The 56,852-nt window shown below is 72.6% G+C and carries 52 protein-coding genes and 1 pseudogene (2 of these 53 cut by a window edge); 6 read left to right on the top strand and 47 right to left on the bottom strand.

What is annotated here, in order from left to right; genetic code table 11:
• From coaBC to pyrR, 12 genes are all read right to left on the bottom strand, one after another.
• On the bottom strand, positions 1-616 hold the 5' portion of the coding sequence (gene coaBC, locus AB0C03_RS20685; RefSeq protein WP_030335668.1) for a bifunctional phosphopantothenoylcysteine decarboxylase/phosphopantothenate--cysteine ligase CoaBC. Its footprint begins 593 nt before the window's first position; the window shows 616 of its 1,209 coding nt (coding positions 1-616); its start codon is at positions 614-616; its stop codon lies beyond the left edge, outside the window.
• A gap of 14 nt (positions 617-630) precedes the next feature.
• Positions 631-894: a DNA-directed RNA polymerase subunit omega gene (gene rpoZ, locus AB0C03_RS20690; RefSeq protein ID WP_030335666.1), complete on the bottom strand. Its 264-nt coding sequence runs from the start codon at positions 892-894 to the stop codon at positions 631-633.
• A gap of 64 nt (positions 895-958) precedes the next feature.
• Positions 959-1,492: a nucleoside/nucleotide kinase family protein gene (locus AB0C03_RS20695; RefSeq protein ID WP_030335664.1), complete on the bottom strand. Its 534-nt coding sequence runs from the start codon at positions 1,490-1,492 to the stop codon at positions 959-961.
• 25 nt (positions 1,493-1,517) lie between these two features.
• Positions 1,518-1,835: an integration host factor, actinobacterial type gene (gene mihF / locus AB0C03_RS20700; protein WP_030335662.1), complete on the bottom strand. Its 318-nt coding sequence runs from the start codon at positions 1,833-1,835 to the stop codon at positions 1,518-1,520.
• A gap of 178 nt (positions 1,836-2,013) precedes the next feature.
• Complete coding sequence (gene pyrF / locus AB0C03_RS20705; RefSeq protein ID WP_210861956.1) at positions 2,014-2,850, bottom strand: orotidine-5'-phosphate decarboxylase; 837 nt, start codon at positions 2,848-2,850, stop codon at positions 2,014-2,016.
• Between the two features lie 72 nt (positions 2,851-2,922).
• A complete protein-coding gene (locus AB0C03_RS20710; protein WP_357638426.1) occupies positions 2,923-4,197 on the bottom strand; it encodes an adenosylmethionine--8-amino-7-oxononanoate transaminase in 1,275 nt (424 codons plus the stop codon).
• Positions 4,198-4,478: 281 nt separating this feature from the next.
• Positions 4,479-5,537 (bottom strand): quinone-dependent dihydroorotate dehydrogenase, encoded by a 1,059-nt coding sequence (locus AB0C03_RS20715; RefSeq protein WP_357638428.1) that lies wholly within the window; start codon positions 5,535-5,537, stop codon positions 4,479-4,481.
• Positions 5,534-8,881, bottom strand: a complete 3,348-nt coding sequence (gene carB, locus AB0C03_RS20720) for a carbamoyl-phosphate synthase large subunit (protein ID WP_210866549.1) — start codon at positions 8,879-8,881, stop codon at positions 5,534-5,536. Before carB ends, AB0C03_RS20715 begins: the two co-directional genes overlap by 4 nt.
• A complete protein-coding gene (carA, locus tag AB0C03_RS20725; RefSeq protein ID WP_210858684.1) occupies positions 8,874-10,037 on the bottom strand; it encodes a glutamine-hydrolyzing carbamoyl-phosphate synthase small subunit in 1,164 nt (387 codons plus the stop codon). The genes carB and carA overlap by 8 nt, the downstream gene beginning before the upstream one ends.
• Positions 10,034-11,311, bottom strand: a complete 1,278-nt coding sequence (locus AB0C03_RS20730) for a dihydroorotase (protein ID WP_030335651.1) — start codon at positions 11,309-11,311, stop codon at positions 10,034-10,036. Before AB0C03_RS20730 ends, carA begins: the two co-directional genes overlap by 4 nt.
• Positions 11,308-12,234, bottom strand: a complete 927-nt coding sequence (locus tag AB0C03_RS20735) for an aspartate carbamoyltransferase catalytic subunit (protein ID WP_030335650.1) — start codon at positions 12,232-12,234, stop codon at positions 11,308-11,310. Before AB0C03_RS20735 ends, AB0C03_RS20730 begins: the two co-directional genes overlap by 4 nt.
• Positions 12,231-12,815 (bottom strand): bifunctional pyr operon transcriptional regulator/uracil phosphoribosyltransferase PyrR, encoded by a 585-nt coding sequence (pyrR, locus tag AB0C03_RS20740; RefSeq protein WP_030335648.1) that lies wholly within the window; start codon positions 12,813-12,815, stop codon positions 12,231-12,233. The genes AB0C03_RS20735 and pyrR overlap by 4 nt, the downstream gene beginning before the upstream one ends.
• Before the next feature lie 288 nt (positions 12,816-13,103).
• On the opposite strand from pyrR, the gene bldD reads away from it, so the two are divergent.
• Entirely contained in the window at positions 13,104-13,592 is a 489-nt protein-coding gene (gene bldD, locus AB0C03_RS20745; protein WP_007458348.1) for a transcriptional regulator BldD, read from the top strand.
• Between the two features lie 75 nt (positions 13,593-13,667).
• Here the strand turns inward: bldD and nusB are convergent, their stop codons facing one another.
• From nusB to AB0C03_RS20770, 5 genes are all read right to left on the bottom strand, one after another.
• Positions 13,668-14,078, bottom strand: a complete 411-nt coding sequence (gene nusB / locus AB0C03_RS20750; RefSeq protein WP_184188983.1) for a transcription antitermination factor NusB — start codon at positions 14,076-14,078, stop codon at positions 13,668-13,670.
• A 23-nt stretch (positions 14,079-14,101) separates the two neighbouring features.
• Positions 14,102-14,659 (bottom strand): elongation factor P, encoded by a 558-nt coding sequence (gene efp, locus AB0C03_RS20755; protein ID WP_007458344.1) that lies wholly within the window; start codon positions 14,657-14,659, stop codon positions 14,102-14,104.
• A 98-nt stretch (positions 14,660-14,757) separates the two neighbouring features.
• Complete coding sequence (gene aroQ / locus AB0C03_RS20760) at positions 14,758-15,183, bottom strand: type II 3-dehydroquinate dehydratase (RefSeq protein ID WP_279518556.1); 426 nt, start codon at positions 15,181-15,183, stop codon at positions 14,758-14,760.
• A gap of 55 nt (positions 15,184-15,238) precedes the next feature.
• Positions 15,239-16,318, bottom strand: coding sequence for a 3-dehydroquinate synthase (aroB, locus tag AB0C03_RS20765; protein WP_030335642.1), 1,080 nt, complete (start codon positions 16,316-16,318; stop codon positions 15,239-15,241).
• 10 nt (positions 16,319-16,328) lie between these two features.
• Positions 16,329-17,327: a helix-turn-helix transcriptional regulator gene (locus AB0C03_RS20770; RefSeq protein WP_030335640.1), complete on the bottom strand. Its 999-nt coding sequence runs from the start codon at positions 17,325-17,327 to the stop codon at positions 16,329-16,331.
• Between the two features lie 79 nt (positions 17,328-17,406).
• Between AB0C03_RS20770 and AB0C03_RS20775 the strand changes: the two genes are divergently transcribed.
• Complete coding sequence (locus AB0C03_RS20775) at positions 17,407-18,135, top strand: alpha/beta fold hydrolase (protein ID WP_030335638.1); 729 nt, start codon at positions 17,407-17,409, stop codon at positions 18,133-18,135.
• A 123-nt stretch (positions 18,136-18,258) separates the two neighbouring features.
• On the opposite strand, the gene AB0C03_RS20780 is transcribed toward AB0C03_RS20775, so the two are convergent.
• The 22 genes from AB0C03_RS20780 to AB0C03_RS20885 all read right to left on the bottom strand — a co-directional run bounded on the left by AB0C03_RS20780 (position 18,259) and on the right by AB0C03_RS20885 (position 44,988).
• Positions 18,259-18,762 (bottom strand): shikimate kinase, encoded by a 504-nt coding sequence (locus AB0C03_RS20780; RefSeq protein WP_030335636.1) that lies wholly within the window; start codon positions 18,760-18,762, stop codon positions 18,259-18,261.
• Positions 18,762-19,940 carry a chorismate synthase gene (gene aroC, locus AB0C03_RS20785; protein ID WP_030335634.1) on the bottom strand — a complete coding sequence of 393 codons (1,179 nt, stop codon included), beginning with the start codon at positions 19,938-19,940 and terminating at the stop codon, positions 18,762-18,764. Before aroC ends, AB0C03_RS20780 begins: the two co-directional genes overlap by 1 nt.
• A gap of 117 nt (positions 19,941-20,057) precedes the next feature.
• Positions 20,058-20,981, bottom strand: a complete 924-nt coding sequence (locus AB0C03_RS20790) for a glycosyltransferase family 2 protein (protein ID WP_030335631.1) — start codon at positions 20,979-20,981, stop codon at positions 20,058-20,060.
• A complete protein-coding gene (locus AB0C03_RS20795; protein ID WP_051708748.1) occupies positions 20,978-21,646 on the bottom strand; it encodes a glycosyltransferase in 669 nt (222 codons plus the stop codon). Before AB0C03_RS20795 ends, AB0C03_RS20790 begins: the two co-directional genes overlap by 4 nt.
• Positions 21,643-22,122: a glycosyltransferase family 28 protein gene (locus AB0C03_RS20800; protein WP_030335627.1), complete on the bottom strand. Its 480-nt coding sequence runs from the start codon at positions 22,120-22,122 to the stop codon at positions 21,643-21,645. Before AB0C03_RS20800 ends, AB0C03_RS20795 begins: the two co-directional genes overlap by 4 nt.
• A 215-nt stretch (positions 22,123-22,337) precedes the next feature.
• On the bottom strand, positions 22,338-23,600 hold the full coding sequence (locus AB0C03_RS20805; protein WP_210866553.1) for a hypothetical protein: 1,263 nt from the start codon (positions 23,598-23,600) through the stop codon (positions 22,338-22,340).
• The gene (locus AB0C03_RS20810) at positions 23,597-24,499 is read right to left on the bottom strand and encodes a sulfotransferase domain-containing protein (RefSeq protein WP_030335624.1); all 903 of its coding nucleotides are present in this window, start codon (positions 24,497-24,499) and stop codon (positions 23,597-23,599) included. The genes AB0C03_RS20805 and AB0C03_RS20810 overlap by 4 nt, the downstream gene beginning before the upstream one ends.
• An 8-nt stretch (positions 24,500-24,507) precedes the next feature.
• On the bottom strand, positions 24,508-26,145 hold the full coding sequence (locus tag AB0C03_RS20815; RefSeq protein WP_030335623.1) for a lipopolysaccharide biosynthesis protein: 1,638 nt from the start codon (positions 26,143-26,145) through the stop codon (positions 24,508-24,510).
• Entirely contained in the window at positions 26,142-27,434 is a 1,293-nt protein-coding gene (locus AB0C03_RS20820) for an O-antigen ligase family protein (RefSeq protein ID WP_245233722.1), read from the bottom strand. Before AB0C03_RS20820 ends, AB0C03_RS20815 begins: the two co-directional genes overlap by 4 nt.
• 68 nt (positions 27,435-27,502) lie before the next feature.
• Positions 27,503-29,101 carry an LPS biosynthesis protein gene (locus tag AB0C03_RS20825; protein ID WP_030335620.1) on the bottom strand — a complete coding sequence of 533 codons (1,599 nt, stop codon included), beginning with the start codon at positions 29,099-29,101 and terminating at the stop codon, positions 27,503-27,505.
• The gene (locus AB0C03_RS20830; protein ID WP_245233720.1) at positions 29,094-29,609 is read right to left on the bottom strand and encodes an acyltransferase; all 516 of its coding nucleotides are present in this window, start codon (positions 29,607-29,609) and stop codon (positions 29,094-29,096) included. Before AB0C03_RS20830 ends, AB0C03_RS20825 begins: the two co-directional genes overlap by 8 nt.
• 131 nt (positions 29,610-29,740) lie before the next feature.
• Positions 29,741-31,678 (bottom strand): hypothetical protein, encoded by a 1,938-nt coding sequence (locus AB0C03_RS20835; RefSeq protein ID WP_210857831.1) that lies wholly within the window; start codon positions 31,676-31,678, stop codon positions 29,741-29,743.
• Positions 31,679-31,900: 222 nt separating this feature from the next.
• Positions 31,901-33,607, bottom strand: a complete 1,707-nt coding sequence (locus tag AB0C03_RS20840; protein WP_357638436.1) for a glycoside hydrolase — start codon at positions 33,605-33,607, stop codon at positions 31,901-31,903.
• Positions 33,608-33,724: 117 nt separating this feature from the next.
• Positions 33,725-34,552 carry a shikimate dehydrogenase gene (locus tag AB0C03_RS20845; protein ID WP_357638438.1) on the bottom strand — a complete coding sequence of 276 codons (828 nt, stop codon included), beginning with the start codon at positions 34,550-34,552 and terminating at the stop codon, positions 33,725-33,727.
• Positions 34,552-35,745 (bottom strand): endolytic transglycosylase MltG, encoded by a 1,194-nt coding sequence (gene mltG, locus AB0C03_RS20850; protein ID WP_210857832.1) that lies wholly within the window; start codon positions 35,743-35,745, stop codon positions 34,552-34,554. Before mltG ends, AB0C03_RS20845 begins: the two co-directional genes overlap by 1 nt.
• Positions 35,745-36,203, bottom strand: coding sequence for a Holliday junction resolvase RuvX (gene ruvX, locus AB0C03_RS20855; protein ID WP_124857577.1), 459 nt, complete (start codon positions 36,201-36,203; stop codon positions 35,745-35,747). The genes mltG and ruvX overlap by 1 nt, the downstream gene beginning before the upstream one ends.
• Positions 36,204-36,275: 72 nt before the next feature.
• Positions 36,276-38,954, bottom strand: a complete 2,679-nt coding sequence (alaS, locus tag AB0C03_RS20860; protein ID WP_030335607.1) for an alanine--tRNA ligase — start codon at positions 38,952-38,954, stop codon at positions 36,276-36,278.
• Positions 38,951-39,256, bottom strand: a complete 306-nt coding sequence (locus AB0C03_RS20865) for a hypothetical protein (protein WP_030335605.1) — start codon at positions 39,254-39,256, stop codon at positions 38,951-38,953. Before AB0C03_RS20865 ends, alaS begins: the two co-directional genes overlap by 4 nt.
• A 26-nt stretch (positions 39,257-39,282) precedes the next feature.
• Positions 39,283-39,747 carry a DUF948 domain-containing protein gene (locus AB0C03_RS20870; protein WP_030335603.1) on the bottom strand — a complete coding sequence of 155 codons (465 nt, stop codon included), beginning with the start codon at positions 39,745-39,747 and terminating at the stop codon, positions 39,283-39,285.
• A 149-nt stretch (positions 39,748-39,896) separates the two neighbouring features.
• Positions 39,897-40,571: a hypothetical protein gene (locus AB0C03_RS20875; protein WP_210857835.1), complete on the bottom strand. Its 675-nt coding sequence runs from the start codon at positions 40,569-40,571 to the stop codon at positions 39,897-39,899.
• Between the two features lie 2,585 nt (positions 40,572-43,156).
• Positions 43,157-44,692: a replication-associated recombination protein A gene (locus tag AB0C03_RS20880; protein ID WP_030335599.1), complete on the bottom strand. Its 1,536-nt coding sequence runs from the start codon at positions 44,690-44,692 to the stop codon at positions 43,157-43,159.
• A 74-nt stretch (positions 44,693-44,766) separates the two neighbouring features.
• A complete protein-coding gene (locus AB0C03_RS20885; protein WP_030335598.1) occupies positions 44,767-44,988 on the bottom strand; it encodes a hypothetical protein in 222 nt (73 codons plus the stop codon).
• 141 nt (positions 44,989-45,129) lie between these two features.
• Here AB0C03_RS20885 and AB0C03_RS20890 point away from each other — a divergent pair, with 141 nt between their 5' ends.
• Positions 45,130-45,870, top strand: a complete 741-nt coding sequence (locus AB0C03_RS20890) for a GNAT family N-acetyltransferase (RefSeq protein ID WP_357638442.1) — start codon at positions 45,130-45,132, stop codon at positions 45,868-45,870.
• On the opposite strand, the pseudogene AB0C03_RS20895 reads toward AB0C03_RS20890, so the two are convergent.
• The 4 genes and pseudogenes from AB0C03_RS20895 to aspS form a co-directional block, all read right to left on the bottom strand.
• A pseudogene (locus AB0C03_RS20895) lies at positions 45,871-47,191 on the bottom strand (MFS transporter); the annotation flags it as partial. It abuts the gene before it with no gap.
• 175 nt (positions 47,192-47,366) lie between these two features.
• Positions 47,367-47,975, bottom strand: a complete 609-nt coding sequence (locus AB0C03_RS20900; protein ID WP_030335592.1) for an ArsR/SmtB family transcription factor — start codon at positions 47,973-47,975, stop codon at positions 47,367-47,369.
• Positions 47,976-48,038: 63 nt separating this feature from the next.
• On the bottom strand, positions 48,039-48,851 hold the full coding sequence (locus tag AB0C03_RS20905) for an SDR family oxidoreductase (protein ID WP_030335590.1): 813 nt from the start codon (positions 48,849-48,851) through the stop codon (positions 48,039-48,041).
• A 102-nt stretch (positions 48,852-48,953) separates the two neighbouring features.
• On the bottom strand, positions 48,954-50,759 hold the full coding sequence (gene aspS / locus AB0C03_RS20910; RefSeq protein WP_210867097.1) for an aspartate--tRNA ligase: 1,806 nt from the start codon (positions 50,757-50,759) through the stop codon (positions 48,954-48,956).
• Between the two features lie 154 nt (positions 50,760-50,913).
• Here aspS and AB0C03_RS20915 point away from each other — a divergent pair, with 154 nt between their 5' ends.
• Together AB0C03_RS20915 and AB0C03_RS20920 are read left to right on the top strand one after the other, a co-directional pair.
• A complete protein-coding gene (locus AB0C03_RS20915) occupies positions 50,914-51,648 on the top strand; it encodes a DUF998 domain-containing protein (RefSeq protein ID WP_210867098.1) in 735 nt (244 codons plus the stop codon).
• 169 nt (positions 51,649-51,817) lie between these two features.
• On the top strand, positions 51,818-52,453 hold the full coding sequence (locus AB0C03_RS20920; RefSeq protein ID WP_357638447.1) for a DUF998 domain-containing protein: 636 nt from the start codon (positions 51,818-51,820) through the stop codon (positions 52,451-52,453).
• 95 nt (positions 52,454-52,548) lie between these two features.
• Here AB0C03_RS20920 and AB0C03_RS20925 read toward each other — a convergent pair whose 3' ends face one another.
• Both AB0C03_RS20925 and AB0C03_RS20930 read right to left on the bottom strand, forming a co-directional pair.
• On the bottom strand, positions 52,549-53,595 hold the full coding sequence (locus AB0C03_RS20925; protein WP_030335581.1) for a S1 family peptidase: 1,047 nt from the start codon (positions 53,593-53,595) through the stop codon (positions 52,549-52,551).
• Positions 53,596-53,989: 394 nt separating this feature from the next.
• Positions 53,990-54,466 (bottom strand): winged helix-turn-helix transcriptional regulator, encoded by a 477-nt coding sequence (locus AB0C03_RS20930; RefSeq protein WP_357638449.1) that lies wholly within the window; start codon positions 54,464-54,466, stop codon positions 53,990-53,992.
• Positions 54,467-54,521: 55 nt separating this feature from the next.
• On the opposite strand from AB0C03_RS20930, the gene AB0C03_RS20935 reads away from it, so the two are divergent.
• A complete protein-coding gene (locus AB0C03_RS20935; protein WP_357638451.1) occupies positions 54,522-55,028 on the top strand; it encodes a PaaI family thioesterase in 507 nt (168 codons plus the stop codon).
• Between the two features lie 138 nt (positions 55,029-55,166).
• Here the strand turns inward: AB0C03_RS20935 and AB0C03_RS20940 are convergent, their stop codons facing one another.
• Both AB0C03_RS20940 and hisS read right to left on the bottom strand, forming a co-directional pair.
• Positions 55,167-56,108: an acyl-ACP desaturase gene (locus AB0C03_RS20940; protein WP_030336979.1), complete on the bottom strand. Its 942-nt coding sequence runs from the start codon at positions 56,106-56,108 to the stop codon at positions 55,167-55,169.
• Between the two features lie 71 nt (positions 56,109-56,179).
• A protein-coding gene (gene hisS / locus AB0C03_RS20945) for a histidine--tRNA ligase (RefSeq protein ID WP_357638453.1) crosses the window boundary here: on the bottom strand, positions 56,180-56,852 show its 3' portion. The gene runs 656 nt beyond the window's last position; the window shows 673 of its 1,329 coding nt (coding positions 657-1,329); the start codon falls outside the window, past its right edge; the stop codon is at positions 56,180-56,182.

Consider the following 56,852-nt stretch of genomic DNA (forward strand, 5'->3'; position numbering starts at 1 on the left):
AGCGGACCGGGTCCAGGGGCTCGCGGGTGCCACCGGCGGTGACGACCACCCGGCGACCGGCCAGGTCGGCGGGAGCCGCGTCACCACGGGCCAGGAGCCGAACGGCGACCGCGAAGATCTCCGCCGGGTCCGGCAGCCGACCCTTGCCGGTGTCGGCGCCGGTGAGCCGGCCGACGGCGGGTTCGATGACCCGCACCCCCCGGGAGCGCAGCGTGGCGACGTTGGCCACGGTGGCGGGATGTTCCCACATCTCGGTATGCATGGCCGGGGCCAGCAGGACCGGGCAGCGGGCGGTCAGCAGGGTGTTGGTGAGCAGGTCGTCGGCGAGGCCGTGGGCGGCCTTGGCGAGCAGGTCGGTGGTGGTCGGCGCGACCACCACCAGGTCGGCCTGCTTACCGAGCCGGACGTGCGGCACCTCGTGGACGTCGGTCCAGACGTCGTCGGCGACGGGTTGACCGGAGAGCGCGGCCCAGGTCGGCGCTCCCACGAACCGGAGCGCCGACGCGGTGGGCACGACCCGAACCCGGTGACCGGATTCGGTGAAGAGTCGCAGCAGCTCGCACGCCTTGTAGGCGGCGATGCCGCCACCGACCCCGAGGACGATCGAGGCGGACATCGGCCAGCGGGGGCTTACGGCTGGTCGGTCGGCTCGGCGGTGAGCAGGCCCGAGTTGATCTCGCGCATGGCGATCGAGAGGGGCTTCTCCTGCGGGGTGGTCTCGACGAGCGGACCGACGTACTCCAGCAGACCCTCACCGAGCTGGCTGTAGTAGGCGTTGACCTGGCGCGCGCGCTTGGCGGCGAAGATGACCAGCGCGTACTTCGACGTCGTCTTCTCGAGGAGCTCGTCGATCGGCGGGTTGGTGATGCCTTCGGGGTTGGCGATGGATCCCACGAATTAACCTCTGCGTCTTTCGAGCCGCGCGGACGCGGTGCTGAGTCTCAACGGTGGCCGGCCGTCAGCCACGCACGCGCGACCAGGCCGGATCCGGATAAGAAGAACCGAGTAAGCCTACCAGCTCTTCAACCACCCGTTCGGTGTGGTCGTGGGTCAGCGTGTGCTCGACGGTGGCGACCACCGTGGCGTCCGGGGCGTACCCGGGTGGGCTCAGCAGCACCAGCCGAGCGTCGGGCAGGCGCGCGCGGACCAGTGGGGTGCCGCGCAGGTCGAGCGGGAGCAGCACCGGCTGCCCGGCGTCGAGCCGGGCGCGCAGCGGCGGGTACGGGGTGCCCCGGCGGTAGGAACCGATCCGGGACCATTCCAGCAGCTCACCGTCGACGATCCGGCGATCGAACTCGGCGGGGGCGAGGAAGACGCGGTCCACCCCGTCGATCTCCGACTCCCGGCGCGGCCTGGTGGTTGCCGCGACCGGGATCCACACGGACGGAGAACGCGCCCGGACGAGCTCGACGACACTCTCCCTGCCGGATCCCGAAGGTCCAGCCAGGACAGTGAGCCGAGCCGCCGGGCGCGCCTCGTCATCCGTGCTCACTGCTTGTTTCTACACGCTGCCAGGTTCAGTTGGCGGCGAACTCTCCAAGCAGTGCCTTGCGCTGCTGCTCGCCGAGGCCACGCAGGCGACGGCTGTCGGCGATCTTGAGCTTCTCCATGATCTGGGTAGCCCGGATCTTGCCGATGCCCGGCATGGCCTGCAGGACGGCCGACACCTTGAGCTTGCCGACGACGTCGTCGCTCTCGGCCCGCTCGAGGACGGCACCGAGAGTGGTCTTGCCCTGCTTGAGCTGCTCCTTCAGCTGAGCACGGGCCTTGCGGATCTCCGCGGCCTTCTCGAGCGCGGCAGCGCGTTGTTCGGGGGTCAGTGACGGGAGCGGCACCAGTTCTCCTCAGGTCCCTATCGCGGCGGGCGGGGCGCACCGCCGCATCTGTGAAACGTGGTGTCGCTGTGAACCAAGGGGTCCATGGTTCCCAGCGCGGGGAAAACTAGCGGCCAACGGAGCTTTCGGCAACGTGGGGGCCGCATGATCACCGTAGAGTGACCGACCCGTCAGTCAGTCACCGGGCAGGCAGAACGGCCCGGCAGTCGACCAGAACGCGGTCCGCGGCGGCCCGCAACGCGCCCACGTCGGGGCCCGCCGAGAGCACTTCCCGGGAGTACGACGGGAGCACCGAGGCGAGGCTGGAACCGAAGACGGTACGCAGATCGGCCGCGCCGGCACCCTGCGCGCCGAGCCCCGGAGCGAGCAGCGGGCCCCCCACTCCGGACAGGTCGTGACCGGTGTCACCGATGGTCGCGCCAACCACCAGTCCGAAGCTCCCGAGCGGGGACGCACCCCTGTTGAGCTGGGAAATCTCGTCAATCACGGTCTGCGCCACGGTCCGGCCGTCGGCGGTGACGGCCCGCTGCACGGCCGCGCCCTCGGGGTTGGACGTGAGGGCCAGCACGAACACACCGCCGCCGTGCTCGGCGGCCAACTCGAACATCGGCGCCAGCGAGCCGACCCCGAGGTAGGGGCTCGCGGTGACCGCGTCGACATAGACAGGACTGGATGGGTCAAGGTACGCGGCGGCGTACGCGCTCACCGTCGAGCCGATGTCGCCCCGCTTGACGTCGAGCAGAACGAGCGAGCCGGCATCTCGTAACTGTCGGATAGTTGACTCAAGAATCGCCACACCTCGGGATCCGAATCGCTCGAAAAAGGCCGACTGAGGCTTGACCACCGCAACCCGGTCACCGAGAGCTTCGACGACGGTTCGGCTGAACCGGTCGAGCCCATGCACGTCGTCCGGAAGGCCCCACTGGGCCAGCAGACCGGGATGCGGGTCGATGCCCACACAGAGTGGGCCCCGCTCGGTGATCGCCCGGTGCAGCCGGGTACCGAAGCTCTCCATGGGAGTGTTCCCCTCTTCTCGTCCGGACGGCTGCCCCGCCCGGGTAACCGTCGACCCGGTGACCGGGCCGACTCAGCCGACCGCCACCGCCGCCGCGACCGAGGTCGCGATGCGGGCCAGGTCGACGTCGTCGGTGACGTACGGCGGCATCGTGTAGATCAGGTCGCGGAACGGACGCAGCCACACCCCCTGGGCGACGGCGGCGGCGGTGGCCGCGCCGAGGTCGACCTCGTGATCGAGCTGGACCACGCCGATCGCGCCGAGCACCCGCACGTCGGCCACGCCCGGCGTGCCCCGCAGCGGCTCCAGGCCGGCGCGCAGGCCGGCGCCGATCCTGGCGACCTGGCCGGCCCAGTCTCCGGCCCGCAGCAGCCCGATGGAGGCGTTCGCCACCGCGCAGGCCAGGGGGTTGCCCATGAACGTGGGCCCGTGCGCCAGCACACCGGTAGCCGAGATGCCCCGGGCGACCTCCGGGGTGCACAGCGTCGCCGCGAGGGTCAGGTACCCGCCCGTCAACGCCTTGCCCACGCACAGCACGTCCGGCGTCACACCGGCGTGCCCGGCGGCGAACATCTCACCGGTCCGGCCGAAGCCGGTGGCGATCTCGTCGAAGATCAGCAGAATTCCGTGCGCGCGGGTCACCTCACGCAGCACCCGCAGGTAGCCCGGATGGTGGAAGCGCATTCCACCGGCGCCCTGGACGACCGGTTCGACGATCACGGCGGCCAGCTCGTCGGCGTGCCGTTCGACGGTCTCCACCAGCGCCGCCACGTACGCGTCGTCGGGCGGATCGGTGAAGCCGCCCGGCGGCACCGGGGCGAACACCTGCCGGGGCAGCACGTCGCCCCACAGGTGGTGCATCCCGCCCTCCGGGTCGCAGACGCTCATCGGGTGGAACGTGTCACCGTGGTAACCACCCCGCCAGGTGGCCAGCCGGCGGCGCTGGGGCCGGCCGACAGCCCGCTGGTACTGCAGGCACATCTTCACCGCCACCTCGACGCTGACCGAGCCGGAGTCGGCCAGGAACACGTGCTCCAGGCCGTCCGGGGTCAGTTCGACGAGCGTCTGGGCGAGCCGCACCGCAGGCTCGTGGGTGAGCCCGCCGAACATCACGTGGCTCATCCGGCCGAGCTGGTCGGTCACCGCCGCGTCCAGCACCGGGTGCCGGTACCCGTGGATCGCCGCCCACCAGGACGACATCCCGTCCACCAGCTCCCGCCCGTCGGCCAACCGCAGCCGTACGCCTTCGGCGCTCCGCACCACGTACGGCGGGTTCGCGGGCGGCAGCGCGGCATACGGGTGCCAGACATGGGCCCGATCGGCGGCCAGAATCTCCTCAGGTGTCACGCGTACTCCTCCGTGCCTCGAACCGTCCGGACGACGGACGTCCTGCGGCCGGGCCGGGCCGGGCCGAACCGCCCCGCCGCCGCCGTCCGGCCCGCCGCGCCCGCACCTCGCCGCCTGCCTTTGCTCTGCACCCGCGGAGGCGACACCCGCTGGTCGGGGGCCGCGCTCCTGGTGGTGCGTCCACGGGTGCAGAGCAAAGGGGCAACAACCGGCGAGGGGTCCCTGGCGCGGAGCGGGCTCTGCACCCCGGCTGCGCCGGGTCAGCACCAGGCTGGCTACGGTCACCGGCCGGCGACGGGGTCCGGTGCCGTCGACGGGGGCGCGGACCCGGCGGTCGCGCGGACGGCGGCCCGCACCAGGGCCGGACCCCGGTAGATGAAGCCGGTGTAGAGCTGCACCAGGGCGGCGCCGGCATCGAACATCCGGGCCGCGTCGTCCGGGTCCAGCACACCACCGACGCCGATGATCGGCAGCCGGCCGCCGGTCTCACGGTGCACGAACGCGACCACGTCGCGGGCCCGCCCGGTGAGCGGCCGACCGGAGAGACCACCGGCCTGCGCGCCGCGCTCGACGTCGACGCCGGCGAGCCCGTCGCGCGACAGGGTGGTGTTGGTGGCGATCACCCCGGCGGCGCCCCGGGCCAGGCAGACCTCCAGCAGCTCGGCGATCGCCGCCTCGGTCAGATCCGGCGCGATCTTGACCAGCACCGGCTTCTCCCCCACCAGCGCGCCGAGCAGCGCGTCCAGGTGGGCGCGGTCCTGCAACGACCGCAGACCCGGGGTGTTCGGTGAGGACACGTTCACCGCGAAGTAGTCACCGTGCCCGCGCAGCGCCCGGTACGAGGCGAGGTAGTCCTCGACCGCCTCGTCGAGCGGTGTCACCTTGGACTTGCCCAGCGAGATGCCCAACGGCACCCCGAGCGGGCGCGGCAGCGCCGCCAGCCGGGCGGCCAGCGCGGCGGCACCGGCGTTGTTGAAGCCCATCCGGTTGACCACCGCCTCGCTGGCCGGCAGCCGGAACAGCCGGGGCCGGGGGTTGCCCGGCTGGGCGTGCGCGGTGACCGTGCCGACCTCCACGAACCCGAAGCCGAGCGCCGGCCAGGCCGGCAACGCCGCGCCGTCCTTGTCCATGCCGGCGGCCAGGCCGACCGGGTTGGGGAAGCGCACCCCGAACACCGTGCGCGGCGCGGCGACCGCGTACCGGGACCGCAGCGCGGCCAGCGCGGCCGGCCGCCGCGACACTGCCGCCAGCCGCCGCAGCGTCCACTCGTGCGCCGTCTCGGCGTCCCCGCCGCCGAGCCGGAACAACCACGGCCGTACCGCCCGCTCGAACACTGTCACTGGGCCGCCCGCAGGATGGCGTGCAGGTCCTGCAGAGGCCGGACCTGCATGTCGCCGCGGATACGCGCCTCGATGCCCATCACCGCCGCCGCCGCGCCGGGAACGGTGGTGATGCAGGGGATGTCCGCGGTGACGGCCGCGCTGCGGATCTCGTAGCCGTCCGAGCGGGCGCTGGCACCGGAACCCTGCGGGGTGTTGATCACCAGCGCCACGTGGCCGCCGCCGATCAACGACACCGCGTCATCGCCCGCACCGGCCTGGTAGTGCTTGCGGATCTGCTCACAGGCGATGCCGTGGCGGCGCAGCACCTCGGCCGTGCCGGCGGTGGCGACAATCTCGAAGCCCAGATCCGCCAGCCGCTTGATCGGGAAGATCATGCCGCGCTTGTCGCGGTTGGCCACCGAGACGAAGATCTTCCCGGCGGTCGGCAACGACCCGTACGCGGCCGACTGACTCTTGGCGAAGGCGTGCCCGAAGTTGGTGTCGATGCCCATCACCTCGCCGGTCGACTTCATCTCCGGGCCGAGCAGCGAGTCGATCCCCTTGCCCGCGCGGGTCCGGAAGCGCTTGAACGGCAGCACCGCCTCCTTCACCGCCACCGGGGCGTCAGCGGGCATCGTGCCCCCGTCCCCGGTGGCCGGCAGCAGGCCCTCGGCGCGCAGCTCGGCGATGCTCGCCCCGAGCGCGATCCGCGCCGCCGCCTTGGCCAGCGGCACCGCCGTGGCCTTGGAGACGAACGGAACGGTCCGCGACGCGCGCGGGTTGGCCTCCAGGACGTAGAGCACGTCGTCCTTGAGGGCGTACTGCACGTTGAGCAGGCCCCGCACGCCGACGCCCCGGGCGATCGCCTCGGTGTAGCGGCGCACCTCCGCGAGGTGCGAGCCGGCGAGGGTGATCGGCGGGAGCGCGCAGGACGAGTCGCCGGAGTGGATGCCGGCCTCCTCGATGTGCTCCATCACGCCGCCGATGTAGACCTCGCCGTCGGCGTCGCAGAGCGCGTCCACGTCGATCTCGATGGCGTCGTCGAGGAACCGGTCCACCAGCACCGGGTGGTCCGGGGAGATGTCGGTGGCCCGACCGATGTAGTCGCGCAGCGTCGGATCGTCGTAGACGATCTCCATGCCCCGCCCGCCCAGCACGTACGACGGCCGGACCAGCACCGGGTAGCCGATCTCGTCGGCGATGGCCTTCGCCTCGTCGTACGAGGTGGCCATGCCGTGCGACGGCGCGCGCAGCCCGGCGCGGGCCAGCACCGCGCCGAACGCGCCCCGCTCCTCGGCCAGGTGGATCGACTCCGGGGAGGTGCCGACGATCGGCACACCCGCGTTCTTGAGCCGCTGTGCCAGCCCCAGCGGGGTCTGCCCGCCGAGCTGCACGACCACCCCAACCACCCCCGGCCCGCCGGCCGCCCGGCCGGACGAGTCCTCCGCGTGCCAGACCTCCAGCACGTCCTCGAAGGTCAGCGGCTCGAAGTAGAGCCGGTCGGCGGTGTCGTAGTCGGTGGAGACCGTCTCCGGGTTGCAGTTGACCATGACCGTCTCGTAGCCGGCCGACCGCAACGCCTGCACCGCGTGCACGCACGAGTAGTCGAACTCGATGCCCTGCCCGATCCGGTTCGGGCCGGAGCCCAGGATCAGCACCTTCGGCCGGTCCGACGGCACGACCTCGGTCTCCAGGTCGTACGTCGAGTAGTGGTACGGCGTGGTCGCCTCGAACTCGGCCGCGCAGGTGTCCACGGTCTTGTAGACCGGGCGCACGTCGAGGCGGTGCCGCAGGGTCCGGACGCCGTCCTCGGCGGCCAGCTCCGGGCGGAGCGCGGCGAGCTGCCGGTCGGACAGACCGGCCCGCTTGGCGCGGCGCAACAGGTCGGCGTCGAGCACCGGCGCGTCGACGATCTCGGCGCGCAACTCGATCAGCGCGGCGATCTGGTCCAGGAACCACGGGTCGATCCCGCCGGACGCCTCGGCGACCTCGGCGATCGACGCGCCCAGGCGCAGCGCCCGCTCGACTGTGTACAGCCGGCCGTCGTGCGGGATCCGCAGCGCGGCGAGGGTGTCGGCGAGGGTGACGCCCGCCGGGTCCGGCACGGTCCAGAAACCGGCCGACTTCGTCTCCATCGAGCGCATCGCCTTGTTCAGCGCCTCGGTGAAGTTACGCCCGAGGCTCATCGCCTCGCCCACCGACTTCATCGTGGTGGTCAGCTCCGGGTCCGCGCCGGGGAACTTCTCGAACGCGAACCGGGGGATCTTCACCACCACGTAGTCGAGGGACGGCTCGAACGCCGCCGGAGTCTTCAACGTGATGTCGTTGGGGATCTCGTCGAGGGTGTAGCCGATGGCCAGCTTGGCGGCGATCTTCGCGATCGGGAAGCCGGTCGCCTTGGAGGCCAGCGCCGAGGACCGCGACACCCGGGGGTTCATCTCGATCACGACGATCCGGCCGTCGACCGGGTTGACCGCGAACTGGATGTTGCAGCCGCCGGTGTCCACCCCGACCTCGCGCAGCACGGCGATGCCCAGGTCACGCAGGCGCTGGTACTCCCGGTCGGTGAGCGTCATGGCCGGCGCCACCGTGACGCTGTCGCCGGTGTGCACACCCATCGGGTCGATGTTCTCGATCGAGCAGACCACCACCACGTTGTCGTGCCGGTCGCGCATCAGCTCGAGCTCGTACTCCTTCCAGCCGAGCACGCTCTCCTCGATGAGCACCTCGTGCACCGGGCTGGCGGCCAGGCCGTCACCGGCGATGCGGGCCAGGTCCTCCGGGGTGTGCGCCATGCCGGAGCCCAGGCCACCCATGGTGAACGACGGGCGGATCACCACCGGCAGGCCCAGCTCGGCGACGGTCGCCTCGACCTCCTCCATCGAGTGGCAGACCCGGGAGCGGGGCACCAGGCCCGCCGGGTCCTCGACACCCAGGCGTACGCCGGCCTTGGCGACGATCTCCTTGAAGAGCTGGCGGTCCTCGCCCCGGTTGATGGCGTCGATGTTCGCGCCGATCAACTCCACGCCGTACTTCTCCAGGACACCGTTCTCGTGCAGGGCGACGGCGGTGTTCAGCGCGGTCTGCCCGCCGAGGGTCGCGAGGATCGCGTCCGGGCGCTCCTTGGCGATGACCAGTTCCACGAACTCCGGGGTGATCGGCTCGACGTACGTCGCGTCGGCGAACTCCGGGTCCGTCATGATCGTCGCCGGGTTGGAGTTGACCAGGCTGACCCGGATCCCCTCGCTGCGCAGGACCCGGCAGGCCTGGGTGCCGGAGTAGTCGAACTCGCAGGCCTGCCCGATGACGATCGGCCCGGAGCCGATCACCAGGATGTGCTTGAGATCGGTCCGCTTAGGCATTGCTGCGCCCCTTGCTGTGGTTCCGGCCCTCGATGAGCTCGGCGAAACGGTCGAAGAGGTAGTCCGCGTCGTGCGGGCCGGCCGCCGCCTCCGGGTGGTACTGGACGGTGAAGGCGGGCACGTCGATCGCCCGCAGCCCCTCGACCACGTTGTCATTGAGGCAGACGTGGGACACCTGAACGCCGCCGAAGTCGGTGTCGATCACCTGGTCGGGGACGACGGCGCCGACGCCGGCACCGGGCACCTGGACGGCGAAGCCGTGGTTGTGGCTGGTCACCTCGACCTTGCCGGTGACCCGGTCGAGCACCGGCTGGTTGATCCCCCGGTGGCCGTAGCCCAGCTTGTAGGTGCCGAAGCCGAGCGCCCGACCGAGGATCTGGCTGCCGAAGCAGATGCCGAACAGCGGCACCTCCCGCCGCAGCGCCTCCCGGGCCAGCGCCACCGGCGCGTCGGCGGTGGCCGGGTCGCCCGGGCCCGGCGACAGGAAGATCGCGTCGGCGCCGGTGGCGAGCATCTCGTCGATGGTCGACGACGCCGGCAGCACGTGGGTGGTCACCCCGCGGGTGGCCAGCCGCCGCGGCACGTTGCGCTTGATGCCCAGGTCCAGTGCGGCCACCGTGAACCGGTGCTCGCCGACCGCCTCGACGACGTACGGCTCGGTGGTGCTCACCTCGGCGGACAGGTCCGCGCCGACCATCTGCGGGGCCTGGCGGACCCGGGTCAGCAGGCGCTGCGGGTCGGTCTCGACGCTGGAGATGCCGACCCGCATGGCCCCGCGCTCGCGCAGGTGCCGGGTCAGGGCCCGGGTGTCCACCCCGCTGATGCCGACCACACCCTCGGTGGCGAGGCGGTCCTCCAGCGAGCCGGTGGCGCGCCAGTTCGAGCCGATCCGGGCCGGGTCGCGCACCACGTAGCCGGCCACCCAGATCCGGCCGGACTCGTCGTCCTCGCCGTTGACGCCGGTGTTGCCGATGTGCGGGGCGGTCTGCACCACCACCTGCCGGTGGTACGACGGGTCGGTCAACGTCTCCTGGTAACCGGTCATGCCGGTGGTGAAGACCGCCTCGCCGAAGGTCTCCCCGACACTCCCGTACGCCTCACCGGGGAACGTGCGCCCGTCCTCCAGTACGAGGATCGCGGAACGTCTGCGCGTCACTTGGTTGCCTTTCCGTCCAGGACCGTCGGCTCGCCGCGCAGGAAGGTCGCCACGATGCGACCTGGCAGCGTCATGCGGGCGTACGGGGTGTTGCGACTGCGACTGGCCAACTCCGCCGGCTCGATGGTGCGGCGGGCGGCCGGGTCGATCACTGTCAGGTTGGCCGGCACACCCGGCGCGGGGTCGACGCCGTGCCCGGTGAGGCCGGCGATCCGGGCGGGGGTGCGCGACATCCGCTCGGCGATCAGGTCCCACTGGGGACCGAGCACGTCCAGCGCGATGGAGAGGGCCGTCTCCAGACCGAGCATGCCCGGCCGGGCGTACGCCCACTCGCACTCCTTGTCCTCCACCGCGTGCGGGGCGTGATCGGTGGCGATCACGTCGATCACCCCGTCGGCGAGGGCGGCGCGCAGCGCGGTGACGTCAGCGGCCGTCCGCAACGGCGGGTTGACCTTGAAGACCGGGTCGTAGGTCTCGGCCTTGACGTCGGTGAGCAGCAGGTGGTGCGGGGTCACCTCGGCGGTCACCCGTACCCCGCGTGCCTTCGCCTGGCGCAGCACCTCGACGCTGCCGGCGGTGGAGACGTGGCAGACGTGCAGTCGGCTGCCCACGTGCTCGGCGAGCAGCACGTCCCGGGCGATGATCGCCTCCTCGGCGACCGCCGGCCAGCCGATCAGGCCGAGCCGGGTGGAGACCTCGCCCTCGTGCATCTGGGCGCCCTCGGTGAGCCGGGGCTCCTCGGCGTGCTGGGCGATGATCCCGTCGAACGCCTTGACGTATTCCAGGGCGCGGCGCATCAACTTCGGGTCGGCGACGCAGTGCCCGTCGTCGGAGAAGATCCGCACCCGGGCCGCCGAGTCGGCCATCGCGCCCAGCTCGGCCAGCCGTTCGCCGGCCAGCCCGACGGTGACCGCGCCGATCGGCTGCACGTCGACCAGGTTGGCTTCCCGGCCGAGGCGCCAGACCTGCTCGACCACACCGGCGGTGTCCGCCACCGGGGAGGTGTTGGCCATCGCGCACACGGCCGTGTAGCCGCCCAACGCCGCCGCCCGGGAACCGGACTCGACGGTCTCGGCGTCCTCCCGGCCGGGCTCGCGCAGGTGGGTGTGCAGGTCGACCAGGCCGGGCAGGGCGACCAGGCCGGTGCCGTCGATGACTGTGGCGTCCGGCGCAGTCAGGCCGGGACCGACGTCGGCGACCACGCCGTCGCGGATCAGCAGGTCGGTCGGCGCGGCGCCGACGACGCTCACGCTGGTGATCAGGTACGCGGTCACCGGTTGTTCCCTCCGAGCAGCAGGTAAAGGACAGCCATCCGCACGGAGACCCCGTTGGTGACCTGTTCGACGATGGTGGAGCGGGGTGAGTCGGCGACCTCGGGGGTGATCTCCATCCCCCGGTTCATCGGGCCGGGGTGCATGACGATCGCGTGCTCGGGCAGCCGGCGCATCCGCGGCCCGTCCAGCCCGTAGCGGCGGGCGTACTCGCGGGCGGAGGGGAAGTAGGAGTCGTTCATCCGCTCCCGCTGCACCCGCAGCATCATCACCACGTCCACGTTGGGTAGGACGGAGTCGAGGTCGTAGGAGACGTCGGTGCCGGGGGCGAGTGCGCCCGCGATGTCGACCGGGATGAGGGTCGGCGGGCCGACCAGGGTGACCTTGGCGCCGAGGGTGGACAGCAGCAGCACGTTGGAGCGGGCGACCCGGGAGTGCAGCACGTCCCCGACCACCGCCACCGACAGGCCGGCGAGCCGACCCAGCCGGGCCCGCATGGTGTACGCGTCCAGCAGCGCCTGGGTGGGGTGCTCGTGGGTGCCGTCGCCGGCGTTGACCACCGACCCGTCCACCCAGTTGGCCAGCCGGTGCGGCGCGCCGGAGGCGGGGTGTCGGACGACGACGGCGTCCGCGCCCATGGCCTGCAGGGTCAACGCGGTGTCCTTCAGGCTCTCGCCCTTGGTGACGCTGGACCCCTTCGCGGAAAAGTTGATCACGTCGGCGCTGAGTCGCTTCGCCGCCGCCTCAAAGGAGATCCGGGTCCGCGTGGAGTCCTCGTAGAAGAGGTTCACCACGGTCCGCCCGCGCAGCGCGGGAAGCTTCTTGATCTCCCGGCCGGCGACGGTGGCCATCTCGGCGGCGGTGTCCAGGATCTCGGTGGCGGTGTCGGCGTCCAGGTCACCGCCGGAGAGCAGGTGCTTGATCATGAGTTTGCTCCCCCGTACAGCTTGACCTCGTCGACGCCGTCGGTTTCGGCGAGCGTCACCTTCACGCTCTCCGCGAGCGAGGTCGGGATGTTCTTGCCGACGTAGTCGGCGCGGATCGGCAGCTCCCGGTGACCCCGGTCGACCAGGACGGCCAGTTGCACCGACGCCGGGCGGCCCACGTCGTTGAGCGCGTCCAGCGCGGCCCGGACGGTGCGACCGGAGAAGAGCACGTCGTCGACCAGGATGACCCGTTTGCCGTCGATCCCGCCGGAGGGCAGCTCGGTCGGGCCCACCGCGCGGGTGGCGTGCCGACGGAGGTCGTCGCGGTACAGGGTGATGTCGAGCACACCCACCGGGACGACGACGTCCTCGAAGGTGCTGATCCGGTCGGCGAGCCGTCGGGCGAGCGGGGTGCCCCGGGTGGGGATCCCCAGCAGCACCGTGTTCGCGGCGCCCTGGGTCTTCTCCAGGATCTGGTGGGCGATGCGGTCGACCACGCGTTGCACGTCGGCGCTGGCGAGGATCACCTTCACCGAGGGTTGTCGCGGTGGTGACGAGCGGGCAGCCGGTGGGTATGCCACGGCGGACCTCCTTCCCCGCCTCACGGGACGGGTCGTTAAAGGATGTCGGGCACCTCCGGCCGGACCGCTGAGCAGACCTGGACCGGGGCTCCCGCCACGTTACCAGTGGTCACCGGGCCGATGGACGGCGGCTGCTGACCACCGGGTCAGGCGTGGGAAAAGGGGATAACTTCCCGGACGCTCCCCAACGGTAGGGTCACGACCACTTGACCACGTGTCGCATTCCCCGTACCGTCACGCTCCGTAGCGATCGACGGGAGAACCCCGAGCAGCACTGGGAGTGTCCGAATGCCCTCTGAATACGCCAAGTCTCTGGGCGCCCGCCTGCGCTCCATCCGCCAGCAGCAGGGTCTCTCCCTGCAGGGTGTGGAGGAGAAGTCGAACGGGCGGTGGAAGGCCGTGGTGGTCGGCTCGTACGAGCGTGGCGACCGGGCCGTGACGGTGTCCCGTCTGGCCGAGCTGGCCGAGTTCTACCGCGTACCCGTCTCGGAGCTGCTGCCTGACGGCAGTGGCGTCCGTCACGAGCCCACCAGCAAGATTGTCCTGGACCTGGAGCGGCTCTACGACGAGGCCTCCGAGGACCTGGCCTACGTGGCCCGCTACGCCCGCGCCATCCAGCAGCAGCGCGGCGACTACAACGGTCGGGTGCTCTCCATCCGCGCCGACGACCTGCGGGCCCTCGCGATCGTCTACGACGCCTCACCGTCGGGTCTGATCGAGCGGCTCACCGAGCACGGCGTGCTGGTGGCCGACCCCCGGGCGTTCTTCGCCTCCTGATCCACCGCTGCACCGAAGGGGCCCGTGCCGGATGGCACGGGCCCCTTCGTGTTGCGGCGTTCGTCGGCGCGACGCTCAGCGGGTGGCGTACTCGGCGATCCGGCCGAGCACCCCGTTGAGGAAGCGCGGCGAATCGTCAGTCGACATCTGCCGGGCCAGTTCCACGGCCTCGCTGATCGCCACCGCGTCGTCGATCTCGTCGACGTAGAGCAACTCGTAGACGGCGATCCGGGCCAGATTGCGGTCGACGACCGGCATCCGCTCCAGCGTCCAACCCTCGGCGTAGCTGGCGATCAGCTCGTCGATCCGGTTGAGGTGCTCGGCGACGCCCTCGACCAGGCCCACCGCGTAGCCCAGATGCTCCGGCCGGGGCTGCTCGATCCGCTGCACGTAGCCGGCGAGCACCTCGACCGGAGGCTTGTCCCGAAGGTCGGCCTCGTAGAGGACATCCAGCGCCCGCTTGCGCGCCTTGCGGCGCGCCGGCATCTGCTGCTTGGCACCCTCAGCCATCAGGCGCGGCCGAGGTAACGGCCGTCGCGGGTGTCGACCTTGATCTTCTCGCCGGTGGTGATGAACAGCGGAACCGGCACGGTGGCGCCGGTCTCCACGGTCGCCGGCTTGGTGCCGCCGGTCGAACGGTCGCCCTGCAGGCCCGGCTCGGTGTAGGTGACCTCCAGCACGACGCTGGTGGGCAGCTCGATGTAGAGCGGCACACCCTCGTGCTGGGCGACGGTCGCCTCCGCCTCGGGAAGCAGGTAGTTGGCTGCCTCACCGACGGTGCCACCGGGCACGGTGATCTGGTCGAAGGTCTCCAGATCCATGAAGACGAAGTCCTCGCCGTCGGCGTACAGGTACTGCATCGTGCGCTTGTCAACGGTCGCGGTCTCGACCTTGGTGCCCGCGTTGAAGGTCTTGTCGACCACCTTCCCGGACAGCACGTTCTTCAGCGTGGTGCGCACGAAGGCACCACCCTTACCGGGCTTGACGTGCTGGAACTCGACGACGGCCCACAGCTCGCCATCCAGGTTGAGTACCAGGCCGTTTTTGAGGTCGTTGGTGGAGGCCATTTCCTGCCTTGATCATCAATTGGCGGACAGACCTGGCAAGTCTACAAGCTGCGTCGAATCGGACCGCCCCGCGTTCGGAGCGCTCAGTCGGTGGGCCCTCAGCGGGTGGCCAGATGGTGCAGGGCGAGGCGATAGCCGTCAATGCCCAAACCGCAGATCACACCGGTCGCCACCGCCGACACCACCGAGTGGTGCCGGAACTCCTCACGGGTGTGGATGTTGGAGATGTGCACCTCCACCAACGGCCCGCGCAGCATCGCGCAGGCGTCCCGCACGGCGTACGAGTAGTGCGACCAGGCGGCCGGGTTGAGCACCACCGCGGCGCCCTCGTCGGCGGCGGTGTGCAGCCAGCCGAGCAGTTCGTGCTCGGCGTCGGTCTGCCGGACCGTCACCGTCAGCCCCAGCTCCCGACCGGTGGTCTCGCAGAGCGCCACCAGGTCGGCGTAGGTGGTCGCGCCGTACACGTCGGGCTCACGGGTGCCCAGCCGGCCCAGGTTCGGCCCGTTCAGCACGTAGACCCTCACGGTGCCTCCGTCGTTCGCGACTGCGGGGCTCGCAAACCCGGCTCACTCCTCGCGCTCACGGGCTGGCCACCTCCTGGTACGCCGCCGCCAGCAACGCGTCGTCCGGACCCTCCAGCATCGCCGGGCGGGCCAGCCCGTCGAGCACCACGAAGCGCAGCCGACTGCCCCGGGTCTTCTTGTCCACCCGCATCGCGGCCAGTAGCTGCGGCCAGGCGTCGACCGGGTAGCTCACCGGCAGGCCCAGCGCGGTCAACGTGACCCGGTGCCGGTCGGCGGTCGGCGCGTCCAGCCGCCCGGCGAGGCGGGCCAGCGTGGCCGCGTACACCAGACCGACGGCGACGGCGTGACCGTGTCGCCAGCGGTAGCCCTCGTGCTGCTCGATGGCGTGGGCCAGGGTGTGGCCGTAGTTGAGCACCTCCCGCAGGCCCGACTCGCGCAGGTCGCCGGCGACCACGTCGGCCTTGACCCGGATCGCCCGTTCGATCAGCTCCCGGCTCACCGCCGCACGCGGGTCGGTGGCGGCCACCGGGTCGGCCTCGACGAGATCCAGGATCGTCGGGTCGGCGATGAACCCGCACTTGACGACCTCGGCCAACCCGGCCGCCAGGTCGACAGCGGGCAGGCTGTCCAGCGTGGCCAGGTCGGCCAGCACCCCGACCGGCGGGTGGAACGCGCCGACCAGGTTCTTGCCGGCGGCCGTGTTGATGCCCGTCTTCCCGCCCACCGCGGCGTCGACCATGCCCAGCAGCGAGGTCGCCACCGGCACCCAGCGCACCCCCCGCAACCAGCAGGCCGCGACGAAGCCGGCCAGGTCGGTGACCGCGCCGCCGCCCACCCCGACCACCGCGTCGGTACGGGTGAAGCCCGCCGCTCCCAGCCGGTCCCAGCAGGCGGAGGCCACGTCGATGTGTTTGCCCGACTCGGCGTCGGGGACCTCGATCGGCAGCGGCTCGACGCCGGCGGCGCGCAGCCGCTCGCCGAGCGCGTCCGCGAGGGCCTTGAGCGGAGGCGCGTGCAGCACCGCCACCCGCGTCGCGCCGGGCAGCAGGCCAGGCAGCGCGCCCAGCAGGTCACGTCCCACCAAGACGTCGTACGGCCGCTCGCCGCCGACCGGAATCCGGGTCACCTCGTCCATCGCCGGCAGCCTAGTCCAGTGGGCGGCGCGGCGACGGCGCCTGTCCACCTGCTGGCCGGGCCGCCCAGTCGGCCAACCGGCGGGCGTGCTCGGCCACCGCGACGCGCAGCGCGTCGGGACGCCGCACGGTGAACGGACAGCCCAGCCCGGCGAGCAGCGCGGCCATCCCGGGCAGGCTCTCCGCCCGGGCCCGCAGCAGCACCCCGTCGGTGGTGACGGTCAACTCGGCCACGCTGGGCGGGATCCGGCGGCGGGCGGCCACCAGGTCGGTCTCCAGCACCACCTCGACCTCGTGCGGGTACGGCACCCCGGCCAGCGACCGGGTCACAAAGGCCACCGCCTCGAAACCGTCCGGCACGGTGAACGTCGCCAGGCCGGGCGTCACCGCGCCGATCCGGTCCAGCCGGAAGGTCCGGACCTCCCCGCGCCGGTGATCGTGGCCGGTGACGTACCAGCGGCCGGCGTGGAAGACCAACCCGTACGGGTCGAGCTCGCGGTGCGATCGTTCGCCCCGCCAGGAGCGGTAGTCCAGCGCCACCCGCTGCCGGTGCCGGGCGGCCGAGGCCAGCGCGAGCAGGGTGCCCGACGCCGGTCCGCGTTCCGCTTCCGGGCGACGCAGGGTGAAGCCCAGATGCTCCTGGACGGCAGCGAGCCGGTCGGCGAGCGCCGCCGGCAGCACCCGGCGGATCTTCGCCAGCGCGCTGGCGGTGGCGGGCTGCTCGGTGGCGAGCCCGACCCGTTCGGCGACGACGAGACCGAGCAGCACGGCCACCGCCTCGTCGTCGGTGAGCATCAGCGGCGGCAGCTTGTAGCCGGGGTGCAGCCGATAGCCGCCGTGGCGACCCCGGTCGGCGGTGACGGGGATGCCCAGCTCGACAAGCGTTGTCGCATACCGGCGCACGGTCCGCTCGTCCACGCCGAGCTGGCCGGCGAGGTCGGCGGCGGTCGACCGGTGCCGGCCCTGCAGCAGTTCCAGCAGGGCCAGCACCCGACCTGCGGGATGTGACACGGGCCACTCCTCCAAACCGGGCGGATCCTGTCCGGATTCGATCGTACGGTCTAGCGGTAACCGAGCAAAGGAGCGACAGATGGCGACATTCGTGCTGGTCCCGGGGTTCTGGCTGGGCGCCTGGGCGTGGCGGGACGTGACCGCCGCGCTGCGGTCGCAGGGGCACGAGGTCCACCCGATGACACTGACCGGGCTGGCCGAACGCGACCACCTCGCCGGGCCCCAGGTCAGCCTGGACACGCACACCACCGACATCGTCCGGCTGATCGAGGTCGAGGACCTGCGCGACGTCCTGCTGGTCGGGCACTCCGGCGGCGGGATGCCGGCAGCCCAGGCCGCGGACCGCGTCCCGGACCGGATCGCCCGGGTCGTCTATGTGGAGAGTGGGCCGTTGCCGGACGGCACGGCGCAGTTCGACACGCTGCCGCCGGAGGAGCAGCAGCGGCTGCGCGAGGCGATCGGCACCGGGCACCTGCTGCCGCCGCCCGCCTGGGACCCGGAAGCCGACCCGACCAACCTGGCCGGCCTCGACGAGCCGACGCTCGCGCTGCTGCGCACCCGGGCCACCCCGCAGCCGCTGCGGACCGCCACCGACCCGGTCCGACGCACCGGCGGGCGCTCGGTGCCGACCGCGCTGGTCGCCAGCACCATCCCGCTCGACGTGGTGCGGCAGATGATCCGACAGGAGCACCCGTTCTTCACCGAGCTGACCGACGGCCAGCTGCACGGGTTGCCCACCGGGCACTGGCCGATGCTCAGCGAGCCGAAGGCCCTCACCGACATCCTCGACCAGATCGCCCGCAGCTGACCCAGACCCCGCCCCCTGCGCCGATCTTGCACTTCCGGTTGGCGACATGGGCGCCACTGCCCCTTATGCCGGGGCAGAAAGTGCAAGATCGGCGCAAGAGGGGGGCGACGACGACGGGGGGGGTTAGCGCGGGAGCAGGGCGGTGAGCTCGGCGACGACCTCGGCCGGGGTTCGGCCGTCGGTGATCACCGTTTCCGTGGCCACCTCGGCGTAGAGCGGCCGGCGCTGGTCCAGCAGGTGCTTGAGGGTGGCCCGCGGGTTGATCGCCAACAGCGGGCGTCCGGCGCCGAGCCCGACCCGCTTCACCGCGTCGGGCAGCTCGACCGAGAGGTGCACCACCCGGTGCCCGATCAGCGCGGCCCGGGTCTCCTCGGCCAGCACCGCGCCGCCGCCGAGGGCGAGCACTCCGGTGCCGGCGGCCAGCGCCGCGGCCACGGCGGCCCGTTCCAGGGTACGGAAGTGCGCCTCACCCTCGTCGATGAAGATCTCCGGGATCGGCTTACCGGCCATCTGCTCGATGTCGATGTCGGTGTCCCGGAACTCCACGCCGAGCGTCGCGGCGAGCGCCCGCCCGACGGTGGTCTTGCCGCAACCGGGCGCGCCGACCAGCACGACCACCGGTGCCATCAGCGGATGACCAGCGCGTCGAGGTAACCGGCCACGTTGCGGCGGATCTCGGTGACCGAGTCACCGCCGAACTTCTCGGTGGCCGCCTCGGCGAGCACCAGCGCCACCATCGCCTCGGCGACCACCGCCGCGGCGGGCACCGCGCACACGTCGGAGCGCTGGTTGATGGCGGTGGCCGGCTCGCCGGTGGCGACGTCCACGGTGGCCAGCGCCCGGTTCAGCGAGGAGATCGGCTTCATCGCGGCGCGGACCCGCAGCGGCTCACCGGTGGTGATGCCGCCCTCCAGCCCGCCGGCCCGGTCGGTGACCCGGCGCACGCCGGTCGCCGACGGGATGATCTCGTCGTGCGCCTCCGAGCCACGGGATCGGGCCTGCTGCCAGCCGTCACCGATCTCCACACCCTTGATCGCCTGAATGGACATCAGCGCGGTGGCCAGCCGGGCGTCGAGCTTGCGGTCCCACTGCACGTGGCTGCCCAACCCCGGCGGCACCCCGTACGCCAGCACCTCGACCACGCCACCGAGGGTGTCGGCGGCCTTCTTCGCGGCGTCGACCTCGGCGACCATCAGGGCGCTGGCCTCCGGGTCGAGGCAGCGCAGCGGGTCGGCGTCGATCCGGGCGGTGTCCGACGGAGTGGGGCGCAGCCCCGGCTTCGCGGCCACCGGGCCCAACTCGACGACGTGCGAGACGATCTCGATGCCGAGCGCCTGCCGGATCAGCGCCTTCGCGACAGTGCCGACCGCCACCCGGGCGGCCGTCTCCCGGGCGCTGGCGCGCTCCAGGATCGGCCGGGCGTCGGTGTGGCCGTACTTCTGCATGCCGGCCAGGTCCGCGTGGCCCGGCCGGGGGCGGGTCAGCGGGGCGTTGCGCGCCTGGCGGGCCAGCTCGTCCGGGTCGACCGGGTCGGCGGCCATCACGGTCTGCCACTTCGGCCACTCGGAGTTGCCGACCCGGATCGCCACCGGGCTGCCCAGGGTGACGCCGTGCCGCAGGCCGCCGAGCAGCTCGACCTCGTCCCGCTCGAACGACATCCGGGCACCCCGGCCGTAACCCAGCCGGCGACGGGCCAGCTCGTCGGCGATCTCGGTGGTGGTCACCTCGATGCCGGCCGGCACCCCCTCCAGCATCGCGACGAGGGCGGGACCGTGCGATTCACCTGCAGTCAGCCAACGCAACACAGCGGTCAGTCTGTCACGGCCCGCCACCGGCGCGGCACGCTCCCCGGACCGTCCCGCCCAGCGGACGCCGCCGCCTGTGAGCCGGGCGTCCTGTGCCCCGCACCCGTCGACGGCGGCTCAGATCCCCCGACCGCGCTTGTGCAGGGTGCGTAGCACCGCGTCGGCCCGGACCACCCGACCGGCGACGGCGAGGGCCAGGTAGGCGCGCGGCTCCCGGGGGTTGCTGCGCAGGGTGCGCCGGGCCCAGCGCAGCGCGCCCCGGCGGTCGCCGGCGGCGGCCTGGGCGAACGCGATCTGCCCTGCCACCCGGGCTTCGCCGGCCGGTTGACCGGCGAACTCCGGATAACGCCGCAGCAACCACTGCAACGCCTCCGAGATGGTGTCCCAGCGCTGCGCGAAGTACGAGCGCTTGTGCCAGCGGACCAGCACCGACGGCGTCCGCAGGTTGATCAGCGGCGCGCTGCGCGCGGCCCGCAGCAGGAACTCGTAGTCCTCCGCGTAGCTGCCCGGAATCTCCTCGTCGACCAGCCCGAACCCGTCGCGCAGCGCGGTGGCGCGGATCAGGAAGGTCGACGGGTGCAGCTCCGTCATCCGGTCGCGCAACAGGTCGTCCAGGGTGATCCGGTCCTTGTCGAGCACCCGGTCGACGGTGTGCCCGTCATAGGTGACCCGGATGCCGCAGCAGACGAACTCGGCGGCCGGATCACCGGCCAACGCGTCGACCTGGGCGGCCAGCTTGCCGGGCAGCCACTCGTCGTCGTCGTCGCAGAACGCGACCAGCTCACCCTCGGCCGCGAGGGTGCCGCTGTTGCGCGCCCCGGCCAACCCGGCGGTACGGGTGTTGCTGATCACGCGTACCACGCGGGTCGGGTCGCTGCCCAGCGCTGTCAACGACTCGTCGGGCGCGGACTGGTCGAACACCACCACGACCTCGATCGGGCCCGGGTAGTCCTGCGCCAGGATCGCGCGCACCGCCGCCCGCAGCAGCTCGGGGCGGTCCCGGGTGGGCACCACGACGCTGACGCTCGGCTGCTGGGTCATCGAATCTCCTCCGTACCCGGACGCGGCCGGGACCAGGCCCGCCACCGGGGTGGGCGCGGGGTCGAACGGGCCACCAGGTCGTCGATGATCTGCCCGACCCGGGCCACCGCCGCCCGTTGTGCCTCGTGTGCCTGCGGGTCGGCGGCCACCGCGTACCGGGATGGGTCGGCCACCCCTGCGGTCAGCGCGTCGTGCAGCGCCTCCCGGGTCTCGCAGAGCGCCACCAGCCCGGCGGCGCCGAGCCGGCGGGCGAAGAGAAGCTGATGGTTGTCGACGTGCTCACCGCGAGCCGGGTCGCGGGGCACCACGATGGGCAGGTGGCCGTGCCGGCGGGCCTCCAGGATGGTCGCCGGGCCACCGTGGCAGACCACCAGGTGCGCGTCGCTCATCGCCTGTTGCAACGCGTCGTGACCGAGGAACGCCACCGCGCCGGGCACCTGGGGCGCGCGGGTGTGCCCGTGCTGGACGGTCAGCCCGATCGGGACGGCGGCCTGCGTGTGCCACTGCGCCAGCCAGTCCACGAGCCGGTCGAACTGGTGCTTGTCGGTGCCCACCGCCACCAGCAGTCGCAGCTGGGCGACCGCCGAGCTGTCGCGCTGGCGCGGCAGGCGGGCCGCCTCGGTGCTCGGTTGCGGACGCCAGGCGGTGCCCGTCTCCCCCGTCACAGCAGCGTCCCGACGACTGTCGCCTCGGGGTACTGCCGGCGCTGCTCGTCCCACTGCACGAGCATCGCGGACAGGAACGGCCGGCAGAGCCGGGCGGTGAGCGTCGGGGTGTCGATCCGGTCGTACACCTCGATGTAGACGGTCGGGATGCGCCGCAACCGGGCCAGCACCACGAACGGCACCGCCACCCCGGCGCCGGTGGTGACCACGGCGGCGACCCGTCGCGCCCGCAGCACACGCCAGGCCAGCAGCGCGTTGCGCAGCAGGTTCGGCACGTTGCGGGTGGTCGGGTGGTGTGCCGGCACCAGGTCCTCGCCGGCCAGCAGCGACACCGCCTCCGGGGTGTCGAAGGTGACCCAGCAGCGCCGCCACCGTTCGTACCAGGGCCGCAAGGCCAGTAGTTGGGCCAGGTGCCCGCCGCTGGAGCCGACCAGCAGCAGCACCGGTGCCCCACTGTCGTCGTTGTTCGTGTCCACGCGACTCCCCACAAGTTCGCTTGGAATTTCAGTTCACGCCAGGCAGAAGCAGATCACACGATCCCCGGTCGTTGAATAGAGCGACCGGCCGAGATGACGATCTCCGCAGCAGGTGGTGCGGGCGCACCGAACGTCCGAGGTCCATCGATCGTCATGACCACCTGCGATTTTGTCGTTACTCTGCGGCGTGCCTGCGGCGCCGCGATTCCTCCCGATCAGCCGCTATGTCTTTTCTCGATGACGTCCAACAGTGCGGGATGCAGTGCGGCGTTCCAGCCCGCGCCCGCGTCGGCCAGCCGCCAGGTCCGCAACCACATCTCCACCAGGTACGCGTCGGCGACGAGCCGGCGCTGCGCCGCGTCGAGACCGAGCCGCTCACCGTGCCGGCTCAGATACCCGTCGACGGCCGACGCGGCGACCTCCGCCGGCTCCCCCCGCAGCACGAGCGCGCGCTGGAACGCGTCGTGCGCCAGATCGAAGCCGACCGGCACGTCCGGCCCGCTGTGCTCCCAGTCCCAGGCGACCAACCGGCCGGCGTGCCAGCCCAGGTTCCACGGCACCCAGTCGCCGTGCCAGTGACCGAACTCGACACTGGTGTCGCCGTGCCGGCGGGCCAGCGCGCAGACCGCGGCGACCGCCCGCGCACCGCCCGGCTCGGTCGCCGCGGCCCGGCCGGCCTGATCGCCCAGCCGGTGCAGGAAGGCCGAGTCGAGCAGCGGACGAGGGGTGCCTGCCGGGCCGCCGCGCCGGGCGACGGCGAGCAGCGCGGCGATCCGTGGCGGGTCGTCCACCGGCACACCGCGAACCGCGGGAGGCAACGGCTCGATCACCGCGACCACCTGGCCCGCCCAGGACACCTCGGCGAGCAGCCTCGGCGGCGTCGGGTGGTCGGCGACGTCGGCCACCGCGGGCAACGCCCGCAGCGCCGCCGCCTCCGCGCTGACCAGCGCGCGGGTCGCGTCATTCCAGCCGATCTTCGCGTAGCCGCGCGGACGCCCGTCGGCGTCGAAGAGCTGCAGGGTGGGCTTGCCGTTCGGGTCGGGTGGGCGGACCCCGAAAGCGGCCAGCAGTGGCGTGTCACCCAGGTCGGCGGAGAGCCGCTCGCTCAGCAGCAGGTCCGCGGCGGGCACCCCGGCCGGCACCGTGACGGTCAACGTCGGGAAGGGCGCGAGCCCCACCCGACCCAACCGGGCCAACCCGCCGAGCACCGCCCGCAGCGCGCGCACCTTCGGTGGCCGCAGGGCGTTGTACGCCAGCAGGGACGCCGCCCCGGCCCGGGGCGCGCCCAACGGCACCAGGAACCGGGCCCGGTCGACCGACGGCACCACCGCGTACCGGGCCACCGCCCGGTGACCGGCCGGCGGGGCGCCCGCCACGGTCAGGCCGACCCGGTCGTCCGGGAAGACCGCGCGGCTCACCCAACCCAGGCCGTCCCCCCGGGAGCGCGGGTCGGTGGCCGGGCCCGCCTGGGTCGTCACGCCGCCCGGTCCGCCCAGTCGAGGTCCAGCCCGAGCCGCTGGCGCAACGCGTCGTTGTACGGCCGGTAGTAGTCGGTCAGCTCAGCGCGGACCGTCGGCTCCAACGGCGCCGAACGCCGATCGTTGTAGACCTTGAAGTTGGGCAGGTCGTACGCCGGCAGACCGAGGAAGTCCAGGGTGCGCCGGTAGGTCGCGCGAGAGTCGCGGTACAGGTCCTCGCTGGGCAGGAAGAGGATCTGCTGCCGGTCGAAGCGCTCCAGCCACGGCTCCAGGTGCTCCAGGTAGCGCCCCCGGGCCCGGTACGTGTACCAGTCGTACGGCTCGCTGAACGACTCCGGTTCGGCGATCAGCCGTTCCCGCTCCCCCGCCGTACGCTCCGGCTCGGCGGCGAGGGCGGCGGCGAAGTCCAGTGGTTCGATGCCGTGGGTGCGGCGTTCCTTCCAGTGCGAGTACGCCCGCTCCACCGGGTCCCTCAGCAGCACGATGAGCTTCACCGTCGGCATCAGCGCGGCGACCCGCTGCGCGGCGAGCGGGTGGAACATGTACAGCGGGGCTGCCTCACCGACCCGGACCGGCCCACCGTGCCGCTTGGCCAGGGCGTCGCGTTGCCGCTCGGTCGGGAAATGCGAGCGGTACCAGGCTTCGCCGCGACCCCAGTGCTCCTCGAAGTAGTGCGCCGACTTGGTGTTCCACGCGGGGAACAGCCGGGGCACCAGCGGATGCTGGATGAGGTAGTTCCACAGCGAGGTGGTGCCGCCCCGTTTGGTCCCGATGATCAGGAAGTCCGGCAGCGGCCGGCGATCGCTGGTGCGAACGCCGTAGTCGACGAGCGACTCCTTCACCCGGGTGGTCACCTGGGTCGGAACCAACTGCTTGACCCGGTCACGCATGGACACCACGACGGACCTCACCTGCCTCTCGTCGATGCCGGGGCGGGTCCGGCGGCCGCGGCCGCGTCGTTCCCTCCACGGATCTGCCTCATGGTCCCCCGGATACCGGCGCGTACCCGGGGCAACGTCAACATGCCGACGCAGCCGGCCAGCAGCACCGCCAGCGCCACCGCGAGGCCGGGCAGACCGCGACCGCCCACCAGTGCGCCGACGCCGGCGGCCAGACCCACACCGGCGACGGTGGCCACCGCGGCACGCACCATCGCGGCGTCGAACAGTGGCTCCCGAACCACCGACCCGGCGAACCCGGCGGCGGTGAGGTTCTCGGTGGCGATCCCGGCCGCCCAGGCCACCGCCGCGCCCGTCGCGCCGTACAAGGGGATCAGCCAGAGACCCAGCGACACGGTCACCGTCAACCCGGCCACGGCGGCGACCAGGTGCAGGCCGCTGCGCCCGCCCATCAGCAGCAGGCTCTGCACGTTGCCCACTCCGGTGTTGACCAGCATCGCCAGCGCGAGCACCGTCATCGCCGGCACACCGGCGGTGAACTCCGGCCCGAACAGCTGGAGGAAGGCCAACGCGAAGACCGCCAGCAGCAGGTACACCGGCCAGGACAACACCAGGCCCCAGGTGGTCAGCTGCCGGTGCACGGCCGCCGCGGCGGCCCGCTCGCCCCGCCCGAGCAGTCGGGACAACTGCGGGGACACCGCCACCCGCAGCCCCTGCATGGCCAACTGACCGGCCAGCACGTACCGGCCGACGGCCCCGAACACGCCGGCGTCCGCCGGCCCGGCCAGCGCCGAGGTGAGCAGCACCCCCACCCACATGCTGCCGGCGTCGATGGCCGCCGAGGCGGCCCGGGGCAGCGCGAAGCGCCAGAACGTCGACCAGTCGGCGCGGCGTGGACGCAGCGTCGCCCCCCGGCCCAGCCCGAGCGGGCCGGCGACGAGGGTGAGGCAGACCAGCAGCGCCAACGCCGCCGGCACCAACCAGCCGGTCATGCCGGCGAGCAGACCACCACCGGCCAGCGCGGCGGCGCCGACCAGCACCGGGCGGGCGACCGGCAGCAGCAGGAACTGCACCCCGACGTACGCCCGGATGGGCCGTACGCAGCGCAGCGCCGCCAGCAGCAAAGTCATCGCCACCACCACCGGCACCGCGGCGAACGTGACGGTGAGCAGTGTGTCGCCGCTCGCGCCGGAGCCCTCCAGCAGCCGGGGCGCGAGCGCGTCGGCGGCCAGCACGCCCACACCGGCCACCAGGAGCCCGGCCAGCAGGGGCGGGATCAGCGCCACCGGGAGGATCCGGGCCGCGTCACCGCGCACACCGGCGGTGCGCCGGGGCAGCGCCCACATCAGACCGGTCTCCGCGCCGAGGGTGCAGATCGCGGTGGCCACGGTGACGACACCGATCGCGGCGAAGAACGCGCCCGCGCCGGCCGTGCCGTACCCCCGGGTGATCACGACGGCCAGCACGAACCCGAACAACCCGCTGGTGGCCGCGCCCAGCAGGCCGGCCACCCCGCTGCGCGCGCTGCGGCGGGTCTCGGCCGCGCCGACGTCCCCGGCGGGCGACGGTGTGGCCTGGTCCTGGGCGGGGCCGGACGGCGGCCGGCCCTCGTCGGCACCGGCCGGTGGTCGGGTGGCGGCGGTCATGCGGGCACCGTCACGGTGCGCGGGGCCGCCGGCGACGCCCCGACCAGCCGGGTCAGCCGTTCGCGTTCGGTCAACGCCATCGCGAAGGCGACGGCGAAGAACGCGACCGCCAGGTTCTGGTTCGCCATGCCGTAGAACGGGATCTGCACGAGGCAGACCACCGGCACCACCGCCAACCACTGCCCGGCCGCCGATTTCGCCCGCGCGCAGATCACCGCGGCGGCCACGAACCACGCCAGGAAGCAGAGAAGCGCGGGTACGCCATGGCTGAACAGCACCATCCACAACTGCCCCTGGGTGCCGATCGGCGCGGCCGCCGACACGGTGTCGACGTTCACCGGAGCGCCGTAGCCCAACCACGGTGACTCCTGCACCCGGCGGATCACCTCGGTGTAGAGCGAGAGCCGGTCGGTGTTGGTGTCACTGGAGTCGACCCGTCTGCTGATCAGCTCGGTGATGGGAATGAACAGTGTGGCCAGCGCGCCGATCACCACCACCCCGACGATCGACGCGGCCACCCGGACGTTGCCGCGCAGGCTGGCCCGCACCCCGAGCACCGCCAGCCCGGCGCCGAGGCTGAGGAACATCGCCCGGTTGAGGGTGAGGAACGCCGGTGCCAGCGACAGCGGCAGCGACGCCAGCAGCGCCCAGCGCAGCAACCCGCGCGGGCGCAGCATGGCGAAGGCCACCACGCACGGCAGGGTCATGGCGTACGCGCTGCCGTAGTTGTTGGTGTACGCGAACGGCGCCGCCGGCCGGTAGATCGGGTTCAGCGAGCGGGCGCTGTACTCAGCCGTGGTGAGGTGCACCATGTCCTGGATGAACGGGGTGCCGGCCACCCCGCCGGGCAGCAGCACCTCCATCGGGGTCGTCATGGCCAGCCGGGGCACCAGCACCCCGAGCCAGCCCAGGGCGACCAGCCCGAACCAGAACGTGCAGAGCGGGGTGAGCACCGCCACCAGGCTGGAGCGTTCCCGGGCGGCGGCGTAGACGTAGACGCCGACCACCAGCGCGGTCAGGTAGAAGGCCAGGCGCAGGGCGAAGGTGAGCAGCGAGGCGGGCGACGACAGTTGGGTGGCGCTGACCACCACGATCGCGAGGAAGAGCAGCCAGATGCCGGCCGCCGGCGGCAGCGGCACCCGCCCCCGGGTGAGCAGCAACGCGAACAGCAGCGCGCCCAGCAGCGGCCAGCCGAGGTAGAACGCGCCGAGCAGCCACCACAGTGGCACCAGGCCGAACATCATCGACAACGGCCAGAGCGGCAGCTGCGGTGGCGCGGACGGCGGCAGCGGCGCGGCCTGCTCCGGAGCGCCTCCGGACGGTGGTTCGGTCGCCGGGGCGCGGGTCACCGACACGCTCAGGCCCGGCCGTTTCGGGTGAGCACGAAGCCCAGCGGGGTGACGCCGGCGGCGCGCAGCCGCTCCACGAGGCGTCGCAGGTCGCTCTGCCGGGTGCGGTCCCGCTCGACGACCACCACCGCGCTGCCCTGCCGGGCGACGGCCACGCCACGCTCGTCGGACTCCGCCGGGGGGGCGTTGAACAGGACCAGACCGTGATCGGCGCCCTGTCGCCAGGTGCCGAACCGGACACTGCCCACTCCCACGGCAACCTCGTCCGGGGCGACGACGCGATTGTTCTCCGGGCGGGCGGACGACACCCGCGGCAAGGTCAGCGTGGCGTCCGGGTCGGTGGACGGGCGGGCGCCGGGCGGGTGCGGGGAGGGTCGACGGGCGGGCGCGCTGTCAGTGGTGGCACCGGCGGCCGGTGTGCTGCCGGCCGGTCGGGGCTTGGGCACCAGCGGCCGGGACGGGTCGATGGGCAGCCGCCCCCGGTCGGCGAGCACGCTGGCCCGCAGCCGCTCGATCCGGCCGCTGTCGTCGGCGACGAAGACCTCCCGGCCGTCGACGGCGAGCGCCACCGCGAGCCCGGCGGTGAGCGCTGTGGCGTCCTCCCGGGCGCTGAGCAGCGCCACCCGGGCGGGCTGCCGGACGCGCTCGGCGACCGCCATCGCCACGTACCGGACGTCGGCGTCGACCGCCCGGGGGCTGCCCCGGAACGCCGGTCGGCGCACGGTGCCGAGCAACGGCAGGCCGGAGGCCTCCCGGCCGTCGGCGACCGAGCGGACCCGCCGGTCGGTCGACTCCCAGAGGTAGGCCAGCACGATGCCGACCAGGGCGCCACCGAGCAGGCCGGCGACCAGGTAGAGCGGCCGGTGCCCGGCGGAGGTGACCAGCGCCTTCTCGGCGGTCTGGGTGACCCAGCCGGGGTTGACGTCGACGGCCGCGATCTCGGTACGGGCGGCGTTGAGCTGGGTGAGCTGGTTGTTGATCCCGGCCAGCTCGGCCACCAGCGCGTCACCGGCGGCGGTGTCCTTGGCGGTGTTCGCCCGCTTCTGCAACGCGGTCTGCTGGCTGACGACCTTGGTGATGCTGGCGTCGTAGGAGCGCAGCATCTCGGCGCGCTGCTGCTCGTACATGGTCCGGCGCACGCTCAGGTAGGCCTCGGCGGCCATGTTGGCGCTCTGCACCGCCCGGTGCGCGTCGCGCGCCTGGTAGGTGAAGCGCAGGATCTGCCCGCCGGTGGGCACCTCGACCTCGAGCGCGTCGCGGATGTCGCGCGGGTCACCGCCGGCCGACTCGGCGAGCCGCTGCACCACCTCGGTGCCGGTGGCGATGCCGCTCTCCACGTTCATGTTGACCGCGCGGTCGGCGCCCGCGCCGCTGGGGGTGAAGGCGTCGGTGACCACCGGTCGAACCGCGACCACCGCGCTCGCGGACAGCGCCGGCGGCACCAGCAGCACGTAGCTGAGCGCGGCGAGCAGACCGACCAGGGCGACCGCCGCCACCAACCGCAACCGGTGCATCGGCACCCGCAGCAGGTCCGTCAGTGTCACGGCCCGGGAGGTACCGGAGGACGGGCCGTCCGTGGGCCAGGGGGCGGGCGCTGCGTCAGTCATGGAACTTCTTCACCGTCTGTTGAGGATTGCCGACGACCACGACGCCGGGTGGTACGTCCGTGCGGACCACCGTCGCCGCGCCGACGACGCTGTCGCGGCCGACCCGCACGCCCTTCAGGACCAGGGCGTGCGCGCCGACCCAGACGTTGTCCTCAAGGACGATCGGGGCCCGGGTGAGCGGGCCCGGCGGTGCGTGCCGCTGTTCGGGAGGCAGGTTGTGGAAGTCGTTGTCGAGCAGCTCGCAGTCCGACAGGAGGCACCGGTCCCCCACCGTCACGGACGTCCAGGTGCCGATCCAGGTGGCGTTGAGCAGACAGTCCGCGCCGACGCGCACCTCGCCGGGGCCGGCGAAGCGGACGAGCTTGTTCAAGCGGGTGCGGTCACCGATGGTCACCCGCACGCCGCGACGCAGCCGGATCCGGCCACGGATCTCCACGTCCCGGCCGAGTGTCAACCGCCGGTAGCGGAGCCGGTACCAGCCGCGTTTGACCGCGAAGACCAGACGCACCGCGCGTCTCGTTCGGATGCCAGCGGCGCCGAGCAACGACCCTCCCCCACGTCGCGGGGCCGGTGGCGGCGGTAGCCGCCACCGGCCCTACGTGAACAATCTACCGATCCTCCGTTACGAACGGTTGACCCTTACTCTACGGAGAAGAACGTCGATGGGGTAGACCAGGACAACTCGGGCGTCGCGGTGCTGACCACGAACCCGGTGGCACCACTGACCACAGCGGCCGGCGCGGCCGTCGGATCGAACGCCACACTGCGCAGGTTGCCATCGGTGGCCCCGTAGACGATCCGGCCGTTCACCCAGGCCATCCCCCGCACACCGGACCAGTTCTGCCCGGTGCTCGGCAGTGTGAACTCGGTGGCGCCGAGGTAGTTACCGTCGATCTCGAAGTAGCGGTAGAAGAGACTGTTCGCCCCGGTACGGGTGTAGTAGAGCCTGCCGTCGAGGAAGAAGGCACCGGTCAGCAACGCCGGGTTGTACCAGTCGTTGTAGCCGGACGCCTCCCACGGCGAGCCGATCGCGCCGCCGTTGAAGAGCGAGACGTCGATCCGGCTACCGGTGGGCGTGCCGGCCACCGTGTGCGACCAGTAGATCCGGTCGTCCACCCGCCACGTCGCACCGGCCGCCGTGTACGCGGGCTGGCTGACAGTGGTCGCGGTGCCCAGCGCGGTGCCGTCGAACGGCACCTTCGCCACAGTGCCCGGGGCGGTGCTCAGGTAGAGGTTGCCGCTGGTGGCCGACGGGGGGTTCTTCGGGGCGATCGTGCGCCCGCCGGCCAGCGGGAACATGCCCAGCCGGCCGTGGTACTCGTCGCCCATGCCGTCGGAGTTGTGCCCGAAGTAGAGGCCGTCCGAACCACGCCACAGCACCGGTACCGACGAACCCCACGCGGTGGTGCCGGCGGGCATCGACGCGCTGCCGCTGCGGCGCGGGTTCCAGTTCACCGGCATGCCGGTCGCCGGAGTGACGGCGGCGATGCCGAGCCGGTCGATCGCCCCGTTGCCGGCGTTGTCGCTGGCGTTCGGGTTGTTCAGCCAGCGGAAGTGCCCGCCCAGGTAGATGATGTTGTCCGCCACCTCCACCGAGGTGATGGTGTCGTTGCCGGTGAAGTCGACCCAGGTGGCGAGCTGGCCACTGCCCCGCGCGGCGGTCTCGAAGCGGACCAGGGCGTCGCAGTAGGCGGACGGCCAGCCCGCGCCGCCGTTGGTGCCGACCACGAACCAACTGCCGTCGCCGCCGAACTTCACGTCCTGCACGTAGTGCACGAAGGTCGCCGGCGAGGCGCACGGCGCGACGAACTTCTCGGTGCTCCAGTCCAGCACCGCGGGCGTCCCGGAGACGTCCACCAACGCCATCTGGTTGCGCGGCAGGCCGTTGACGAGCGTGAAGTTGCCGCCGACGACCAGGGTGTCGCCGTCCGGCGCGACGTCGATGGCCCAGACGTACGACGTGGTGCTGTGCCGCCCCACCGTGGCGTCGATGCTGAAGCTCGGGTCGATCGCGCCGGTGGTCGCGTTGAGCCGGCCGAGACCCACGTGCGCGGTGCCGTTGAGCCAGTTGAACGCACCGGCCACGTACAGCCAGTTGCCGGACAGCGCCAGGTCGCGGACCGTGCCACCGTCGGAACGCCCGACCCAGCTGTCGATGATCGCGCCGGTCGACGGGTTGAGCGCCACCAGGTTCTTGCGGGAGACGCCGTTGACGTTCTTGAAGGCGCCGCCGACGATCAGCGTGCCGCCGGGGCCGGCGATGAGGGTGTTGACCGCGCCGTCGAGCACCGGAAGGAAGGTGGTCGACATGGTGCCGGTGGTCCGGTCGTACGCGAAGAGGTAACGCTGCGTGATCCACGCGGAACTGGCGGTCTGCCGGAGCTGGGTGAAGCTGCCGCCGACGAAGACCGTGTTGCCCACCTGCGCGAAGGCGCGGGTTTCACCGTCCCGGGCGTGCGGGGTCGCGTCGGCGGGGTTCGCCGACACCAGCGTCGCCGTCGTCGGGGCCGGCACCACAGCGGCCGACGCGGTGGTGGGCACGCCCAGAGCTGCGGCGATGATCGCCAACGCGACCATCCCCGCCCGAGTACGACGTCGTCCTGCGGAACGCCACAAGTGCGGAAGTATGGGCACGCTGCGCCTCCAGATTGGATGAGAACCCGAGGTAGCGTGCCTCGTCCAGCCTGGTTAACAAAATCCGCCGATTGGGCGGTGCATGAATCCGCAAGCCGACAGAACGCCGGAGGATCGGTTGCGCGACCCCCCGGCGAACGCCGTCCGGTCAGTTCATTCGGGTCGTCAGCGGCTACCTCCGGTGGGTTGCCGCAGGTAGGAGTCCTTGCCGGCCTGCGTGAAGCCCGCCACCGCCGCGGCGTCGTGGTTCATCGTCATGTCACAGGTCGACGTGCGGCTGGTCATGCCGGCCGAGTTGAAGTAGATGGCCGCCTTGATCTTCGGGTGCGCCTTCAACGCCGCCGGGAACTCCTGGAACCAGCGCTGCTTGGCGCCCGGGTCGGCGGAGTTGAAGTTGGTGCCGAACTCGGCGAGCATCCGGGGCTTGCCAGCGCCGATGCCGTTGTCGTCCAGCCAACGGTAGAAGCCACCGATCGTCGTGCTCGGGCTCTTCCACACCGTGCTGCCGTTGCAGACGTGGAAGTTGTACGGGTCGTAGGCGACCCAGTCGACGTACCGGTCACCGGGGTACAGGCCGGCGTACCGGGAGTAGTGCCCCGACCAGCCCATCATCGTCCAGACCCAGACCGCGTTGGTCGCGCCGGCGCTGGCGAACCGCTCGTGGACGTAGCGCCAGGCCCGTACGAAGTCGGCGTCGCTGCCCTTGTTCGGCTCGTCCTCCGGCTCGTGGTCGAAGCCGATGAACACCGGTACGCCGGCGGCCCGGATCCGGCCGGCGACCGCGTCGATCGTCGCGTCCTGCTTGCCTCCGTAGACATCGGACCACTTGAGGGTCGTGCCGGCGGAGAAGTCGCGGGACTCCCAGGCGAAGAACATCAGACGGCCTTCGCGCATCTGCTGCTGTTCGTAGACGTCGGGGAAGGCGCCGTTGCTGCCCGAGTTGGAGAAGTCGTGGTAGCGGTGCACGATGTCGAACTTGCGCCCGACCTGCGCCTCCACGTCCGCGACGGCCTTGCCGTGGTCCCAGCCGCCGGCCGCTCCGGCCGGCGAGTACATGCCCCACCAGGCGCCACAGGACGGGACGAGCTTGTCCGAGACGGACCCACACTTGCCGGCCGGCAGGGTGCCGGTGGGGCTCGGGGTCGCCGTCCGGGTCGGGGCGACGGTCGGCGACGGCTTCGGCGCGGCGGTGGTCGGTGACACGCTCGGCGCCGGCGGCGGCGCCGGCCGGGTGGTCGTCACCGGCGACGGCCGGGACCCGAGGTCGTAGCTGATCACCAGGCTGGGTCGCAGGTCCGGATTGCGGTTCTCGACCGACGCCCAGTAGATCCGGCTCTCCAGGCCGCTCTGCGCCAGCGAGACCGTCCAGGTGCCGTTGCCGGTGACCAGCTTGGAGACGTCCCACTCGTTGACGCCCTTGGACACGCTGGTCACGCTGTCCAGCGCGGCGCCGGCCGGCGTCAGCGGAGGCCGCGACTCGCGGGCACTCAACGGCGACGCGTGCGCCGTCACCGTGGCGGCGAACTGCTGCCAGGCGTGCATCCGCAGCGTCGCCCGGACGTTGACCGCGGCGGCCGGCACGGTGGTCACCGCGAACTCGACGACCGCCTCGCGGCCACCGCGCGGGTTGCCGTCGCAGCGCGTCGCGCAGGTCGCGAGGGTCGTCTTGGCCGCGTTGTCACCGTCCTGCGTCACCGCGGTCGCGGTGGTGTCCGCCGCCGCCCGGATCGACAGGTCGTCGCTGGCCAGCAGCGGCATCATGGTCGCCACGATGCCGGCCACCACCGAACCGCCGACCACGCCGATGGCAATCGCCTTACGCCGGGGTCCGGAACGGAACCGGGTGATGCGGTGCAGTCCGTGCCTGGTCAAGGAAACTCCCTGTGTCTGCGTCCATAACGGTGAGCAGCGTATCGATGACCAGCACAGGTCGCAGGTAGGACAGTTTTCCGTAAGCGCGTCTTAACCGTCAGCTAAGGTGTGGACGCTTCAGCCGGCGCGAGCCGCCGCCAGCGCGGCGGCCATCGCCGCCCTCGGCGCGACCACGCCGGTGAACTGCTCGAACTGCCCGACCGCCTGGGCCAGCAACAGATCCAGGCCCGAGACGATCCGGCAGCCGGCCGCGTCGGCGGCGGTCGCCAGCGGCGTCGGCCACGGGTCGTAGAGCGCGTCGAAGAGCACAGTGCCCGGCCGCCAGGCCACCGCGCCGGCCAGCGGGTCGGCGACGCCCTTCGGCACTGTGGAGACGACCACGTCGGCGGTCGAGAGGTGCCGGGGCGCATCGGCCCATGGGGCGGGCGTCAGCGCGACACCCACGGCGTCGGCCACCGGCCGTAGCTCGTCGACCGCCTCCGGTCGGCGGGCCACCACCGTCACCGCCGAGCAGGCCAGCTGCGCGGCGGCGGCGAGCGCGGCGCGGGCCGTCCCACCGGCACCGAGCACCGTCACGGCGGCACCGGCGCTCACCCCGGCGTCGGTGAGGACGTGCACCATGCCGGCGACGTCGGTGTTGTCCGCGTACCAGGAGCCGTCCGGACGGCGTACCAACGTGTTGGCCGCGCCGACGGCGGCCGCGACCGGCGAGGCGGCGTCGGCCACCGCGAGCGCCGCCTCCTTGCCCGGCATGGTCACCGACAACCCGGCCCACTCCGGGCCCAGGCCGGCGACCAGATCCGGCAGCTCCGCCGCCGCGCACTCGATCCGGGTGTACGACCACCCGGTCAGTCCCGCCGCCGCGTAGCCGGCGTTGTGGATCACCGGGGAGAGGGAGTGCGCGATCGGTTTGCCGAGCACCGCCGCCCGCCGCCTGAGCGCCATCAGATGATCCCGGCCTCCCGGGCCTTGGCCTCGTTGCGCTGGTGCTGCTCGTACGTCTCGGCGAACTCGGAGTGGCCCTCCTTGTCGATGGCCACGAAGTAGAGCCACTTGCCCGGCGGCGTGTTCATCGCCCCTTCCAGGGCCTCCTTGCCGGGGTTGTTGATCGGGGTGGGGATCATGCCCCGCAGCTTGCGGTTGTACGGGTTCTTCGGGTCGTCCAGCTCGGCCGCGGTCATCTGCTTGGACGACTTGGTCGGCTTGCCGATCGACTCCAGGTAGTAGTTGACGGTGACGTCCATCTCCAGGCAGTTGCAGTTGAACTCGCCGTACGCCCGGTTGTAGGCCACCCGGGCTACCTTGCCCAGGTCGTCCTTGTTGCCCGCCTCGGCCTGGGCCAGTGAGGCCACGATCAGTGCCTCGTACGGGCTGACCTTGCGCTTCTCCTGCACCTGGTCGGCGAACTTCATCTCCCCGGTGACGGAGAGGAAACGATTCACCATCAGCTTGAGGATGCTCTCCGCGGTGGACTTCGGCGGAATCTCGTACGTGTCCGGGAAGAGGAAACCCTCGACGGACTTGACGATTTTCTTGCCGTCGTCGCGCTTGAACCACCAGTCCGGAACGCCGAGCGCCTCCGGGTCCTTCGCGGCGGCCTGGAAGTCCTTGACCGGGATCTTGGTCTTCTCGGAGAGCAGCTTGTAGATGTTGAAGCTCGTGCGGCCCTCGGGGATCGTCAACCCGTTGACGATCTTGTTCTTCAGGTCCAGCATCGCGGCGACGGCGTTCTCACCGCTCATCTGCTTGCGCAGCTTGTACGTGCCCGGCTGGATGTTCTTGCTGCGCGACTCGGCCTCGGCCGCCTCGATGAAGGCCTTCTGGCTCTTCACCACATCGGCCGCCACCAGGGCATCGGCCATGTCGGCGAGCAGCGCGCCGTTCTTGATCTCGACGGTGATCTCACCGGCCCCGCTGCCGTCGTAGTCGGGGGTGACGAAGTAGTTCTGGATCCGGTCGAAGCCGTAGAACGCGCCGCCGCCGATCGCGCCCAGCAGGACCAGGGCCATCAGCAGTGCCAGGAATGTCTTGCCCCGGCCGCCGCCGGACCCGCTCTTGCGCTTGCGGAAGCCGCGCCGGTGCCGACCCTTCTCCCCCCGCTCCGGCTCGTCGAACCCAAGGTCCAGATCGTCGATCATTACGTCCGCCTCCGCTGCGCGTCCAGCCAGCTCTGCAGGATCTCCACCGCGGCCGCCTGATCGACAACCGCACGTTGACGTTTACCTCGGACGCCACGCTCGGCAAGCCTACGAGAAGCGACCACGGTCGACATCCTCTCGTCAGTGAGCGTTACCGGGACAGGCGCTATCACATCGACCAGTCGGTCAGCGTACGCCTTCACGTGGGCGGCCGCAGGGCCGTGCTTGCCGGCGAGGTTGACCGGAAGGCCGACGACAACCCCCACCGCCTCGTGCTCGGCCACCAACGCGGCCAGCTCGGCGAGGTCGCTCGGCACCGCGTCCGGCGCCGCCGTGAGGTCACGGGCCAGGGTGACCAGCGGCGTCGCCAGGATCCCGTCCGGGTCCGAGCGGGAGACACCCACCCGCACCTGACCGACATCCACGCCGATCCGCACCCCACGCGTCAGCTCAGCCACCGACGGTCACCACCGGCCAGGTACGAACCAGGGCGGACCAGATGGCCCGCCCTGACCCACAGTAATGATTGATCACGCCTCGGTGATCGCCTTCTCGACGGTGAGCAGCAGGTTCGGCGCCTCGGCCGCGGGTAGACCGCCGCCCTGCGCCAGGTCCGGACTGCCACCGCCGCGCCCCGAGAACGCCGCCTTCACCAGATCCGACGCCGCCAGGCCCCGGCCGCGCGCCGCCGCGTTGACCGCCACCACCAGGGACGCCTTCCCGTTCGACCGGGCCGCCACCGCGACCACCGCCGGCCGCGCCGGGTCGATCTTGCCGCGGATCTCCTGGGCCAGGGTGCGCACGTCGTTGCCGGCCGCGCCCTCCGGCGCCTCGGTGCCCACGTACGCGACCCCGCGCACGTCCTTGGCCTGGGCCGCGAGCGCCGCCGCGCCACCCAGCACCAGCTGGGCGCGCAGCTTCTCCAGCTCCTTCTCGGCGTCGCGCAGCTGGGTGACGGTCTGCTCCACCCGGTCGGCGACCTGGTCGTTGGGCACCCGGTACAGCTCGGCCAACCGGGAGACCAACAGGTGCTCCTTGGCCAGGAAACCGAACGCGTCCATGCCGACCAGCGCCTCGACCCGGCGGACACCGGAACCGATCGACGACTCGGAGAGGATCTTCACGAGGCCGAGCTGGGCCGAGCGGGCCACGTGCGTGCCGCCGCACAGCTCCCGGGCGTAGTCACCCACCTCGACGACCCGCACCTCCTCGCCGTACTTCTCGCCGAACAGCGCCATCGCGCCGATCCGCCGCGCCTCGTCCAACGAGGTGATGAAGGCGTGCACCTCCAGGTCGGCCAGCAGCACCTCGTTGACCTGCTGCTCCACGTCACGCAGGACGCTCGGCGACACCCCCGTCGGGGTGTTGAAGTCGAACCGGAGCCGACCGGGGGCGTTCAGCGACCCGGCCTGGGTGGCCGACTCACCGAGGAAGTTCCGCATCGTCTGGTGCACCAGGTGGGTGGCGGTGTGCGACCGGGAGATCGCCCGCCGCCGGGTCGTGTCGATCTCGGCGAAGCCGGCCTCACCGGCGCGCACCTCACCCCGGATCACCCGGGCCCGGTGCACGATCAGGCCGGGCACCGGCTGCTGCACGTCGAGCACCTCGACCTGCCCGCCACCGACCGTGATCATGCCCTGGTCGGGCTGCTGGCCACCGCCCTCGGCGTAGAACGGGGTGGTGTCCAGCACCAACTCGATGGTGTCACCCTCGGTCGCCGCCTGGCGCGGGCCGTCGGCGCCGAGCAGCGCCCGCACCGTCGACTCGCGGGACACCTCGCTGTACCCGGTGAACGTCACCGGCCCACCCGCGTCGAGCACCGAACGGTACGCCGACAGGTCCACGTGCCCCGTCTTGCGGGCCTGCGCGTCCGCCTTCGCCCGGGTCCGCTGGTCGGCCATCAGCCGCCGGAAACCCTCGTCGTCGACGGTGAGGCCCTGCTCCGCGGCGATCTCCAGGGTCAGATCGATCGGGAAGCCGTACGTGTCGTGCAGCTGGAACGCCTTCGCACCGGACAGCGCGGAGCCGCCCGCCGTGCGGGTCTCCGCGATCGCGGTGTCCAGGATCGTGGTGCCGGCGCGCAGGGTGGACAGGAACGCCTCCTCCTCCGCGTACGCGTAATCCGCGATCCGGTCGAAGTCGGTCGCCAGCTCCGGGTACGACGGGGACATGCAGTCGCGGGCCACCGGCAGCAGCTCGGGCAGCGCCCGGTCCTGCCAGCCGAGCAGCCGGATCGACCGGATCGCCCGACGCATGATCCGGCGCAGCACGTACCCGCGACCCTCGTTCGACGGGGTCACCCCGTCGCCGATCAGCATCAACGCCGTCCGAACGTGATCGGCGATCACCCGCAGCCGGACGTCGTCCGGGTGCGACTCGCTGGCCACGTGCCCGGAGTGCGCGCCGTACCGCTTACCGGTCAGCTCCGCCGCCCGGGTCAGGATCGGCCGGACCTCGTCGATCTCGTACAGGTTGTCGACGCCCTGCAGGATCGAGGCCATCCGCTCCAGGCCCATGCCGGTGTCGATGTTCTTCGCCGGCAGGTCACCCAGGATCGGGTAGTCCTCCTTGGTGGTACCCGGACCCCGCTCGAACTGCATGAAGACGAGATTCCAGTACTCCATGTAGCGGTCCTCGTCGACCGCCGGCCCGCCCTCACGGCCGTACTCCGGGCCCCGGTCGTAGAACAGCTCCGACGACGGGCCGCACGGCCCGGGGATGCCCATCGACCAGAAGTTGTCCGCCTTGCCCCGGCGGACGATCCGCTCGGCGGGCACGCCCACCGACCGCCAGATCTCGTACGCCTCGTCGTCGTCGAGGTAGATCGTCGGCCAGATCCGATCCGGATCGAGCCCGTAACCACCCTCGGCGATCGGCTTCGTGGACAACTCCCACGCCAGGGGGATCGCCCCGGCCTTGAAGTAGTCACCGAAGGAGAAGTTGCCGTTCATCTGGAAGAACGTGCCGTGCCGGCTGGTCTTGCCGACCTCGTCGATGTCCGGGGTGCGGATGCACTTCTGCACGCTGACCGCCCGCTGGTACGCGGGAGTCTGCTGACCCAGGAAGTACGGGACGAACTGCACCATGCCGGCGTTGACGAACAGCAGGTTCGGGTCGCTGATGGCGGGCAGCGGAGCGGACGGCACCACGGTGTGGCCATTCGCCTCGAAGTGCGCGAGGTACCGCCGCTTGATCTCCGCCGTCTTCATCGCTGGTGTTCCTCCGGAAAGATTTCTCGATCGCCGATCCGCGGGTCTTCCCGCAGGTCGGCGAACTGATCGTCGAACGCCTCGCCCTGGGCGAACGCCTGGTGGATCTCCTGCTCGCGTTCGGCCATCCCGACCCGGACGTCCTCCACGAAACTACGCAGCGACTCAACGAGGCCGCCAGCGGATTCCGTCAGCGAGCTGGCGATGCCGGCCGGCGTGTACGCCTGCGCGGTCCGGGTCGCCCGACGCACCACGATCACGCCGACGGCCACTCCGACGCCGAGCCAGAACAAGCGCTTCATGTCCCGCTACCCCCTGGTCCGGCCGGTCAGCTGTTGCCGCGTCGCGCGGCCCGTCGCTGCTGCTTGATGGTGTCGCGCACCTGGCGCTCGGTCTCGGCGTGCCGGCGGCCGGCGGCGGCCTTCCGCACGCCGTAGCCGAACGCGGCCACCTTGACCAACGGGTTGGCAGCCGCGGCGGAGACGACGGTGGCCAGGTTGGCGACGTTGGCGGTGACGTTCTGCGCGTGGCTGGTCATGGTGTCGACCTTCGCCAACTGCAGGTTCACCCCGTCGAGCGAGGTCTGCACCTGCTCCAGCGCGGTGTTGACGTTCTTCACAGTGGTGTTCACGTCGCCGAGCAGCGGCGCCGTCCGATCGTTGAGGTCGTTGATCATGCGGGTGGTGGCGTCAACCGTGTGCCGCAGCCGCAGGATGGGCAGCGTCAGGATGAGCACCAGCACCGCGAACGCGGATGCCGCGATCAGCGCCGCGATCGCTCCAATGTCGCCCATGCCTGTCCTCCTCATGCAGAGTTCCGCAGGACCCGACGTCCTCGGAACGCACCACCATGACACCCGGGCCGGCCGCCGAGCCGTCGGCGTTGACCGACGGCGGGCGTGCCCGCCAGCCCCAGACCCTACCGTCCGTGATGGAGACCGGCTCAGGACGGTGAGGGTGTCAGCTCGCCCAGCGGATCCGCACTGACAGTGGGGAACGGATCCTCACCGGTCAGTGACGGGTCGGTGGTCGGCTGCGGCCTGGTCCGCTCGTCGTCGATCGCATTGCGCACCTTCACCGACACCAACGAGCCGGTGCACTCGGTCGCAGCGGCCGACGGGTCACCGGACGGCACGACTGCCGGCTCGCCGTCCACCGGCGGTGGCACGCAGGTCGGCTCGCGGACCCACAGGTCGAGGGTCAGCTCGTCGCGACGCCAGCAGGTGTAGCTGCCCTTCGTCTGCTGCTCCGGGCAGCGGCTCACCTTCCACGGCCGCCACCCGTCCGCACGCAGCGCGTCCTCGTAGACCCGCGCAGTCTCCTCGGGCGCCTTCTCCGAGGTCACGGTCCGCTCCCGCAACCGGCAGTCGATCAGGCACCACCGGCTGCCGCTGACGTCGTCGACGGTCTTCGCGGCCGCCCAACCGGGCACGTTGAGCTGGTCCAGGTTGTCGAAGACCGGGTCACGGCTCAGCGTCCGGAGGCCGAAGAAGAGCGGCACCGCGCCGAGCAGCACGACACTGACCAGCACCAACACCGCCGCGCGGAGGCGGCGTCGTTCCCGGGTCTGCCGGCGTTCCTCGGAACGGGCACCCGGCGCGGCGTCGTCGTCCGGCACGTCCTGGCCAGCCGCGCGCAGCGCCGGTCCGTCGGTGGGCTCCGGCGCCGGCCGGTCGACCGGACCGGACGCGGAGGGCACCACCACGGCGGCGCGCGCCACGCCGACGGGCTCACCGGCACGTCCGGGCGGCGGCACCGGCGCGACACCGCTCGGCTCGGCACGGCCGGGCTCCCGATGCGGGGGCAGGGCCCGCCCGGCGGCACGGTCGGCCGGCGCGGGTCGGCCCACCGACGCACCGCCACGGGCCGGACCCGCCGGCCCCGGCTCACCGGTGGTCCGCTCGTCGGTGGGCGGCTGCACACCGGGGGGACGGACGGCGGCGCGAGCCGGACCGTCGGGACGTGAGCGTGGCGGACCGTCCACGCCCGGCGGCACCGCCGCGCGAGCAGGACCGTCGGGACGTGACCGTGGCGGACCATCCACGCCCGGCGGCACCGCCGCACGGGCCGGACCGTCCGGACGGGTCGCGTCCCGGGGGGCCGCCTCGACACCCGGGCCGGGGCGCGCTGGGCCGTCAACGCCCCGACGCCCGCTGCCGGGTGCCGGCGCGTCGCCGGGGATGGGCCTCGCCCGGCCGGGTGGGGTGGAGCGGGCGGCGCCCCGAGCGGCGGGACCGACGCCGGGGGCGGGTCGCCCACCGCCGTAGGGGTCCTCGCCGGTGTCGTTGGCCGGCCCGGGTCGACCGGGACCGGCCGTACCGTCGGGGCCGGGCTCGGCTGCCGGACGACGTCGGCGGCCGGTCGGGTCCGCCGTGGGCGGTGCGTCCGGACCGGGCCCCGCCGCGGCCCGGCCACGCCGGACGGTGGGGTCGGGAGTGGGTACGGCCGCGGCGCCCCGACCACGGGCGGTCCGCTCGCCGGGGGCCGGCGGATAGGGCGACGCCTGCTCTCCGGTGGACCCCAGCGGATCGGGCCGGACGGCGCGACGACCGGTCGGTGCGTCGGCGCCCGGGTCGACCGGCGGGCCGGCGGGCCGGCGAGCGGCGGTGCGGTCGGCGGCCGGGTCCGGCACGGCGAGGCGACCGGACGCCTGGTCGGCGTGCTCTCCCGGCCCGGTGGGCGACGCCGGACGGCGACTTCCGGCCGGCGGGCTGCCCTCGCGGCGGTTGACCACCGGCAGGCCCGGGTCGGTGTGCGGCAGCCGGCCGGCCTGGCGCAGCCAGTCCGCCGGCCGCTCCGGCCGGTCCACGCGGGGTTCGCCACCGGGTGGCGTTCGGCGTTCCGGTTCGTCGGAGACGACCCGACGCCGACCGGTGCCGTCGGCGGGGCTCACGGTGGGATGGGCGCCGCTGTGTGCGCCGGGCGCCTCGGGCATCGACGACGCGCTGCCCGAGCGGGGCCCGGGCGGCGCCTCGCCCGCACGGGGCACGGGCGGCGCGTTTCCGGAGCGGGGCACCGGTGGCGCCTCGCCCGCACGGGGCACCGGTGGCGCGTTGCCCGAGCGGGGCACCGCTGGCTCGTCGGGTTCCGCGGCGCGGCGACGCCCGCCGGCTGCCGGACGGGGACGTTCGGCGGCGGGCCGTTCGACGGGCTCGGGGGCGCCGGGGTCGCCCGGGCCCGGACGACGCCGGGCGGCGCGCGGCCCAAGATCAACGGCGGGGTCGGGCCGCGGGCCGTCCACGGTCGGCGGCACCGCGCCAACCGGCGCGCCGTCGAAGCGGGTCGGCCCGCCAGCGGTGGGTGCTCCGGCGGCCCGCGCCGGGTCGGGTGTCGGGCCGGCGGCACGTCGACCGGCGGGCATGCCGTCGGCGGTCGGCCGGGCACGGCCAGGTTCGACCGGCTGCTCCGGGCCGGGTCGGCGGACCGGCGGGCCGGCGTCCGGACGGCGCAGCGGCGGCATCGCGTCGGGATGTCCGCCGGGCCCGGCGGTGTCCGGACGACGGCCCGGCGCCACAGCGGCGTCCGGACGACGACCGGCCGGCGCGCCGGAGACCGGTGGGCCCACGGGTGGGCCCGGAGGGGCCGCCGCACCGCGAGAACGAGCCGGGCCGCCGGGCACGTCGGGTGCCGGGCGAGGCCCCTGCGGGCCGGTCGGGTCACCCCCGCCCGGGCGGGCGGTGGGTGGAGACGGCGGTACGGCGGCGCGGGCGCCCGGCACCGGCTGCACGCCTCGGCGCGGTGGCTGCCCGGGTGCGCCGGGGACCGGGGCGGATGGCCGGTCATCCGGGCGGCGGCCCGCTGGCGGCGTCTCCCCCGGCCAGGGGCCGTCGACCGGTCGACGGGCGGCGACGCCCGGCTCACCCTGACGCGGGGTCGGCGGCGCCGAGGCCTCCGGCCCACCGCCGCGCGCACCGGGCGGCTCTGCCGGCGTACGCGGGGCGGCCTGGGCCGGCGGCCCGGCCGGGTCTGCGGGCGGCATGCCGCCCCGGGGGCGGTTCGGCTCCGCCGGTGCGCCGTCCGGGCCCAGCTCGGTGCGTTGCTGCTTGGCCGAGCGCAGGTCGTCGATCCAGCCGAACTCCTCGCCGGCGACCGGCTCCTCCGGCTCCGGCTCGGCCGCCCGGCCACGACCCCACCGGCGGGTCTTGGCACGCGGATCGCGCCGCTCGTCCGGGCCCTCGTCCGGGCGGTCCCCACCACGCGATCTCACTGTTGACCCTCTCCTGCGGCGTCGGTGCCGCTGTCCTGCATCATGCCGGGGGCACCCGTGTCCGTCGTCGGACGGGCGACCCCCGGGGATAGCGCTGGCGCGTTCTGCGCCGTTACGGACGGCTCGGATGCCGGCGTCGGCCGCGCGGCCGGGGCCGGCAGACCACGCACGATCCGGCGCAGCAGCGGCAGCCGGCCGGCCACCGACCGCTCCGCGCCGTGTGGGCTGGGCTGGTAGTAGTCGGTGCCCACCAGGTCGTCCGGAACGTACTGCTGGGTGACCACGCCGCGCTGGTCGTCGTGCGGGTAGCGGTAGCCGGTCCCGTGGCCCAACCCACGCGCACCGGCGTAGTGCGCGTCGCGCAGCCCCCGGGGCACCGGGCCACCGCGACCGGCCCGGACGTCGGCGATCGCGGCGCCGATGGCGGTGGTGGCCGAGTTCGACTTCGGCGCGGTGGCCAGGTGGATCACCGCCTGGGCCAGGTTGAGCTGCGCTTCGGGCAGGCCCACGTACTCGACAGCGTGCGCGGCGGCGGTGGCGACGCTCAACGCGGTCGGGTCGGCCATGCCCACGTCCTCGCTGGCGAAGATGACCAGGCGACGGGCGATGAAGCGGGCGTCCTCACCGGCGACCAGCATGCGGGCCAGCCAGTGCACCGCGGCGTCCACGTCCGAGCCGCGCATGCTCTTGATGAAGGCGCTGACCACGTCGTAGTGGGCGTCGCCGTCGCGGTCGTAGCGCACCGCCGCCACGTCGACCGCCTGCTCGGCGGTGGCCAGGTCGATCCGCCCGCCGCCGAGGGCCGTGGCGGAGGCCGCCGCCGCCTCCAGGGCGGTAAGGGCCTTGCGGACGTCACCGGCGGCCAGCCGGACCAGGTGGTCCTCGGCCTCGGTGGTGAGGGTCAGCGCACCGTCCAGGCCGCGCTTGTCGGCGACCGCGCGGCGCAGCAGGCCCCGCACCGCCTCGTCGTCCAACGGTTGCAGGGTGAGCAGCACGCACCGCGACAGCAACGGTGAGATGACCGAGAAGTACGGGTTCTCGGTGGTCGCCGCCAGGAGGGTGACAGTGCGGTCCTCGACGGCGGCGAGCAGCGAATCCTGTTGGGTCTTGCTGAACCGGTGCACCTCGTCGATGAAGAGCACTGTCTGCGGGCCGCCGGAACGGCGCTGGCGGCGGGCCGTCTCGATCACCGCCCGGACGTCCTTCACCCCGGCGGAGAGCGCCGACATGGCCACGAAGCGGCGGTCGGTGGCCCCGGCCACCAGGTGCGCGATGGTGGTCTTGCCGCTGCCCGGCGGACCCCAGAGGATCACCGACATCGGCGCCCCGCCGGAGACCAGTTGCCGCAGCGGTGCACCGGGAGCGAGCAGGTGCTCCTGCCCGACCAACTCGTCGAGGGTGACCGGGCGCATCCGGACCGGCAGGGGCGAATCGTCGGCCACCGCGGTGAAGCCGTCGACACCGGCGGGACCGTCGGGCGCGCTGCGCGACCCGGTCGGTTCACCGAGGGAGAAGAGGGCGTCGGACTCCATCACGAAGACAGTACCGGGCCGGGCCCACGACGCCGGAATCGCGCCGTGGGCCCGCTGCCAGTGATCGGTTCCGGTCAGCCACGCCCGGGGCGACGACCCCGGTACCAGCGGCCACCGCCACCGCCGCCACCGCCGCGCGGGCCGCTGCCCACGCCGGCCAGGTAGAGCGAGAGCAGGAGTAGTCCGATGAGCACCAGGGTGTTCCAGTTGAACAGGTCGGGTGCGCCGAAGTTGGTGTCGAGCAGGTCGAGCAGCAGGGCAAAGCCAAAGACGATGGCCGCGAGAATGGCGAGCATGTCGGTCCTCCGGTGGGGGTTCCCAGTAGGTCGGCGCGTGATGTACCCAATCGGTCGACTCGCCAATCTCCACGGTGGAGGTGGCTACCCCGCGCCGGCCCGGCGCGGACGTTCCACCCCCGGCCTCCTAGGCTGAACCGCATGATCATCGACGACCGGGGGCTCCAGGACCGGAGCGCCATCCTGGCCGCCGTCGGCCATCACCCGTTCGCCCGGCACGCGCTCCGGGGGGCCGTGCCGGCCCGCGCGTACCGGCGCGATGGCGCCGTGCTGTGGCTGGTCCCGCCCGAGCACGGACCGGTCGGCTGCGCGATCGGCCCGGCCGAACCGGCGCTGGAGATCTGTGTCGCGCTCGCCGCCGACGGGTTGCTCCAGCCCGGACAACGGCTGCACCTGCCGCGACACGATCGCGCTCTGCTGGCCGACCGGTTGGCGGTGGCCGAGCACAGCGACTGGGACTTCCACTGGACCGACGCGTCGCCGCCGACGCAGCCGGACGAGCAGTCGGTGGTACGCCTCACCGACGCCGACCAGCCGGCGCTGGCGGCGCTGGTCGAACAGTCGTTCCCCAGCAGCACCTCCCGCCCGGGAGACCCACGGGTGGTGGACTGGTACGGCATCCGGGCCGGCGACCGGTTGGTGGCGTGCGGCGCGGACCGCAGCCAGGGTGACATCGGCTTCCTCGCCGGCCTGACCGTCGCCCCCGACCAACGGGGTCGAGGGCTGGGCGCGTCCCTGACCGCGGGGATGACCCGGGCGCTGCTGGCGCGCCACGACACCGTGGGGCTCGGCGTCTACACCCACAACGTCGGCGCGGCCCGGCTCTACCGTCGGCTCGGCTTCACCCACACCCTGCCGCTCAGCTCGATCCGCCTCGCCTGACCGGCGTTTCGGCCGGCCAGGCGAGGGATCGTCGCTAACGGTCGGCGGCGGGTACCGGGACCGCGGTCGGCTCGACGGCCGGGACGGCCCGACGGCCGGCAAGCCAGGCGGGCAGGTAGAGCGGGGCGGCGACGGCCAACACCACAGCGCCGACCACCATCGCGGTGCTGATGCTGGTGCTGGCGGCGAGCGCGGTGAGCACCACCCCGCCGAGCGCGGCGGCCGGCTGCGCCATCATCGAGTTCAGCGAGAGCACGCTGGTCCGGTACGGGCCGTCGACCTGCCGGTGCAGCAGCCCACTGTGCAGCGGGTTGGACGCGCCGTGCACGCTGTAGCAGGCCAGATACGCGATCAGCACGCCGACCGGCCCGGCGAACAGCCCCATCCCGACCACCGTCACACCCTGGAGGATGCGCAGCAGGGCCGCACTGGGTGCCGCGCCGAACCAGCGCAGCAGCAGCGGGGTCAGCGCCGCACCGGCAGCTGAGGCGAGCCAGGCGGCCGAGCTGGCCGGCCCGAGCAGGGCGGCGGCGCGTTCCGGGTCGCCGACCACCTCGGCGAGTCGTACCGGCAGCAACGACTCGAAGGTGATCATGCCGAAGCCCCAGAACAGCTCGACCGACACCAGCGCGAGCAGTACCCGGTTCCGGCGCAGCAGCCCGATCGCCTCGCCGATCATCCGGGGCGCCTGGGCCACCGAGGCCCGCACGGCGACGAATCCGGTGGCCTGCCGCCGCTCGACCAGCAGGGCGAGCAACGCGACCAGCGCGAGCGCCTGCGCGACGATCGCGGCCAGCACGGGCACGGTGAGCGCGCTGATCGGTCCCATCGGGCCCAGCGCGACGAGGCCACCGCCGATCAGCGCGCCGCCGCCGATCGCCGCACCGGAGACGGCGCCCGCGTGCCCGAGGCCCCGCTCGTACTCGGCGGTCGGGTCGGCGGCCAGTGTGGCGTCGACGTACCAGGACTCCAGCGGGCCGCTGTCCAGCGCCCGGTAGACCCCCTGCACGGCGTAGACCAGGAAGAACATCCAGAACGAGTCGGCCACCGCGAACAACGACAACGAGACCAGGCTGAGCGCCCCGGCGACGATCAGCACCGGACGGCGACCGAGGGCGTCGGCGAAACCGCCGGTGGGCAGTTCCAGCGCCAGGACCAGCAGGCCCTGCGCCGTATAGACCAGGCCGATCTGCGGCAGCGACAGGCCGCGCTCCTGCATCAGCAGGACCATGACCGGGATCATCAGACCGGTGGGCAGCCAGCGCAGGCCGTAGAGCGTGAGGTAACGACGCCGCACCTGGCGTACGGTCAACGCGGTCATGACACCACCTCCGTCAGCGACTGCGGGGCTCGCAACACCGGCTCACTCCTCGCGCTCACCCAGCCACCTTCCGTTCGCGACTGCGGGGCTCGCAGACCCGGCTCACTCCTCGCGCTCACCCAGCCGCCTTCCGTTCGCGACTGCGGGGCTCGCAAACCCGGCTCACTCCTCGCGCTCACTGGAGACCGTCGCGCAGGGGGTAGGCGGCCAGGAAGACCTGCACCGGGCGGGCCTCCGGGTCGGCGGCGGCGTCGGGCTCGGCCTCGCGGTGGTAGCGCTCGAGCACCTGCCACACCTCCGCCTTGAGTTCCTCCAGGCGGGCCGGCGGGATGGTCATGAAGATGTCGCCCATGCCGAAGCCGTCCCGCCAGGCGGGTGACCACTCGTGCTGGGTGGCGAACCAGCGCTCGGCGGTCTCGGCGAGCAGACGCACCTGGTCGCCCTGGATCCACTCGATCGCGGCCCGGGCGTCGGGGTCGTCGTCGAAGTCGCTCGGCTCCCAGTTGGTGACGTCGTGCGCCGCCTGCCACCAGCGTTGCCGCCCGCTGCCCCGGTCGGGAACCTCGACGACGAGCCCGACCTCGGCGAGTTGGCGCAGGTGGTAGCTGGTCGCGCCGGTGTTGGTGCCGAGCAGCTCGGCGAGGGTGGTGGCGGTGGCGGGCCCCTTCACTCGCAGGGCGCCAACCAGCCGCATTCGCAGCGGGTGTGCCAGGACCCGGACCTGCCTCTTGTCGATGCGGACCTCACGTAGCGCCGCCCGCGGAGCGTCTCCATCGTTCTCCATGACTGCACACTACCTCTGCACACTTCCTATGCACAATAGTTGTGCATAGGAAGTGTGCAGCAATCAGCGGGCGAGAACGTCGCGTACCCCGCGCAGTCGGGTGCGCAGCAGGCCGGCCGCACGGGTGGAGTCCAGGCGTACGTCAAGGGGACGGACCAGACCGCTGCTCGCGCTGGTGGTGCTCTTCAACCCGGCCGGATCCAGGCCGTACCGCTCGGCGACCAGCAGACCCAGCTCGACCCGGCTGACCGCGTCCGCGCCGGCCACGTTGAGCAGACCGGCGTACGACGAGACGACCAGCTCCAGCACGGCGTCAGCCAGGTCGGTGACGTCGATCGGGCAGCGCAGCTCGTCGCTGAACAGGGTGGCCCGGCCGGCGAGCGCGTCCCGGCAGAGCTGGATCTGCTTGCTGCCCTCCCCCACGATCAGCGAGGTCCGCACCACCGCCGCGCCGGGGTCGATCGCCCGCACGGCGGTCTCGGCGGCGGCCTTCGCAGCCCCGTACGCGTGCACCGGCGTGGGTGGCTCGTCGTCGAGGTACGGCACGGGTCGTCCGGCGTGCAGCGCATCGCTGGACAGGTGCACCAGCCGGGCACCCACCTCGGCGGCGGCGAGCGCCACGTGCGCGGCCCCGTCGGCGGTGACCGCCCAGTCCTCGTACCGATAGGGGGTCCCGACCACGGCGTCCGGCCGCACCTGGGCGACCAGCGCACGCACGGCGGCCCGGTCGGTCACGTCCAGCCGACGCGCCTCGACACCCGGCACGTCGATCTCACCGGAGTAGAACGTCCCAACAACGGACCAACCAAGCCCGAGGCCCCGCCGACAAACCGACCGCCCGAGTAACCCACTACCCCCGACAACAAGCACCCGCATCCCAGCCCACTCCCCTGCCGCCGCCGACGTCGATCATGAGGTTAACGAGCGACACGCCGTGGCGCGGGCCCGTCAACCCCATGATCGACGGCGCGAAGGGGGTCAGACCGGGTCGGCTACCGGGGCTGCGGGGCCGGCCGTTCCCGCGTGGGCCGTCGCGGGCGGCTTGGGCTTGGCGTCGATGCCGGCCTCGGCGCGCTGCTGGGCGGTGATCGGGGTGGGAGCACTGGTCAGCGGGTCGAAGCCGCCCCGGGTCTTCGGGAACGCGATGACCTCACGGATCGAGTCCGCGCCGGCGAGCAACATGCAGACCCGGTCCCAGCCGAAGGCGATACCGCCGTGCGGCGGGGCGCCGTACTTGAACGCCTCCAGCAGGAAGCCGAACTTGTCCTGCGCCTCCTCGGCGGTGATGCCGAGCAGGTCGAAGACCCGCTTCTGCACGTCACCCCGGTGGATACGGATCGACCCGCCGCCGATCTCGTTGCCGTTGCAGACGATGTCGTACGCGTACGCCAGGGCCCGGTCCGGAGCCTCCTCGAACCGGTCCACCCAATCCGCGTTCGGCGAGGTGAACGGGTGGTGCACGGCCGTCCAGCCACCCTCGTCAGTGCGCTCGAACATCGGCGCGTCGACCACCCAGCAGAACGCCCAGGCGCTCTCGTCGATCAGGCCGGACCGCTTGGCGATCTCGACCCGGGCCGCCCCGAGCAGCTCCTGCGCCTCCCGGGTGGTGGCGCTCGCCGCGAAGAAGACCGCGTCGCCCGGCTTGGCGCCGACCGCGTCGGCGAGCCCGCCCAGGTGCTCGGCGGAGAGGTTCTTCGCCACCGGGCCGCGCGCCTCGCCGGTCTCGGCGTCCAGCACCACGTACGCCAGGCCGCGCGCGCCCCGCGCCTTCGCCCAGTCCTGCCAGCCGTCCAGCTCCTTGCGGCTCTGCGCCGCGCCGCCCGGCATGACCACCGCGCCGACGTAGCCGCCCGCGTCGATCGCCCCGGCGAACACCCGGAACTCGGTGCCGCGCAGGTACTCGGTCAGCTCGGTCAGCTCGACGCCGTAGCGCAGGTCCGGCTTGTCCGAGCCGTACCGGGCCATCGCGTCGTGCCAGGTGATCCGCGGGATCGGCCGGCTGATCTCGTGCCCGGCCAGGTCCTTCCACAGCGCCGAGACGATCGCCTCGCCGAGGTCGATCACGTCGTCCTCGGTGACGAACGACATCTCGATGTCGAGCTGGGTGAACTCCGGCTGCCGGTCGGCGCGGAAGTCCTCGTCGCGGTAGCAGCGGGCGATCTGGTAGTACCGCTCCATGCCGCCGACCATCAGCAGCTGCTTGAACAGCTGCGGCGACTGCGGCAGCGCGTACCAGCTGCCGGGCTGCAGGCGCACCGGCACCAGGAAGTCGCGGGCGCCCTCGGGCGTCGAACGGGTCAGCGTCGGGGTCTCGATCTCCAGGAAGTCCCGCTCGTGCAGCACACCCCGGGCGAGCTGGCTGGCGCGCGAGCGCAGCCGCAGCGCGTTCGCCGGGCCGCTGCGCCGCAGGTCCAGGTAGCGGTACCGGAGTCGGATGTCGTCGCCGGCCTCGATCTGGTCGTCCACCGGCAGTGGCAGCGGCGCCGCCTCGGAGAGCACCTCCAGCTCGGCGGCTGTCACCTCGACCTCACCGGTGGGCAGCTCCGGGTTCTCGTTGCCGGCCGGACGGCGGGTCACCTCGCCGACGACCTTCACGCAGAACTCGTTGCGCAGCGCGTGCGCGTCCTCCTCGCGGAACACCACCTGGACAACACCGGAACCGTCGCGCAGGTCGACGAAGATGACCCCGCCGTGGTCGCGGCGGCGGGCCACCCAGCCGGCGAGCGTCACCGTCGAGCCGGCGTCCGCGGCGCGCAGGCTTCCGGCATTGTGGGTACGGATCACGGCTGGCAACTCCTCATCGTGGAACAGTCCTCACCCGCATTCTGTCAGGGGTGGCCGCCCCGCCTCCGGGCACCCGGCAGGCCGGCACGATTCGCTGGTGGGGTGGACCGGCGAACCCGACTCCCCCGGCAGCCGCGGCGGTTAACGTGGCGAAATGCGGCCCGTACCGAACTGGGCCGTCGCCACGGGGGCGGCGGCGCCCGTGTTGCTGGTGGCCGGTTGGACAGTGGCCCAGGCCCGACAGCCCGTCGGGTACGACCCGGTCCGGGACACCATCAGCGAGCTGGCGGGGCAGGACGCCACCGACGCCTGGATCATGGTGGTGGCCCTGGTGCTGCTCGGCTGCTGCTACCTGTCCGTCGCCGCCGTCCTGCACGCGGCCGGGCTGCCCAGCCGCTTCCTGCTCGCGATCGGCGGGGTGGCCACCATCGCGCTCGTCGCCTTCCCCCGGCCGCCGGTCGGCGGCTCGGTCAGCCACGGCGTCACGGCGACGGTGGCCGTCCTCGCCCTGGTGCTCTGGCCGGCCGGTTCGGCACTGCGGCTGCCGCGCGGCCACGACACCGAACACCCCGACCGGCCGGAGCCACCCTGGGCGTTCCGCCGGTCGGTGGGGTTGAGCGCCACGCTCGTGCTGCTCGCGCTCTTCGGCTGGTGCGCGTTCGAGGTGACCAGCGGGTCCCGCACCGGATTGGCCGAGCGGGTGACGGCGGTGGCGGTCTCCCTCTGGCCGCTGCTGGCGCTCCTCTCCGCCCGGCGGGCGCACCTCGCCTGGTCGGCCGACGGCACCGTACGGGTGGGCCCGGACCTGCCGACCATCGGCGTCGTACCCCCGGATCCACTCGGACCCCCGAGCGGGCCGGCCCCCGGGCGACCCGACCGGCTGCCGTGAGTCGCCGCCGGACCTGAGCTGGCGTCGCCACCGCCCCCGGTCTGGCGTCGCTGCCCCCGCGTGGTCGGCGGGGGCTTCAGCCCGTCGACGGGCGGCGCCCTCGGCGTCGTCCGTCTGCCCGGACCGCGCGGCCCGGGAACCGCGCCGGTCGCACCGCTACGATCGCCCGATGTCCGCCGTTCCCCGTTGGGCTCTGCTGTCGGCCGCCGGCGCACCGCTGTTCCTCATCGGCGGCTGGACGGTGGCGCAGGCCGCCCAGGCCGACGGGTTCGACCCGGTGCGGCAGACCATCAGCGCGCTCGCCGCCACCGGCGCGGACCATCGCTGGATCATGACGATCGGGCTGGCGGGCCTGGGCCTCTGTCACCTGACGACCGCGCTCGGCCTGGTCAGCGCCGCACCGGCGGGCCGCGGGCTGCTCGGGTTGGGCGGGCTGGCGACGGTGCTGGTGGCCGTGTTCCCGCAGAACGCGACGGGCAGTTCGACGACGCACGTCGTGGCCGCCGGGGTGGCGTTCGGCGCGTTGGCCGTCTGGCCGGCCCTGGCGGTGCCCCGTCGCGCCGCGTCGCCCCTCGCCCGGGAGCACCGCCATCCGCCGCAGGACGGGCCGGCTCCCGTACGCCGGGTGGCGCTCGCCGCGGCGGCGGTCCTGCTCGGCCTGGTCGGCTGGTTCGGCGTCGAGTTCTTCACCGACGGGGCGTGGATCGGGTTGACCGAGCGGCTGGCGGCGGCCGCCGAGGCGGGCGCACCGCTGGCCGCCGTGCTGTTCTCCCGGCTGCTGCCGAGACCGTCCGGTCCCGGCTGACCGCCGACGCGTTCGCCGGTGTCGGCGGGGTCCGGTGGCCGTGAACGCGACGCGGGCCGCCGGAGTGTTCCGGCGGCCCGCGAGCGGTGCGTGGATCAGAAGACGCTGACGCCGTAGCGGCTGAGCGCCTCGGTGACCGGCTGGAAGAAGGTCGTGCCGCCGGTGCGGCAGTTGCCGCTACCACCGGAGGTGAGGCCCAGCGCGGTGGTGTTGGCGAAGAGCGAGCCGCCGCTGTCGCCAGGCTCGGCGCAGACGTTGGTGCGGATCAGGCCGGAGACCGAACCCTCGGCGTAGTTCACAGTGGCGTTGGTCGCGGTGACCGAGCCGCTGCGCAGGCCGGTGGTGCTGCCGGAGCGCTGCACCGCCTGGCCGACGGACGCGTTGCCGGCGCCGGTGATGTCCCGGAAGCTGCCGTTGTAGAGGGACACGTTGCCGGCCGCGTTGGCCGAGTTGTTGTGCCGCACGATGCCGTAGTCGTTGCCCGGGAAGCTGGTGCCGGTACGGGTGCCCAGCAGCGCGGTCTGGGCGGAGTTCGAGTACCAGCTCGACGAGATGTTGGTGCAGTGCCCGGCCGTCAGGAACGAGTAGGTGCTGCCGCTGCGCACGTTGAAGCCGAGCGAGCAACGCCCGCCGCCACCGGCGTAGATGGCCTGACCACCGGAGATGCGGGTGCTCAGCACGCCCGCCTCGGCCTCGACCCGGACCGCGCCGTTGGCCCGCGCGGCGGCGGCCTTGACCCGCTCCAGCTTGGCCCCGGTGACGGTGCTGTCGACGGAGACGACGACCTGGTTGGTGACCGGGTCGCTCCACCAGGCGGTGCCGGGGATCTTGGCGGAGCGCTCCAGGTCGGCGGTGGCCCGGTTGAGCTCGGCCGCGCCGCGGGTGACGTAGCGGACGACGGCGCCGGCCTTGCTGGCCTTGCTGGCGGCGGCCGCGTCGGTCACCGTGACGACGGACTTGCCGCTGGCGTCGATGTACGAGCCGGCGGAGCGGTCGCCGAGTTCCGCGGCGATCGCGGCGGCGGCATCGGGCGACGCGGCGGGAGCGGCCTGAGCCGGCGCACCGATCAGCGAGCCGACGACCAGGGTTCCGGAAACGGCGACGGTAGCCGCAACACGGAATGAGGACCTCGTGGGTCGCATGTAACAACCTCCTGGGCGGGGGAGCGGGTCTCGCCGGGGGCGGCTGACCCGAGGGCAACCCGGCCGATCTGGGGAAACCGGCCGGCTGAGACTGAAGTATTCACATACTTAAGATCATTAACAAGGCTTGGATTCGCCCGAATTCACCGTCCTTGATCGGCCACACGGCCGCAACACCCTCGACACGCTGGTGAACAGGCACCGTCACACCCGACCGACGCCCGGCCCATCAGGAAGTGAACAACCATCGATGCGTTGCCGCGCACCGGGCGCGGCGCGCACCGCCCGCCGCGACGGGCACGACGGCGAGCGCCGGGTGATGAGCGCGGCCCGATGAGCGCGCCGCGTGATGAGCGGGCCGCGTGGGGGCGCGGCGCGTGATGGGCGCCGTCGGTCAGGGGGTACGGCGACGGGCACCGGGACCCGGGCGGGGCACCACGTCGCGTGGCCGACCGACGTCGTGCCCGTCGGCGCAGCGCAACTCGGCGCGTACCTCGGCGCCGCAGTCGCGGTGGGTGACGCTCAGCGGTGGGCCGTCCGCGTCGGCGAGGTACCGGTCACCCCAGCCGAGGACGGCGACCAGCACCGGCCACAGGTCCAGACCCTTCTCCGTCAGGCGGTACTCGTGGCGCAGGCGACTGCCGGGCTCCCGGTACGGCTCGCGACTGAGCACGCCCTGCTCCACCAGGCTGGCGAGCCGGTTGGTCAGCACCTGGCGCGGAATGCCGGTCCGCACCCGCATGTCGTCGAAGCGGCGTACGCCGGTGAACACCTCGCGCAGGACCACCAGCGTCCACCGCTCACCGAGGATCTCCATCGCGCGGGCGATGGTGCAGTTCTCCACTGACCAGTCCAGAGCCGCGGGTCGCATCCGACCAGGCTAAGTCTCGTTGACAGACTCAGCAACCGGCTGCCAGGCTGCGTCCATGACGCAGACGCAGGAACCAGCGCGCAGCCGTACCTTCACCTGGGCGGACCCGTCGGTCAACGCCGCCCAGGTCGGTCGACGCAGCGGCCTGGACATGCTCCGGGCGATGATCGCCGGTGAACTGGCCGCGCCGCCGGTGATGCACCTTCTCGACATGAGCCGGATGGAAGCCGACGAGGGTCGGGTCGCGGTTGAACTGACCCCGCAGGAGTTCCACTACAACCCGCTCGGCAGCGTCCACGGTGGCGTGCTCTCCACGCTGCTGGACACCGCCGCGGCGTGCGCCGTGCACACCACCCTGCCGGCCGGCGTCGGCTACACGTCGCTGGACCTCAACGTGAAGTTCCTCCGCCCGGTCACCGTCGCCAGCGGCACCCTGCGCTGCGAGGGCACGGTGCTGCAACGCGGCCGCCGCACGGCCCTGGCCGAGGCCCGCATCACCGACGCCGCCGGCCGCCTGACAGCCCACGCCACCAGCACCTGCCTAATCCTCCCCCTCCCCTAACCCCCTGCCCCTCCCCTGCCTCGCCCCACCGCGCGTTGATCAAGAGGTTTGCGTCAGAAAACCGGCTTCCGGTGACCGAAACCTCTTGATCAACACGAGCCAGGCGGGTGGGGGTTGGGGGTTGGGGGTGGGGTGGGGTTAGCGGAGGGCTTGGCGGGCGGCTCGGGCGTCGCGCTTCTCCTCGAAGCGGCTCGCGGCACGGTCCAGGTCCGCCAACTGGGTGGCGAGCTGCTCGCGGGCGGCCTCGCCGTCGGCGTTGAGGCCGGTCACGTTGAAGACGTCCCACTGGCGCAGGACCGGCTGCAGCACCTCGTCGCGGTGCTGGCGCAGGTCGTAGATGCCGGCCAGGGCGATCGCCACCGACTTGCGGGCGAAGCCGTCGATGCCACTGCCCGGCATCTGGAAGTCGGCCACCACGTCGGCGACGGCCCGCATGGCCTGACTCGGGGCCAGCTCGAACGCGGCGGCGAGCAGGTTGCGGTAGAAGACCATGTGCAGGTTCTCGTCGGCCGCCACCCGCGCCAGCAGCGCCTCGCAGGCCGGGTCGCCGGTGGCCTTGCCGGTGTTGCGGTGCGAGATGCGGGTGGCCAACTCCTGGAACGAGACGTACGCCAGCGAATGCAGCACCTCGTCGCCGTGGGCGTTGGTGTAGCCCTCCGACATGTGCGTCATCCGGGCCCGCTCCAACGCCACCGGGTCGACCGCCCGGGTGACGGTCAGGTAGTCGCGGATCGCGACGCCGTGCCGCCCCTCCTCGGCGGTCCACCGGTGCACCCAGGTGCCCCACGCGCCGTCCCGGCCGAACAGGGTGGCGATCTCGTGGTGGTACGAGGGCAGGTTGTCCTCGGTCAGCAGGTTCACGATCAGCGCGGTGCGGGCCACGTCCGGGATGGTGGAGTCGGTCGGCGACCACGCCTCGCCGCCGAGCGGCCCGTCGAAGGTCCGCCCCTCGCTCCACGGCACGTACTCGTGCGGGAACCACTCCTTGGCGAGCGAGAGGTGGCGGTCGAGGTTGCGCGCGACCACCGGCTCCAACTCGACGAGCAGCGCGGTCTGACTCAATGTGGTGCTGACGGTCACGAGAAACTCCCTACGGTGGCGTAACTTACGCTACCGTAGGTCCCCGCGGCCGTCAGCGCCAGTGGAGAGACTCACCCAACCGTCGGCTTGAGGTCCTCCAGAGGGGGCATCCACTCCTGCGCAGCGGCGGTGACCTGCTCACCTGAGCGGATGTCCTTCACCTCGTCCGGCGCTCCGTCGACGCCCGGGAACCAGACGTACGGAATCCCCCGCCGCTCGGCGTAACGGATCTGCTTGCCGAACTTCGCCGCGCTCGGTGACACCTCGGTCGGCACCCCGCGCCGCCGCAACGCCTCCGCCACCCGGTTGCTGGCCGCCCGCTGCTCCTCGTTGGTCACCGCGACGAGCACGGCGGTCGGCACCTCCCGGGAGACCGACAGCGCCCCCGCGCCGAAGAGCAGGCCGAGCAGCCGGGTCACGCCGATCGAGATCCCCACCCCCGGGTACGAGACAGCACCGGCGCTGGCCAGGTTGTCGTACCGGCCGCCGGAGCAGATCGAGCCGAAGCGCTCGTAGCCACGCAACTGGGTCTCGTAGACGGTGCCGGTGTAGTAATCCAGGCCACGGGCGATGCGCAGGTCCGCCACGCAGAGCCCGGGCGAGTGTGCGGCGGCGGTCTCCACCACCCGGATCAGTTCCTCGATGCCCTCGTCGAGCAGCGGGTCACTCACCCCGAGCGCCCGAACGGCGTCGGCGAACGACGCGTCCGGGGCGGAGATCTCGGCCAGCGCCAGGCACGCCTTG

Origin of the sequence: Micromonospora parva, from assembly GCF_040649675.1 — a bacterium.
Taxonomy (GTDB): Bacteria; Actinomycetota; Actinomycetes; order Mycobacteriales; family Micromonosporaceae; genus Micromonospora; species Micromonospora parva.

Excerpts from the sequence above, each read along its gene's own strand:
- nusB (WP_184188983.1), bottom strand. The coding sequence starts at position 14,078 with ATGCCGGCGCGCCGCAAGGCGCGCAAGCGGGCGCTGGATGTCCTCTAC.
- AB0C03_RS20885 (WP_030335598.1), bottom strand. The coding sequence starts at position 44,988 with ATGCTCGCCATTCTCGCGGCCATCGTCTTTGGCTTTGCCCTGCTGCTC.
- AB0C03_RS20905 (WP_030335590.1), bottom strand. The coding sequence starts at position 48,851 with ATGCGGGTGCTTGTTGTCGGGGGTAGTGGGTTACTCGGGCGGTCGGTT.
- AB0C03_RS20775 (WP_030335638.1), top strand. The coding sequence starts at position 17,407 with ATGGCGACATTCGTGCTGGTCCCGGGGTTCTGGCTGGGCGCCTGGGCG.
- AB0C03_RS20790 (WP_030335631.1), bottom strand. The coding sequence starts at position 20,981 with ATGACCCAGCAGCCGAGCGTCAGCGTCGTGGTGCCCACCCGGGACCGC.
- AB0C03_RS20845 (WP_357638438.1), bottom strand. The coding sequence starts at position 34,552 with ATGGCGCTCAGGCGGCGGGCGGCGGTGCTCGGCAAACCGATCGCGCAC.
- AB0C03_RS20915 (WP_210867098.1), top strand. The coding sequence starts at position 50,914 with ATGCGGCCCGTACCGAACTGGGCCGTCGCCACGGGGGCGGCGGCGCCC.
- AB0C03_RS20780 (WP_030335636.1), bottom strand. The coding sequence starts at position 18,762 with ATGGCACCGGTGGTCGTGCTGGTCGGCGCGCCCGGTTGCGGCAAGACC.
- pyrF (WP_210861956.1), bottom strand. The coding sequence starts at position 2,850 with ATGGAGAGCTTCGGTACCCGGCTGCACCGGGCGATCACCGAGCGGGGC.
- mltG (WP_210857832.1), bottom strand. The coding sequence starts at position 35,745 with ATGATCGACGATCTGGACCTTGGGTTCGACGAGCCGGAGCGGGGGGAG.
- AB0C03_RS20925 (WP_030335581.1), bottom strand. The coding sequence starts at position 53,595 with ATGCGACCCACGAGGTCCTCATTCCGTGTTGCGGCTACCGTCGCCGTT.
- AB0C03_RS20880 (WP_030335599.1), bottom strand. The coding sequence starts at position 44,692 with ATGGAGTCCGACGCCCTCTTCTCCCTCGGTGAACCGACCGGGTCGCGC.
- efp (WP_007458344.1), bottom strand. The coding sequence starts at position 14,659 with ATGGCCTCCACCAACGACCTCAAAAACGGCCTGGTACTCAACCTGGAT.
- alaS (WP_030335607.1), bottom strand. The coding sequence starts at position 38,954 with ATGAAGACGGCGGAGATCAAGCGGCGGTACCTCGCGCACTTCGAGGCG.
- AB0C03_RS20935 (WP_357638451.1), top strand. The coding sequence starts at position 54,522 with ATGACGCAGACGCAGGAACCAGCGCGCAGCCGTACCTTCACCTGGGCG.
- AB0C03_RS20865 (WP_030335605.1), bottom strand. The coding sequence starts at position 39,256 with ATGAAGCGCTTGTTCTGGCTCGGCGTCGGAGTGGCCGTCGGCGTGATC.
- AB0C03_RS20900 (WP_030335592.1), bottom strand. The coding sequence starts at position 47,975 with ATGGAGAACGATGGAGACGCTCCGCGGGCGGCGCTACGTGAGGTCCGC.
- aroB (WP_030335642.1), bottom strand. The coding sequence starts at position 16,318 with ATGGACGAGGTGACCCGGATTCCGGTCGGCGGCGAGCGGCCGTACGAC.
- AB0C03_RS20930 (WP_357638449.1), bottom strand. The coding sequence starts at position 54,466 with ATGCGACCCGCGGCTCTGGACTGGTCAGTGGAGAACTGCACCATCGCC.
- bldD (WP_007458348.1), top strand. The coding sequence starts at position 13,104 with ATGCCCTCTGAATACGCCAAGTCTCTGGGCGCCCGCCTGCGCTCCATC.
- AB0C03_RS20825 (WP_030335620.1), bottom strand. The coding sequence starts at position 29,101 with ATGACTGACGCAGCGCCCGCCCCCTGGCCCACGGACGGCCCGTCCTCC.
- AB0C03_RS20735 (WP_030335650.1), bottom strand. The coding sequence starts at position 12,234 with ATGATCAAGCACCTGCTCTCCGGCGGTGACCTGGACGCCGACACCGCC.
- AB0C03_RS20815 (WP_030335623.1), bottom strand. The coding sequence starts at position 26,145 with ATGACCGCCGCCACCCGACCACCGGCCGGTGCCGACGAGGGCCGGCCG.
- AB0C03_RS20870 (WP_030335603.1), bottom strand. The coding sequence starts at position 39,747 with ATGGGCGACATTGGAGCGATCGCGGCGCTGATCGCGGCATCCGCGTTC.
- carB (WP_210866549.1), bottom strand. The coding sequence starts at position 8,881 with ATGCCTAAGCGGACCGATCTCAAGCACATCCTGGTGATCGGCTCCGGG.
- AB0C03_RS20920 (WP_357638447.1), top strand. The coding sequence starts at position 51,818 with ATGTCCGCCGTTCCCCGTTGGGCTCTGCTGTCGGCCGCCGGCGCACCG.
- AB0C03_RS20835 (WP_210857831.1), bottom strand. The coding sequence starts at position 31,678 with ATGGTCGCGTTGGCGATCATCGCCGCAGCTCTGGGCGTGCCCACCACC.
- AB0C03_RS20890 (WP_357638442.1), top strand. The coding sequence starts at position 45,130 with ATGATCATCGACGACCGGGGGCTCCAGGACCGGAGCGCCATCCTGGCC.